Genomic DNA, 56,063 nt, shown 5'->3' with positions numbered 1-56,063 from the left:
TAGCGCAAGACGCAAGCAGTATCGACGCATTCCGGGAGCGGCAGCAGGCCGCCTACGCCACCGAAGTGGCGCTGTGGCAGAACGACCCCAGGGTGGACGCGGTGGAGGATGCCGAGGAGGTCGTCATGCAGGCTGTCCACGGAAGCGCGGTGGTGGCCGACATGTGGGGCAATGTGTGGAAGGTTCTTGTCGACGTCGGACAGCAAGTCCAGATCGGCGAACCGCTGGTGATCCTGGAAGCCATGAAGATGGAGTTCCAGGTCGCCGCACGTCAGGCAGGAACGGTCGCGGCCTTGCATTGCAAGGCGGGCGAGCCTGTCGCCGCGGGAGACGCGTTGGTGGTGATTCGACCGCACCCTGTGGCTGCGACTGCGCCTCACGCGTGACGTGGCGTCGCCGCGGTCGGTATGCCTGCGACGTCGCCAACAGCACGGGAGCGCCAGTGCTCCCTCGTGAGAGCTTCTTCGGCCAGCCCGAAGGCGAGAGGATCGGGCGATGTTTCTCTATTGCCCAGGGCGCCGCTTGCGCAGAAGTGCTCGATTACATCGGGATATTCAACACTCCCGACGCCACCCTGGTTCAATGAGCGACCTGTTTCCTGAGAGTTTGAACGCGCTACGCGCAACGAGGGTCTCGAATTTCTATGGAACCCTGGGCGTATCAGGTCAAGTGCATTCAGAAGGTCGGGCCGAGCGGGTTTCCAGATCGCCTGGCGGCAAGGCGGGTCAGTGTAGCCTACCCCTTCACCGACGCAGTCTGCCCGACGCTAGCCTGCAAAGGCAGATCCATATCCAAGGAGTGGGAATGAAAGCATTTCACGTTCGAGGAATTGTGTGGGAGACCGATGGCAAGCATCCTGTATTGCTCACTGAAGCCACGGTCGAACGCGCGAGCGAAGAAGACATCGCCGATGCGCTTAGCGATGCTTATGGACGGCTGGCGAGTGACTTCGCTGTCGTAGACGGTGCTGATGGCACCAGTGATCCGAGAGCGTGATTCCATCCTTGGACGAGCGCCATACCTGACGATTAGACTCTGGCGGCAACGAACCACATCGAGCATCCACGGAGTCTCAGCTTGCGGTTACTGATTCGCAGCATTGTGGTGTTTACCCTTTCGTTAGGCACGCTGGCCTGTGCTCAGGGACCGGGGACTGACCATGCCTCTCAGGAGAAAACGATGGAAGGACATCCCCCCAGCGCCGCAGACGTGCGCTCCGAGCAAGACAAAGGCGCTGCTATTGCGGACAGGGCTGCAGACGAGGCCAGCCGGCGAGCCGCTCCCAATGCTGTGGTGTTGGGCGATTACCCACCATTGCCGCAAGGCCCGGCGCTAACGTCAGGTGTATTGGTCGAAGCCATCGTTCGAATGGCCAAATCATTCGAAACCAGAGCAGACATGGCGCCGATGCATGTTGCGCAAGTGTCAGGGCTTAAGGTGGCGCCAGACAGTCAAGGGCGGCGCACAGGGCTCCAGGGCGCGCTAGTTGCGGGGCGATACGAGTTCGCTGTGTGGAAGCCCTACGCACGTCATGCTGGGCACACCATCGAGCTGACCGTGCAGCCATCCGAGGCCTGCGAGCTGTCGTTCAAATCGCTGCATGACCCATTGGTTGCCGCCGGGTTCGGTGTGACCAAGAGCGCGGTGGGCTTCAAGCCGAGGGTTTACTTTGAGCGAGCACTCTCAGAAGGGCTTGGCTTGTATGTGGTCGTCAGCACGGACAAGCACGACGACCCACGCTGCGTTTCGCGGGTGAGGCTCGAAATAGAGCCGCGTGATGGCTGATCAGCGCGATATTGACCGGTTGCTACAGGACCTGGAGCAGCAGCCGGGCCTCCCCAAGGGCGCAGTGCGTGACCTTCGAGAGGCCATCGATACATCGCCTTATTTGACTTCGGTGATGACGCAAGCCATCGACCTGGGCACCCTGCGTCGCATGGAAGTGTCCAACCATCCGAACGAGGGCGGGCACTACGATGACAAGACGGGCACCGTCAGCATCAACACCTCGATTTTCGCGCCATCCATCCGGTCCGACCGCTTGGACATGTTGGCCGGAACATTGGGCACGAGACCGGGCATGCGCTGATGGCGCCGTCGGCGCAGGTTTCCTTGAACACCTTTGTGTTCAAGCTCGATACCGCCCTAAAAGACGGCGTCCAATACGGTGAGTCGGTGGTTGATGTGACCGCGCCATCCAAGGACTACATCGCGTCCGCGAGGCAGAACGAAGCCTTGGCCGAGTTGGTGAGCATGAATTCCGTTGCCAGTCGAGTGACGACGACCACGGGAGAGTTCAACCAGGCCCAGTTTCTGCGTCGCGTCGAGCCAACAACCGCTTGCGTGAAAGACGGAAAGCTAGAGCCAGGCATCCATTTGGACCGACGTCCCCCCGATTTTGAGTAGCACCGCAGTTTGGAGTCCAATTCCCTACCCCGAGGAGATTGGACGTGAAGAAGCGCTTTTCCGAAGAACAGATCATTGGCTTCCTGCGCGAAGCCGAAGCGGGCGTGGCGATCAAGGACCTGTGCCGGCGCCATGGCTTCAGCGAGGCCTCTTACTACCTGTGGCGCAGCAAGTTCGGCGGGATGAGCGTGCCCGATGCCAAGCGGCTCAAAGACCTTGAAACGGAGAACGCGCGGCTGAAGAAGTTGCTGGCCGAGCAGCTGTTTGAGAACGATCTGATCAAGGATGCGCTGCGAAAAAAGTGGTGAGCGCGCCGGCGCGTCGTGCGCTGGTGCGCGAGTGGATGGGGTGCGGTGCCAGCGAGCGCCGCGCCTTGGCAGCGATCGGCATGAGCGCCAGCGCGCTGCGCTACTGCCCACGCGAAGATCGCAACGTTGAGCTGCGCGAGCGCATCGGTGCGTTGGCGCATCGCCATCGCCGTTATGGCGTGGGCATGATCTATCTCAAACTGCGACAGGAAGGCCGCATCGTGAACTACAAGCGTGTGGAGCGGTTGTACCGCGAGCAGCAGCTGCAAGTCCGCCGCCGCAAGCGCAAGAAAGTCCCGGTAGGCGAGCGTCAGCCGCTGCTGCGGCCATCGCAGGCCAACCAGGTATGGTCGATGGACTTCGTGTTCGACCGCACTGCCGACGGTCGGGTGATCAAGTGTCTGGTGATCGTGGACGACGCCACGCACGAAGCGGTCGCCATCGAGGTGGAGCGCGCAATAGCGGGCCATGGCGTGACGCGTGTGCTGAATCGGCTCGCCATCCGCCGCGGCTTGCCGCAGGTGATCCGCACGGACAACGGCAAGGAGTTTTGCGGCAAGGCGATGGTGGCCTGGGCGCATGCGCGTGGCGTGCAGTTGCGACTCATCCAACCCGGCAAGCCGAATCAGAACGCCTACGTTGAATCGTTTAACGGCCGCCTGCGCGACGAATGCCTCAACGAACACTGGTTCCCGACACTGCTGCATGCACGCACCGAGATCGAGCGCTGGCGCCGCGAATACAACGAGGAGCGACCCAAGAAAGCAATTGGCGGCATGACGCCCTCCGCGTATGCCCAACAGTTGGCCAACGCCGCTATCATCAACCCCGGACTCTAAACCTGGCCGCTACTCAGGGCGGGGGGACGTCGCGCCGCCGATTAATTCAATCGGCTTGCCTTCGGCAAAGCGCTCAGCGTCTTTCGTGTAAGTACCGATGCAAGCGATCTTCACCGCGTGGGCCTGGCGATGAGCGAGCAGGCCATACATTTCGCGCACGACGCTGACGCCGACCTGCTGACGCTTCCATTGCTTGCATTGCACCAGCGTGCGGCGGCCGTCCTTGCGCAGGATCAGGTCGATGCCGCCGTCTGGGCCGCCCAGGCCAGTTTCTTCGGTAATCCCCCCACTTCTAGCGGTCGCCAGAAGTGGAGCTAAGCGGCCATCGCCAACTTCATGGCAGGCGTGATGCCGCCGAGCGCCATATTCGGACGCTCGTGGTTGTACGTCCATAGCCAGCGGGTGGCTTTGTCCTGCACCTGGTCGATGGTGTCGAACAGGGTTTGGGCGAGCCAGGCGTAGCGGATGGTGCGGTTGTAGCGTTCAACGTAGGCGTTCTGCTGTGGCTTGCCCGGCTGGATGTGCTCGACCCGGATACCATGCCGCTGCGCCCAGGACAGCAACGCGCCACTGATGTATTCAGGGCCGTTGTCGCAGCGGATCACGGCGGGCTTGCCGCGCCACTCGATGATCTGCTCCAGCGATCGGATCACACGGGCTGACGGCAGCGACAGATCCACCTCGATCCCCAGCCCCTCGCGATTGAAGTCGTCGAGCACATTGAACAGCCGGAAGCTGCGGCCGTCGGCCAACTGGTCGTGCATGAAGTCCATCGACCAGACCTGGTTGATAGCCTCCGGCACCGCCAGAGGCTCGGGCCGCTCACGCACCAGCCGCTTCCTCGGCTTGATCCGCAGGTTCAACTCCAGCTCGCGGTAGATCCGGTAGACCCGCTTGTGATTCCAGCCAAAGCCCTTCACGTTGCGCAGGTACAGGTAGCACAGGCCAAAGCCCCAGTCGCGATGGGCGGTCGTCAGGCGGACCAGCCAGTCGGCGATCCGGGCGTTCTGCTCGCTGGCCTTGGCCTGGTAACGGAAGCAGGTCTGGCTCACCGCGAAGGCCTGGCAGGCGTGGCGGATGTTCGTACGCCCGCTCGTGACTGCCGATTGGGCCATCTCGCGTCGCTGAGATGGCCTCACCATTTTTTTGCGAGCGCTTCCTTCAGCAGGTCGGTACTGAGCTGCGCCTCGGCGTACATCTTCTTGAGCCGGCGGTTCTCCTCCTCCAGCTCCTTCATGCGCGCGACCATGGACACGTCCATGCCGCCGAACTTGCTGCGCCACTTGTAGAACGTGGCCGAGCTGATGCCGTGCTCGCGGCACAGCTCCGGCACGGGCGCACCGGCCTGGGCCTGCTTGAGCACGGCGATGATCTGGCTGTCGGTAAAGCGGGACTTCTTCATGGAACCTCCTCGGGAAAGGGGACGAGAAAATTCCACTTCTGGCGTCTGCTAATGGGCGGGGGGATTACCGATAAGCCACGGAAAGAACGAGTTGCGGCCTCCCGAATCGAAAACGCGCTACTGCCTGGTGGCGATTCGGCGAAGAAGATGGGTCTGAGCTCGCTGCCTCGCGAGATAGACGCGATGAGTCGTGATCGTGCGCGCGACAAGGAAATGATCGACAAGCTGAAATCTCAGGTCGAAAGCCAAGCCCAGGGCGACAGTGGCGCTTCACAGGCGCAGGAGGCAACACAGGCCCTGCGCAAAGAGGTCACCGAGATCCGTGACGTCGTTGAGCAGCTGGCGAAACTGCAGCAAGCGAATGGAGCCACAAGCGCAGGCCCGGCGGGACCGGGTGCTCCTGGTGCAGGCACGCCTGTAGGCCAGCCCGCACCACAGGCCTACGGGGGCATCCGCACTATCGGGGCTCCGCAAGTGCCAAGTTCAGTTACGAGCGTGCCAGTGTCTGCGCCGGCGCCTGCACCGCGCTCGGACGGTGCGGGCACTGTCGATGCACCGCCAAAAGCAGCACAGGGGGCGGAATCGGGTAAGCAGGCCGAAACCTACACACCGTCTGGATCCATGATACAGGGCGTCCTGCTCACTGGCCTCGACGCACCTACCGGTCAAGGCGCCATGAAGGAGCCAACGCCGGTGCTGATTCGCGTGAAGAAGGAATCGATCCTTCCTAATCGCTATCTCGCGGACTTTCGCGAATGCATGATCCTTGCCGGAGGTCACGGTGACCTTGCATCGGAACGGGCAATGCTTCGTGCCGAGAACCTCTCCTGCATACGCACAGACCGGTCAGTCATCGACGTGAAGCTGCAGGGCTGGGTTGTAGGCAATGACGGTAAGGCCGGCGTTCGTGGCCGACTGGTTAGCAAGCAAGGTGCTGTGTTGGCGAAGGCTAGCTTGGCTGGTGTGGCAGATGGTATCTCCCAGGCATTCAGCGGCAACGTTCGTGGTGTCGCGCCTGGCAACGGTATCGACTCCGCATATGCTGCCCAATCCGGTGCGTTTGGAGGTGCCAGCACGGCGCTTGACCGCATTGCGGAGTACTACCTAAATCTTGCTGATCAGATGCACCCGGTAATCGAGGTCGATGCCGGCCGGGAGGTAACGCTGGTGTTGGTCCGTGGCATCTCTCTCCCGCCGTTGCGTGCACGAACACCTACAAAGTAGGTCTTATTCACCCACTCATACGTGGGTTCATTACATCACCGACGACTTAGCCTGATTAGGTCAGGAGGACCCATGTTGACCTTGAAAAACCCGCTTCTCGCTCTGAAGTGCCTTGTGGCCGCCAGCTGTCTCCTAATGCTAAACGCGTGTGCCACCGGTTCCAGCGGCAAATTCGCTTGCCCTGCTCCAGATGGCTTTAGCTGCATGAACCCGGTGGAGGTCTATGAAGCCACCAACGACATGTCAAGCGCAGACGAACAACCGCGCGTTAAAAAGGGTGGCAAGGCGGCGCCACAGACAATCGTGGTGCAGCCAGTAGCCCCAGCAGTTGCTGAGGCCATCGCGGTCGGACCGGACCGCTGTTGCAATCCAGTTCTGACTGGATTGTCGGTCCGCAAGAACGACTCTCTGTCTTTGGCGCGACCGATGTCCTCAATCGTCCCCACGCAGCAGCAGGCTGATGCCCTCAATCGTGGAACACGCACCTCACCTCAGTTGCCGGCCGGTGAGGCCTACCGGGAGTCGGCAAAGATCATGCGGATCTACGTCGCCCCCTGGGAGGACGAGCACGGAGATCTGCACATGGGCGGAATCATCTATTCGGAAATCGAGCCGCGGAAGTGGCGGGTAGGGCAGCGCATGCCTGATGCATCCAACACGTTTGCTCTTCTGAAGGGACAGGCGGCGGCAGCGGACGACGAGGTGGCGTCGAACGAGCCGGTCACAGGAACCACCAGCAACAACTTCAACCCACCGCGCTAAATCTTCAAGAGGAATGCAATGAACAATATCAATCTGGACGCGGGTGCTGCCTTTGTCAGCAAGCCGGAAAGCCGTGCAGTCGTTTTCGTCAAGGACAACGGCCTGCTGTTGTTGCTGGCAGCCGTAGTCGTCGGTCAGGCTTTGGCCTCGAGCGGTGGTGCGGCTACCGGTGGAGCGGAATTCCAGGACCTGTACGACCTGGTGCTTGGCTGGACGGAGGGGGTGCTGGGCAAGACCATCGCTGTCAGCGCATTCCTGATCGGCATGATCATGGGCGTGGCAAAGCAGAGCATCTGGGCTTTTGCGATCGGCATCTTGTTCGCGGCCGCGTTCGCCTTCGGCCCGGGCATTATCGACGGCGTGTTCACCGCCGGTTTCCAACTGTAAGTCAAGGGGCCGGTCAACGTGAAAGCACAAGAACGAGCTGAAGTTCGCGAGAAGGTGTTCGGTGTCATGAATGCCTTCGACAGCGACAACGATATCTTCGTCATCTCGCCGGACAGACTCGGCTTCGGCTTCATTTGCAATCCGTTGACCGGCTTCAGCGATGTGACGCAGCAGAGCATGAATTCGCTGTTGAACACCGCACTTCCAACGGGGTCTCTCATGCAGTTCGTGCTGTATGCGAGTCCCGACTTGGAAGGCAAGCTCCACCAATACATGGTGCTCCGTCAGAATCAGAAGGACGAGACCTTGCAGGGGCTGGCTCGCGCACGAGTGGAATACCTTCGCTCACTTACAGGCGAGCCGATCTCAAAGACCCACCAGGCAAAGTTGCGGAACATGCAGCTTTACATGACGGTGCAGGTTCCGCATGGCAAGACGCCACCGAACGAAGCACAGTTAGCCCGTTTGACCGAACAGATGTCTAGCATCAAGGCCGGCCTGAAGACCGCGGGATTTAGGCCTGAGACCATGACTGCCAAGTCTTACAAGCGCGTCATGGAAACAATCCTCAACCATTCGCCGCAGGCCGCCTGGAGAGCCATGCCCTGGTCGCAATACGACGAGGACAAGCTCCTATGCGATCAGTTGCTCGACCTCGACACGTGTGTAGACATTGAGCGCAACAAGCTACATCTAGGCGAGTTCGCCCAGGTCCGCGTAATGAGCGTGAAGCATTACCCGGATGACGTCTACCCGGGCATGGCAATGAAGTACGTCGGTGACCTCATGCGTGGAACCCGCGCGTTGCGCGAACCCACGGTGATAACAGTCAACATCATCTACCCTGATCCAGACGACGAACGGGCCAAACTCTTTGCCAAGAACACTTGGGCGACCAAGAACGCTGACGGTCCACTCTCGAAATACATCCCCGACTATGGCAAGCAGAAACAGTCCTCCGACATTGCGGTAAAAGCGGTCAACGACGGCGACCGGATGATTCGTGCTTATGTCGGTGCCGCAGTATTCGCTCAGGACAGCGACAGCCTTATCCAAGCGTCCAGCGATCTGAAAAACGCTTTCCAAGAAATCGGCTTTTCGCTGCAGGACGACGCATTCATGGTCGGTCCGATGTTCTTCCAGATGCTGCCGTTCGCGGCAAGCGCCGACATGGAAGATGCGCTTGGACGATACAAGCTGATGCCGACGCGGCACTGCGTGGCCATGCGGCCCCTGGTTGCCAGCTGGTCAGGCACCGGGACTCCGATGCTAACCTTGTTCGGCCGCGACGGTCAGTTGATGTCCTTCTCACCGTATGACTCGGACGGCAACTACAACTTCCTGATCTGCGCCCAGTCCGGCATGGGCAAATCCTTCCTCGCTAACGCGTTGACGACCAACTTCCTCAGTATGGGTGGCCGGGCGTGGATCATCGACAAAGGGTTCTCTTACAAGCAGATCTGCGAATTCCTGGACGGCCAGTACATCGAGTTTGATTCGAACTCCAACGTCTGCATGAATCCGTTCTCGGGGGTCCGCAGCTACGAGGAGGAAGCAGACATCCTGTGCGGCATCTTGACCGTGATGGCAGCCCCCAGCCAGGGTTTGAGTGACTTCCAGCTATCGGGCCTGAAGCGAACACTGAAGGGCTGCTGGGATAAGAGCGGTACGTTAACCACGGTAGACATGATCGCGGACCTATTGATCGCCGAGGATGATAAGCGCCTCAACGACATTGGTCACCAGCTTTTCTCATTCACGTCGGCTGGAGAGTTCGGCCGCTACTTCAATGGCGTGAACAACCTGCGGATGGACGCCCGCATGGTTGTGCTTGAGTTGCAGCAGCTTTCGGGCCGCATGCATCTGCAGCGCGTGGTCCTCTTGCAGTTGCTCAACCAGATCCAGCAGGCAATGGATGGGTTGCCGCGCGACATGCCGAAGCTGCTACTGGTAGACGAAGCGTTTGCTTTGCTGGCGTCGAACGAGACCCAGAAGTTCATCGAGACTTTCTACCGTCAGATCCGGAAGTTCGGGGGTAGCGCGGGCATCTGTACCCAGTCAGTTAACGACTTGTACGTAAACGCCGGCGCAATCGCGATGGTCGAGAATTCGGCCCACATGTTGTTGCTTGGCCAGAAGAAAGAGTCCATCGCGCAGGTCAAGAAAGAAAGCCGTCTGGAGCTGGGTGAGGTGGGCTTCCGTCTACTCGCGACGGTCCATACAGTCCCCGGCGACTATTCGGAAATCTTGATCAACAACGCCTTCGGTATCGGGATTGGCCGCCTGGTCGTCTCTGATGTGGAGAAACTGATGTTCTCCTCAAAGGCGCAGGACGTGATGGCGATCAAGTCGTACCGAGACAAGGGGATGAACCTCATGGACGCTATCTATGCGGTACTGCGGGACCGCGGCATCCACGTCAAGGACGCGGCTCAGCGACTGGCAAGCTAACTGCAAGGATTTAACATGGACAAGAAAATTCTCTTTTTTCTGTTGATATACCCGCTCGCGATCGGTGCGGCAAACTTTTTCATCTGTCAATCAATGATGAAGATTGATACGCCCAGGGTTCCGTAGACACTCAAGACCCTCGTTGCGCGTAGCGCCGTTCAAACTCTACAGGGGACAGGTCACCAGTTGAACCGTGGCGGCGGTTGGGGTTGTAGAACATCTCGATGTAGTCGAATACCTCGGCGCGTGCGGCGTCCTTGGTGGGATAGATTCGTCGCCTGATCCGCTCGCGTTTGAGCAGGCCGAAGAAGCTCTCCACGGGTGCGTTGTCGTGGCAGTTGCCACGCCGACTCATGCTGCACACCAAGCCATGGGACGCCAGGAAACTCTGCCAGTCATCGCTGGTGTAGACCGACCCTTGGTCTGAGTGAACCAAGCAACCAGCATTGGGTTTGCGCCGCCACACCGCAGACAACAAGGCCTGCACGACCAACTCGGTGTCGGCCCGATCGCGCATCGCCCAGCCGACGACCTGCCTGGAAAACAGATCGATCACCACAGCCAGGTACATCCAGCCTTCGTGCGTGCGGATGAAGGTGAAATCGCTCGCCCAGGCCGTGTCCGGCTCGGTCACGTCGAACTGTCGGTCAAGCAGGTTGGCCGCCGCCTTGCACTGCATCCCTCCATGGAAGCGCGGTTTGCGACCATAGCCCACCTGGGCACGCAATCCCTCGGCGCGCATCAATCGATGCACCCGATGGCGACTGCAACGCTCACCCAGATCGCGTAGATCCTTGGCGATCTTGCGATGCCCATACACACTGCCGCTGGCCAGCCAGTGGTGCTTGATCAGCCCCAGCAGGCGTTCGTCTTCCTTGGCGCGCTCACTGTCCGGCGACTTTAGCCACGCGTAGTATCCAGCCCGGTTCACCCGCAACACCCGGCACATCGCACACACCCTGAACTCCCCGCAGTGGGCTTGCATGAAGGCGTACTTTGCCTTTACCCCTTGGCAAAGTACGCGGCGGCCTTTTTTAGGATGTCGCGCTCCTCGGTCACTCGACGCAACTCTGCCTTCAGCCGCCGAACCTCGGCGCTCTGGTCCACCTCGGCGCGCTGTACCACGCCGGGCTTGCCGAACTTGCGCAGCCAGGCGTACAGGCTGTGCGTCGTGACACCCAGCCGCTCGGCGACGTCTGCCACCTTGAACCCACGATCCGTCACTTGCCGGACCGCCTCGATCTTGAACTCATCCGTATACCGCTTGCTGCTCATAGACATCTCCGAATCGACTATTTTCCATGGCCATGAGATGTCTAGGAAACCCTGGGCGTATCAGAGTGAGCTCGCAGTGCGGCCGCCAATTGCTGTTGTTGATGAAGCCACCTTTATCCAGCAGAACCTGAAGCCCAGCGCGACTACACAGGACCTAGAGCAGTTGTTACTGCGTTCGGAGCAAGCGGCGACCACGCTCACCGAAAATGGCTACTTGGTGTTGAGGAAGAATCAGGTGTTTTCCTCACCCGCTGAAATTGAGGCTAAGCCGTGAGCTATGTGCAGACCCATGTGCGTCCACGGTGGTCTGCACGCTTCTTAAAAAACCTGTTTGCTGTGCTGGCCATCACGACGATGGTGGGTGTTTCCTACGTCCAGAGCACATATACACTCGGCTTTGACCTCCAAGCGGCGCGATGCCTGCCTTGGTCAGTCTATTGGGTAACGAGGGTGGTGCCAGAAGAGGTTAAGCGCGGGATTCTGTATCAGTACCGCTTTACTGGTGACGAAAAGCTCTTCGGCAGGAATCTAGTCAAGTTCGCGGCTGGCGTCCCAGGTGACCGAATCAAGCTCGATCCACGTGGTGTGTGGATCAACGGCGAGTACTGGGGACCAATGCACCCGTTGCAAGTCGAGCGAATGATTGCTGCAGGTCAGGCGCCGTTTGCAAGTTTCGTGATCCCCAAAGGCAAGGTGCTGATGCTTGGCACATTGCCACAGACGTACGACAGCCGATATGTCGGTTTGGTCGACATATCCGCACTCAATGGAACCGCTACGCCGCTATGGTAGTTCGCCAACTTGCATCCCTGCTTCTCGCTGCGGCATTGACGCCGCTTTCGTCTCTAACTGCTTACGCCCAGCAAGATGCCAGTGCTGTGGACATCGGCACCAAAGCAGCCGAAGGCAGACCGGCCGACACCTTTGCCCACGACCTGATGACGCAATCGGTCGAGGTGCTCAACAACAGTGCCGCCTACGTCGGCGACGCAAACGAGTTGATGGCCACCGAGAAGGTTTTGCAGGTTCAGCGTGAGCAGGAGTCATACTTCAAGTCCCTGCTGCAGGCCGCCACAAGCTACAACGCTGACGCTATGAATGCGGCGGCCGTGAAGTACGGTTTGAAGCCAGATTCCAAGAAGCTGGAGGTAGAGCAGGGCAGTGGCGCTTCCAAGTTTCGCTACCGCCTTCATATCTTCTGGTCCATGGGCGACGCTGCTATAAGCCAGGCGCTGGAGTACGGACTTAAGTATCGGGAATCGATGGTGCTTTCGCTGCGCGGGCCGCGCCCCGGCGAAAAGCTTGAGCCGCTGATCTTTGCCATCGTCAAGCTGATGGGTGAAGTGAAAGAGGGATCGGTGGTACCGAACATTGAGATCAATCCACCTTCTTTCACGGACAACGACGTGACCGTTGCGCCAACTCTGGTGGTCATGAATGAGCAGGGCCAGCCTATCGCAAAGGTTGCCGGCGTGATGAATCCGGAATGGATCGAGTCGGAGATAGAAGCCGGACGCCGAGGCGATCTTGGCAAGCACGGTCAGACGTCAGCGATCGGTGAAATCGACATGATGCAAGCCATGATCGAGAAGGCGAAAGCAACTGACACAAAGGCCATGGCCGAGCGCGCGAAGGCACGCATCTGGCAAAACCTTCCAATGTTGCCTCTCCCTAAAACAACGGTACCTCGTATCCGAGAGCTGGACCCAGGTTTCTACGTCACCGAGGACATTCCGCTTCCAGACGGCACGTTCCTCGCTAGAAAGGGTGACTACGTAAACCCGCTTGAAGACGAGTTGATGGCCTTTGACGACGTCATAGTCATTGTTGATGCGAACGATCCCGAGCAGGTGGACTTCGCGGCGGCAGTCAACTCGGCATATCGTTCGACTGGCGTAATCACGATGCTGACAGAACTAGACCGCAGCAATGGTTGGGACGTTATAGGGCGACTGACACAGCGCTTCAAGGACCAACCGTTCTTGCTGACTAGTGACGTGAAAGAACGCTTCCGCGTAGAGCACGTTCCCACAGTAATCACCGTGGTTGATAAAAAGATTCTCGTGCAAGAAATTCCAGCTGAAAGCGTAAAGGTGAAGCAATGAAAGGACTGATAATTGCCTGCGCACTTATGCTGGCAGCTTTAAGTGGTGTTGCACAAGCTCAAGATGGCGGGGACGGAAAGTTTGGCTGCCCAGACTCAAAGTTCTTAGGTCCGGCATTTTTCAACAATGTTTGCTGGAGTTGCATCTTCCCGATACGTGTCATGGGAATCAATCTTGGGCCTGCAGACGGTGCATCAAACTACGGCGAGAGCGGTGTCGGCAATATGCTTCCGGATATTTTCGGATCTGGAAATTCAAGGCGGATTCCAAATGGAACGGCTGCCCCTATTTGTCTTTGTCCGGGAAGATCTGGATATCCGGCGATCGGCATCACATGGGGATATTGGGAGCCATCGCATTTAACCGAAATTGTCCGGAAACCATACTGCGCGCCATTGTTCGGAACTACCTTGCTGAAAGACAGCGCGAAAGGAATGCCTGGTGGCCAAGACGTGGCCGCTGGTCAAACGGCGATGAAAATGATTCGCTGGGGAGGCCCCAATAAGGCTTCTGACGCTACCAGCGAGAACCTGGGCCAGACTTTTTACCACTACCACTGGCTTAAATCACCATACGGCTATGTCAGTGACTGGATTCAGTCGGCACTTTGTTCGTCGGGCAGTGGCGGTGACATGGACTATTTGTGGTTAAGCGAGATCGATCCTGTTTGGACCAAGGAAAGGCTTGCAAATCTGACCCACCCTGAATCAAAGCTATTCGCTAATCCTGTGGCACAGCTGGCCTGTATGGCTGATGCGGTCACCAGCACGGTCAGTAAACCCTCGGAGCTACTTTTTTGGTGTGCTGGTTCGTGGGGCGCAATTTATCCGCACATGGGATACCTAGGCTACGAGGCAAGCGCACCCCGTGAGACCTCGCTCCTTGCGACTCGTGTTTGGGCGCAGATGCACCGTCGGGGTTTGGCAAAGAAGCGCTATGGAAACGGGTCGGTGTGTGCAGCCCGTTTCTACTTCACTCTACCCAAACAGGGATACCGGCTTCAGACGTTCTATCCATTACGTGAGACTAAGAATAATCATTGGATAGGAGCTAGCCCGTTTCGCTGGGGATAATGGCGGAATGTTCCTTACACGGGTGAAGATTATATTTATCTGTCATCGTCATATTCAGAATGTTGCTTTACATTCTGGTAATATTGAGAAATGAACATTGAATATTAAAAATAAAATTCTTCTCTCGCTGATCCTATTTGCGCTTTCAGCAACGGCGACGGGTCAGTCAACGGTCAACGATGCTTCCGGAACCGTTGAGGGCAGCGCGGCACAGGCTGGCTTTACAGATGGTGCCGGAAAAAATGGAACAGGTACGGTCCAAATCAATGGGCGCTCGTATCAAGCGGATGAAATTCTACCTTCGGGCAATAATAAGGGGTACGTCGACCGCCTCAAGCAGATCGATGGCTCCAAGAATTTGCAGAGCTTGCAATCCGCATATAACGACCTTAGCCCGCAGATCGATAAGGACCCTTCATCCTGGGCCGAGGCAACACGTACCTCTACCGTTGTGCCGAGGGACATGCACCGCGTACAGGATGAATTGCGCAATGACAATACGCTTTGGGAGCAGAGCCTTCAGAAGCTAAGGATGGTCTGATCAATGCGGCCAGAGGATGCGTCGACCCGCATCGGTAGCGCTGACTACGCTCACACCTTCGGTTTTTCGCTGTTTCCAGCGCATTCTCGGGGCGTTCTCCCCATTACAGGCACAACTTCCCAACGGCAGGCATCAACTGCTTCCGCTTCAGCCACAGGTTCGACAGCGCAAAGAGCGTCAGCACCTGCGCGGTGTTTTTGACCAGGCCGCGATAGCGCACCTTGGCATAGCCAAACTGGCGCTTGATCACCCGAAACGGATGTTCCACCTTCGCACGCAGGCTGGCCTTGGTGTGCTCCCAGCGCTTGGCCAACTTCAGTTCGCGCTTGTTCTTGATCTGCTTCAGCTTCGAGGGCTTCTCCGCGATCAGGTAGCGTAGCTTGCGCTTGCCCTTGATCTCATCGCGCTTCTCAAGCCCGGTGTAGCCGCTGTCCCCACACACCGTGTCTTCCTTGCCATGCAGCAGCTTGTGCGCTTGCGTGATGTCCGCCACGTTGGCTGCCGTGCATTCCACGTGGTGCACTAGGCCGGATTCATCATCCACTCCAATGTGCGCCTTCATCCCGAAGAAGTATTGGTTGCCCTTCTTGGTCTGGCGCATCTCCGGATCGCGCTCACCGTCCTTGTTCTTGGTCGAACTGGGCGCAGAGATAATCGTGGCATCCACAATCGTCCCGCCGCGCAGGCTCTGACCCTTGCGCGACAGATGCGCGTTCACCCGATTGAACAGCTTGCGCGCCAAATCGTGCTGCTCCAGCAGATGGCGAAAGTTGAGAATCGTCGTCTCGTCCGGCACCTCATCCAGCCCGCCGATCTTGGCGAAACGGCGCATCGACACCGTGTCGTACAAGGCTTCTTCCGCCGATGGATCGCTCAATGCATACCACTGCTGCAAAAAGTGGATGCGCAGCATCGTCTCCAGCCGATACGGCTGTCGTCCCGGTTGCCCCGACTTCGGATAGTGCGGCTCGATCAGCCCCAGCAGCTCCTTCCACGGCACGACCTGCTCCATCTCGGCCAAAAACACCTCACGCCGCGTCCGCTTGCGCTTGCCGTCGTACTCCGCGTCGCCGAAGGTCAGCTGCATCGAAATCGTCTACTCGGGTCGATGATCGATTGTGGCAGATCAGGACGGATTGTTCAGAGTTTCCTTAGGCGAGTTTTCCGACGAACAGAATGGTGACGGAACAGGCGTATGGGATAACTACGATGCTAGCTCAGACTCCATGACATTGAATCAGTCATTCACTTCGCTTGCAGAGAACATCAATGGTGGAGGCAGTCCCGGAGCAGGCGATCCGAACGCGACGCTTGAAGACTTTGCGAAGAAGTTTTCTAATTTCTCAGCAAGCAATATCCGTCCAAAGCTTGGCTGGTACTGCAAGGACCATGAGAAGGATCTGGCGATTAAGAAGAACCTAGGCCAATGCACTTATCTCGGCTCCTACTGCCAGACTGAATCACTGTTGGGCATCTGCATCGTGAAGATGCATGTGTCGTGTTGCTTTAATTCCACAGTGAGCAAGTCGATCCGAGACCATATGGCTAAGGACGGGCGCTTTGGCATGGGGACGGCCAAGCGATCGCAGTGCGGTGGCATTCCTCTCACGCAGCTGATCAACGCCAACATGGAGAATTTCAGTACGGATGAAGTAGAGGCGCGCATGGCCGCCGGCGGATTCACCCCGAACATGTCCGAATTGTCGGGTCTGTCGGGTGAAGAATTCGACGTTGAGATGTTTGGTTCAGGCAATTCGCTCAATGATCCAAACCGGAAAGGCCTTCAGCAACGCACGGGCGAACGAATGGATGCGGTGAGCCCAAATATCGTGGAGGGTTATGACGCGATCGATGGAGCAATCAATAAGCGATCGAATATTGCGAACACCGATGTTGCGGATCCTGAAAGCCCGGGTGCAATCACCTTCAATCCTGGGTTGTACTTTGTAGACCAGGGGCATATCGCGAATGTCAAGGTCAATCGTAACGGCGGAAAGGGGACCGTGAGCGTCACTTTGCGGACCATTTCCGGCGGCACGGCGGTTTCAGGCACGGACTTCACTCCTGTGAACACGACCTTGACCTGGGCGGCCGGTGAAGTTGGCACCAAGTCGGTTGGTATCCAGACCACGAACCGGAACCGCTCTGCTGCCTTGACGATCATGCTTGAAATCGCAAACACAACTGGCGGTGCGGTGATCAATCCCTTGAGCACAGCCACTGTCGAAATTAACAAGACATCGGAGTAAGTAGATGCAGCAGAACAATAGAGTAATTGCCACCAGCGCAGTTGGAATTATCACTGAGGCATTGCGGCAGATCGTCCCTGATGTGGGTTTGCGCGTGCGTAGGACCTTCGCCTATGACGAACACAAGATGACGCCGCTTGAATTTGTGCGTTCGCTGATGACATTTTCCTCGGGTGGATTTAATTCCTATAACACCCGTGGTGTGGGATATCTGCTTGTTCCTATGGCTACAGTATTTGCTCCTATGACACCGGGTGAGGCAAGCGGTGTAAATGTCCTTGTGCGTCGCCTCGCGTTCCTGGAAACCTGCATCAAATATACCCATCAGTTCTACCGGGAAGCGATCGCGCGTGAAATGGAAACCGCTCCACTACGTGAGGTTGATGATGGCGCACCAGCATTGGTAAAGCGAATCAGCGAGCTTTGCCTGCAGCTTCTGGATGAGGAGGCAATGGTCGAGACGTTGTCTTTCTTTTGGCTTGAAAGTCAGCACGAATCGATGGCATCGGTGCGGACCGTGCACGAGCTGGCTAGTGAGCGGCTGATTTGGTCAGTCGGGTCAGATCGATTCAGTTTGACCGAGCGCGGTCTGGCCTGGGCCAAGAACGGCCAGGACTGGTTCGATTCAACGCATATTGATGGGGCGGAACACTCACTCCGCTACTTTCCCCAGACGCTATTGGGTGCGCAGCTTGCAGACGCGGCACGTGATGGAAGGCCGGCATTGTCGGTTGTGACTTAAATGCTGCGCTACCTGCCTTTTTTGCTTTACCCAGTACTTCCTGCAATCGCCGGCGCGTTCTTTGCAACGTCGCCTCGATGGCTATGCGGAACGCTAGCGGTGCTGCTGGTTGCGCTCTATGCAGGTGGCAAGAGGAAATTTGCAAGATCCTTGGTTCTGCCAAGCCTTCCATCTAAGTTCGCGGGCGCGGCCGCGGCACTCTGCGTCATGTGTTTGTTCACGCGAGCTTTATCAGCATTTCTGCTGGGCATCGGTCTCGTCGCTGGCTGGCAGGTTGGTTGGTTGCTTCCATATGCTCTGATGCCGTCAGTGCTTCTCTGCATTGGTATGGCAGCACGACGGAGTCTGCGCAGGTAGCGTGACATCGTCGGAAGTGGGCTAGTGGGCGGGGTAGAGCACCTCGTGCGGGCTGCATAACGTCACCAATCATTTTCGGGAGACTCGCCTGTAGTCTGTCGCGTTTCGCGGAGTTATGTTGCAAAGTGCAATAATTCGTGAAGAGACGGTTGATCTGGCATTAGGTGTCCCGATGTATTCGCGTAAACAACCTCGATCGCGTCAGTTGGAGATCCGTCCTGCCGGCGGCGAGCACCAGGTCGTCACCGTTTCCAGCGATCGGTCACAGCGTCGGCAACCGTGTGCAAAGCCCTGCAGCGACTGCCCTTGGCGAATCGACGCCATCGGTAAATTCCCATCGGAGGCGTTCGTTCACAGCGCTCGTACAGCGTACGACATGGCTGAATCCACCTTCGCGTGCCATCAAGCTGGGGCGTCACAGCCACGCATGTGCGCAGGATTCCTGCTCCGCGGGGCAGAGCACAATCTCACCGTGCGCTTGGCGAAGATGCGCGGTGAGATGGTGTCGCCACCCTCTGCTGGCGGGCACGCCTTGCACGCCTCCTATGCGGCGATGGCGATCGCAAATGGCGTACCGGAGGATCACCCGGCTCTGGCTCCGTGTCGGGTTGGAATCGTGGATGATGACGACGAGATCCCTACCGCCTACCGCCACCGCTAAACAAAGGACCTGAAAGATGAACGACAGCCCGATCCTTCAGCACATTCTGGCCAAGTCCCGCGCTGCGGCCGCCGGCGACCTCGGCGTGTTGTCAACCGGGGAGCAGATCGCAGCGTCACTTGCGCTCAATCGGCCGGATTGGCTCGTTGATATGGGCTACTCGCTTGCCGAGGCGATCGATCGCCTCAGCGCTGACTGGCTGGCGCAGATCCCAGAAGCGGCGCGCCAACTCGTTGACGAAGCTACCGCTGAAAAGGAGGCGCATGCGATCGACGAGCAGCAGCGGCAGCTGGACGCTCTGCTTGAAGCCCCACGTGACGAGCCGGTGCGTCTTCTTGCCGAGTTCGTCACCCATGGCAACGCGCCTGGCTATCGCGACGTCGACCTGCATTTGCGCGTTACACCCTTGTACTTCCACCTCCAGGCAGAACCTCGGTTGCTCGCGCTGCGGTTACGGCCGGACGATGCACTGCCCATCATCGAAAGCATCAGCAGCGTCCACGCGTTCGCTTGGCGGAATGAGCTTGGTCCGATTGATCGGCGCGAAGGAGAGTTGCGTCCCAGCTGGGTTCCACGGTACGAGTGAGCAGCTCCCTGGGATTTGCAAGAGTGATGAGACCGCTCTGCCGGTGCGGGCATCGGTTACCTACTACCGGCTCTTCCTCCGTCCATACTGGACCGGATTCTGCGCGTCATGAACTGGTGGTAGGTGAAATAGGGTCTATCAGCGAGTCCGATTGCCTGACCTGATCCAGCCGGTCCCAGCGCCATAGCCACTGAGCGGATTGCTCGATGCCCGGTCCGATCACGCCGGCGACGTCCTCCGCCAGGTCTGCGGCTCGTGTTCGGTACCGACTGTGGCCATGGCCTCGCGAGTCACGCCAGTCTTTAACAGCCTATGGGGCGCTTGGCGTACTTATCCCTCGAAGGTGGCATCGGCGACGGACACTGGCCGGCTTGCCGCTCCGGATGTCCGTACCTACCAGGACCCGTCTAGGTCGGCATATTTGCTTCGGAGGCACCGCGCCGACTCCAGCTCGCTGCAGCGCTGGCTGGAGCGAGGTTAGGCCAGGCCAAGCGCGATCTTTGCCTTCGAGTACTTGGTTAGAAGCCTATTCCTGTCTTCACTGGACAATAGAGCTAGGCGTTCTGCAGAAGAGTTATCGGCGATGTCTGCCGCTTTTACCGCCAATGCAATGCGATTGCAGCGAATGCCGGCGTAATAGGAGTCAGTTGAGACATGCTCTTTCCTAGTCAATAGATCCACAGCCTCGACAACGGCGGCCGGGAAGAGCAAAACCGCATCAGCGTGCTCCGGCTGATCCTCTAGGACATCGTGGAGCCATGCTGCTGCAATTGCTTCGCAGCAGTGGCCGGCGGCCGTCACACGCTCCGCTACGCGCGCGACATGGCCCAAGTAGGGCAGGCCGGCCTTATCGGTCTGAGAGGCATGGGCAATTGCCGCAAGCGATCGTGCGCGCTCTACCAGCTCGTCCGTCCTTTTTAAGTTATTCACTGAAGTTAGACCTATTAAACTAATCGAAATCCAAGGAACCAAGCTGTGTAGTGGAATTATCAAGCCAGTCGCTAACTTTGAGGGCTTGGCGCGAATTCGCAGTGTGCTCGATGCCATCTAGTAGTCTAATGACAAACGCTCGAATGTTGTTTTCAAAGCGGTGCGGGTCCGAAAATGACAATGTGTGATGCTCATCACCTCGATTGAACCTTGTTAAAACACCGCCGTGAGCTACGCATATAGCGTTTGCCATGCACTGAAGGTCAGGAGAATTCTCCCACTCATCCTTGAATCGAGAAATACGGGTTCCGTATGCGAACAAAGCAGGGTACGGATAGAAGGATTGACCTCCCTCCAGCTTGCCATATCCTCTCATTCTGAGGCCATCCGGATTACTCGGGTGCATTGACTTGACGAGTCTTGCGAACTGCTCTAACCCCTGTTTATCAAGTTGGCTCTTAACTTCGATAACCCTTAAAACGGAGTCAAACGGGTAGATGCCATGGCCGCCGGACTCATAGAAGGGTGGGAAATTTCGCCTATCATAAATAAGAAGATCAACTTGCGGGCTTTGCTTTTTAAAACCGTCTATAATTACCCCGCTACCAATGCCGTATTGTATCGGTAGAACTGATTCTAGAAGCTGTCTCAAAAAAGCTTCGCGGAATGCTCCCTTTTCGCCTGGATGATGAAGTGGACCAGTGGCGCCATACAGATTACACAGCTCGCGCACCCTCGCGTTGAAAATTTCTTCAAACACGACTAGCTCCATGCGGCAGCGACCTATCGGCAATCGAAATCGGTACAGGGGGACGGTTGAAAAAAAGCGTCTCGGCATAGCTTACAGCTTGCTTAAGGCTGAGGTCCTTTGAACTAAAGCGGCGCAAGCGCAGGTACCGAGCTTCCGAGACAGCCTTAAGATCGCACATCTAGGTGGCGTTGGTCTATCAGGGAAAGCCTGACCAGCACATCGGAGTTGCCATGGCTGCATGCCCCTGCGAATGAGCAATGTGTCCCATATCGCGATGCAAATCATGCACGTGGTCTGCCTTCCCGGTTAAGTAGTTTCCGAGCGCAAACAATTGTCGGGTCTTCTCAGGTATGCTCTCTACTCATCAGAACTTTGGGTAGCCCATGGAAGGGATGAGGTATGCAACAAGAGGCCTGTTAACGGCCACTGCTTACTGCCTAGCGTTTCAGTTAGCTTGGCATTGCTCCCTTGACCAGTGGTATTTGCCAGCTGGTCTACGGATTGCTGCCCTCCTTTTTGCACCCTATCGCATGGTACCGTGGGTGCTGCTTGGAGATGTGGGCGCCTTGCTAATGCTCAGGGTTCCAGCAATCTCCGGGATGGGCATCAGTCCTGTATGGGCGTATGGAAGTTCGTGCGTCCTTGGCTCGGCAATCTCGCTGGTACCCATGGCAATACGGATCAAGTTACGGGAAGTGCATCGTAAAGAGGCGTTGCTGATTCCGTTACTCTTGTTAGCGGCACTTTGGAGTGCGGTATGCACGCAGTGCGTTAATATACTGCTCGAAGGACCTGCAACCGCAATCGGAGGAATCAAACTTGTCCGGTTTGCGGTGGGGGACTATCTGGGCATGTTGATGGTCATCCTCCCTGTTATGCTTTGGTTACGAAGGAAAGAAACGGAGAGACCGGGACGACTCGCGATTCACAGTGCCGCGTCTTCACTGACAACAGCCCTCTTATTCGCGCTGGCAACACTTCCCGAAAACCACTTTGCGCGACTTGGAATGATGTCTCTGTTCATCATACCGGCGATTTTGCTGACATGGTTGCATGGGTGGCGTGGTGCAGCGATTGGCTTAGTGATTGCCAATGCTGCTTTGGGATTTTCTTTGCGGAATACCGGTGCATTTGGAGCATATGATTCCACTGGTTTCGTTGTACAAATCATGCTCGCAACCATCGCCACAAGTGTATTTGTGCTCGGCACCAGGATTTCGAGTGTTTTGACCGAAACACGAATTCGGCTAAGGGGTGAGCAGCAGGCTCAGCAAACGGCACGAATGAGTTATATGTGGGCTGAAAGAGAACTCCGTGAACATGTGATTGGGTTCACTGACGTACAAGTCCATGTGAACATGCTGCGCCGGGATATCGAATCACATTTGAAATCACGCGGGCAAAATGAGGCCGCTATGCGGATGATCCGCACCGGCTCGATTCAATCTAGAATGCTCAACGAGTACATCAACACACTGTACCCCTTGGAAATCGAAACGCATGGTCTTTACCATGTGTACTGTTCTGCGGGATTTGCCCGTGTCAGTCACACCGAGGTGAGTAGTTCAATGCTTCGCGGCGATCCCATGGCGCTGTCAGTTGGGCTACAGCTTGCGGTCTATAGATGCACGTTGTCAGCTGTCAGCTCTCTACCGCCTGGTGTGCGACTTGTGATCAAGGCACGTGTGGGCAAAACACGTGACATTCAAGGAATTGTTGTTACGGTGGCTGCTGACCAGGCTCAGTACACCCCGGTTGACCGAGCGACTTACGAGAATGCTGCGGTCCTATCCAGACGAGTAAAGACGTATGGTGGTGCGTTTAAACACCACCATACGAAGATCAGCTTTTACTTATCAGAGCCACTTGGGTCACGCCTACTGTTTCGGTATGACGATCCAGTTGTTATTAGACAATAGAAATACCGCAACTGTGTCCCCGTCATATATTAATATTCCTGCAGGCATGGAGCCCGGCTTTAAAATTTTTGTCCGGTCGGCATCCACACCAATTGGCATCACCCACACAACATTATCGATCCAACCTATTGCGGTTCTGACTTGTCCCGTCGAATCGTTGACTTGCAAGTAACGGATTCCATCAGGCTCGAAGGCGAAAACCTTTGCATTGCTCACAGCGGACAGATCCATAGCCGCTGGACGGCTCGTTCCAAGTCCAGTCACAGCTGTGTTTGGTGTGTGGCCGACATCAGGGCAGCACGCTGCTGCAGTCTGCATAAGAGTCAGTGCCATAAAGCCGATAAGAACCTTCGCGGTAGAATGCATGTGACGCATTTCTGTATCCCTTCCCCTCGACAGGGGCGCTCGCCTGCGGTCCAGGCAGATGCGACGGTACGCGATCTTGAGCACTGCACGGCAAAAAATTGTTTTCGTAGCGCATGAGTAAAGATCGTGACATGGCGCACATCGAGAGCCGCTTTCGCGTTCCACTTGAGGCCGGATCTCTCAAGACTTTCGATTTGTAGGTCTTCTGTCGCAATGAACTAGCTTCAAAACAAGCAATTGGACTACGTCCAAGCTCTGACTTGACACCCTCGCAATGAGAGGTCTAATCTAAAAGAAGAACGCGCTTGCGCATCTCCGCTGTGGCCGGTGCCACCTCAACGAAACGTTTTTTAAAAACTACTTTCATCCCCAAAGGGCGAACTTGACTTCGCCCTTAGGCGCAGTTGGTTTGCCCATCACGCTTGGAGCAAACCAAATGTTTACTATCAATCAGGCTCGTATTGATGCTGGTTTTGATGCCGTCATTGCGGGTATTCAGAAGCATGTTTACGAGAGCAAAGCTGAGTTGCTTGGTCCGCTGGACGAACAAGCCTGGGGCGTGGTCTGCCAGAAGGAATGGGAGATTGCTCGCCGATGCTGTGGACTGTCCTGGTCGTATCTTGTCAAATTGTTCAGTACCGAGATCGACAAGCGCGTCTCTAAATTACCGGAGCATCAACGCGTATCGGCTCTCGCAGTCGCGGTTGACCTTGGTTATGAGACTCTTGAGATGCGAGATCAAGAAGATGCCTTTAATTCTGCGAACGGGTGTTGCAGTCACGGCATCACATTGGGTTGCTGCCCTCGCGGATGTGGTTCATGAGAGTGGATTCGCTTTGAGCAAGCATGCTATTAAAGTATTTCTCATGATCGGCCATCTGTCCTGCCTCAATTCATTGGCACTTGGTACGCCGCATACTTTCCCTTGCCTACTCTCTGATCCTAGCAAGGTATTCATCGGTGTTAAACACCAAATGGAAGATTGTGAATAACCCCGCTTTTTGCGGGGTTTTTTTATTTTCACTTTTGCTAAGCTGACACGCAGGGCTTTCTCAAAGGTCAGCTGAGGTCTTACTTGTGGTCCATCAGTGTCCCATTCGTCTCAAAACGACTGGCATTGTGTGCAAGGCGCTCGGCGTACGCGATCAGTCGGATGTTGAGTGCAGCGATTTAGTGCGTACGCCGGCATCGATAGCCATATCTTCGATATAAGCATGAAGGACTGCGAGCTCGTGATCCTGCAGCTGATCAAGCCAAGCTACAAATTCTGGACGTCCGCCTGGATACGCGTCGTGCAGCCGACGCATGAGCTGCCCAAGTGCTTCGCCTTCGAGGCCCGTCAACTCGGCAACGATCTGGCCATTGAATATCTGCTTGCGACGGCGCGAGCCGGCAAACGCTTCTTGGGACCGCTTAAGTGCATCTGCAAAATCAGGAAATTGGGACATTGCCCGCTGTAGGTGATGTTCGCGTTGTAGTCCTGCTGACGATCCTGCGGCAGTACCAGTTGTCTTCAGCCATTCGATGAAAAACCGATAGTTTTGGCGCTTCTGATAGCATGCGCGATCGCGGTATCCTCTGGCTTGCAGTAGATAGGCGACTGGATCGAAGTAGGTAGAACTTGCAGCATAGAAAAAGACATCCTCAAGGGCGTGGAAGCTTTCGGTGAAACGGCGATAGTCGTAACCAAGGAAGTCAAATGCCGCCGCCATCTTGGTGGTGACAGGTATGTCGGCTACGAGGAAATCACCATCCCTGAGTTTGTAACGTAGCCCGCTGTGCCCATACTTGAATCCCATTCTGTTGGCCGTACGGCCCATGAGGCTGCCCAGAACATTGAACGCCAAGTAATCGCGTGCGGTGTCGTATTCGATGGGGGGCACGCAGATGAGGTCAACCTGGAACGCTGCGACATCAAAGCTCAGAACATCTTCGTTAATCACCACCTCGTGTGGGCTGTACAGGCGGTGCACCATAGCAGCCACGTCTGCCGGCATAGTGCTGCGATCGGCGAGAACCTTCATATGCCCGAAATCGGCCTTGGCGCCAATGCTGCGGACCAACTCAGCACGGACGCGACTATCACGTTGCAGGGTGTCCATGACTTCCGTGGCAAGCAGGCGATAGTTGACGGCTGTCAATCGCTGGGTCGCGACCGTCTGCAATGCGCTACCCCGCATCTGCTAGACCCTCTATTACGTTGTGATCAAAAACTTTGTTGGAGATCATCTACTTGCTTATCCACAAATTTCAGCACCGTGCAAGGGTCCGAATCGGACGGAGATAGTTTACTGCAGGCAACCAACCGAAATGCGCATATTTCTGTGGACGCTGTATTCGCATCACATGAATTCCGGTTGGGGCAGGGGTGCTCAGTGGTCGCGAAGCTTCGCCAATGCTTTTTGTCGACTTTTGCCGGCGCGAGTGGCGAGCTCATTCTCTGCATAGCGAGCAGGCATAGTCGGTGTATTCCAGCGGCCTTGCTGCATGATCGCTGGCAAGTCCATTCCGGCACGCGTCATATCTTGCGCAGCCCCTACGCGGGCTGAATGAGCTGAGTATTGATTACCGGCAGCGCGTTTGATTATTCGGTCCGCTTCACGCACGCTTAAATGCGTGTCCCAGCGTAGCCGCTTAGCGTTCGCGGCTGGACTAGGTTCGAACAGCCTGTATCTAGGAAGCCGATGAAAGATATAGGAGTTCTGCTGGTATTCGTCGTGCACAGCGGGCCAAAGATAGTTTGTTGCCTTTGATCGCTGTTTCTGCCAAGTGAGCAATAGGGCGGCCGAGCGCGGCGTTAGGTAGAGCGCGACTCCAGCGCCTTGCTGATCTGTCTTAGAGCGAGAGATGGTGCATGTGGCTCCGCCGTCGGCGTCGGCATCAAAGCGAACATCGTTCCACTGTAAGCGCACCATTTCGGAAGCACGTCCTAACAGATCGTAGGCCACTGCCACGTAGACCTTGTCGCGAAGCTCAAGCAGCGAGTCGAGACCAGATGGAGTCGTTATCGCTTCCATCACATGATCCACGGTCTCAATATTTAGCGCTGACGCCTGGTGTTTTCGGGATGTGAGCTTCTCGCGGCATTGCTGTTGCCAATACCACCGAAATTGGGCTGTCTCGGTCGGGCAGGGGCAACCCCATAGCCGACTGGCCAATTTTAGCGTAAAGAGCAGGTGCTCCAGCGAGGCCCGTTTGTATCCGGCGTCAATCAAAGCTGACAGGAACTCAACCAGGTCATCAAATTGCACGGGCATGCACAGCCGATCATGATTGGCACAAAACGCGATCCAGTGTCTCCAGTCAGCGCGAATTGATTTGCGGCTGTTGTCGGCATATGGCTTGATTTCGTGTTTGAACAAGTCGCGAAATATGGCCTGAGCCTGCGCGAGCTGCTCAGTGCTGAGCTCGAATCTAACGCCAGGCACTATGACGGGTAGGTCCACAATCTCTAATACGCCGTCGTGGGGTGCAGGCAGGGCTTGTAGGGCGGACCGCACGGACGGGGAGAGATCGTCGGCCGCAAAAAACGGAGAAGTCGCACGCACGCGCTTCACAGCCTCCGTGTCCGGCTTTTCGCGCCTACGAGACTTGTAATTAGAAGTCATACGATCGCTCGGCTAGATGCTCTCTCTCGTGCAGTTTCTCAGCCCAGTCAATCGAAGATTCGATCGCCGGGGCATCTGTTTCGTTCGCCGCCAACGTGTCTTCTCCGTACGGATCCACGCCCCAGATCACATCTAGGTCCAGGTCCGGATAGAGGGCGACCAGGCCGATGCGAACCGCGAGACCTGCCGCAATGGCTTCACGTGCTTCGCAGCGCTGGCTGTCAGTTATGGGGTAGTGAATACGGAGCATGCTTTAGCCCTCGCTAAACACCATGCGCAATCTGCTGTCCGGCGCGCATGGTGGATTGCAAAATCGAGTGTGGATCATTACGCCTCCACCGCAGCCCATCCCTTGGGAGCCTCTTGCGAAGGCTCCTGCACCGTCCATAACTTCAGAGCAACGCCATCGGCAATTGAATGGGCTTCGGCCAGCTTCATTCCAACACAAGATAACCAGACTTTGGCTCCGTCGCTGAGCCAGATATTCACATACTCGGGGCTTTCGCCACGGACCACTGTTTCGATGCGAGTAACACCTGAGGGCCGCAACCAATGCACCTCATTACCTAGTTGAATGCGTACCGGAGGTTGCGAGGCATCAGTAGAGATATCAGTCATGGAACACTACCTATGAAAATGTTGTTCGTGAGAGAAGGAAATATTACCGCGACAGCGCAGTGAAAACTAACGTCGAGCGAGTTATTCACGAGCGCCGCCGCGGCATAGGAGGCGTTCGGCGAGGCCATCGTGTCTTCCAATGACAGGTACCGCGTCGTTGTTGGCGTCGTGATGCTCAGGGTGTCTTACCAATGACACTCTGCAGTAAAAATAGGACCGCTCCACTGAAGCCGACGGTGAAGACCCACCAAAGCAGCTTCTGCGCGCCAACGCATAAGCGACTCGGCTGCATCCGGCGGCCGTTTGCTGTGGCGTAACGACATTTGATGTATATGATGCCGTAGCGCAGACGTTGGCCGAGCGTTGGAGAGCCATCTAAGCTGGTTGCGGCCATGTAGGCGGCCAAGCTAGCGAGGTGCCGGCTCAACGTGCGTTTGTTGAGGTAGTCAGGGTGGCGGAGGCGCTCGAGCAGCACCATCGATACGATGGAGTGAGTCCGCTCTGCACGCCCTGGTGAAAGTAGGCAAAGGACTTGACCCGAATCCGTGCGCTCATAGCGTAATGATGCGCCGGTTTCGCTGTGCATCTTGAGTGGTCGCTTGCCCTGGCCACCAACAACGCCAGAGACATTTTAGAGACGTATGCCGAAAATGACATCGACCGTTAGTTCGTCAAGCCCTCCCGCCTGTCCACCGGGGATCACGTGGAAGTCGTAAGGTAAGAAGTAGGCAATGTCTTCCCGTTCCCGAGCCAACGCGGTGACGGTCGCTTTAGCGCTCTGGTAAAAACGAACCCAAGAACGATATCGCTCTTCCCGAATGGATTTGACCGCTTGAAATCGCTTAAGGAAGCTCTGAACAACTATTTCGCGAGCTTACGATTGAGAGCCGGGGCAATTGCCATCTCGTGCAAGTGCTTGATTTCAAGTACTGGAAATCGCCACGATCAACCGAAATTCCCAATTTGCTCGCGGTCCAGGGCTTTGTTCAGAGGTTCCCTAGACGCCGGGCCGTTGCAACGACCGCCATGGCTGCTGCCAGAGGCGGTCGTTGAATCCGATGTTTCGCGTCTTGAACGGAAGGGCGCAAAACCCGAACTGCCTCCGTTTATGAACCAAACGGAGGTTGTCGTTACACCCTTATTCTGAACCCGCATCCACCGCTTCAGGTTCGCCGACCTGCCTGCTTGATAATCCGGACGACAGCACGAATTCATCGCCGCACATCGGCATATTCGTTGGTGCACTGGTCGAAGAGACGCTGCCTGTCGATCCCGTACCGCCGCAGAAGCGGAAGCCATCGTGCATGATGCCGATATCGAACGATCCGTCCTGGATAAGGCTCGCCGCGGTCGCGTTCAACCCCGATTCGCGCGTGGCAATCAGCTACAACTGCTTCGCGTCGACGCCGTATGCGTGGGCCGCCTGGGTCTAGCAACCCCTGTAATGACCCACCGGTTTCTGCTCAGGTCATGCGGTTAATGTAGCGGCATAGGCCGCGTCCGGGGTCATCATCTTCAGCGCCTGGTGAGGGCGCTGTTGGTTGTAGAAGGCGATCCAGTCAGCAATCACTCGCAGCGCGTGGGTGTGGCTCTCCAAGGGATGTCGGTGTGCGCACTGTTCCTTCAAGGTCCGGATCACACGCTCCACCATCCCGTTCTGCTGTGGGCAATGCGGGGTGATGAACTCCTGCGTCAGCCCATAGCTTCGCACCAGTCGGGTGTAGTCGCGGCTGGTGAACACCAGACCATTGTCCGAGCGAAGCAGAAATGGCTCCTGCACTCGGCCCAGCGTGCCGTAGCGCGTGATGAGCGCCTGCTCCAGTGCGGCAGATGCCGTGCTGGCTTTACCGGTCCGTGACAGGTGCCAGCCGAGCAGTTGCCGCGTGCTGCAATCGATCACCAGCGCCAGACTCAGCCAGCCATCCTTGCCGCCCCAAATGCGACAGAGATCAGTGGCCCAGCGTTGATCCGGCTTCTGGGCGCGGGAGACCTTGGCTTCAATGCGCGGGCGCTGGCCAAGGGCACGCTTGCGCACCTGCCAGCCCTTCAGCTGGAAGATCCGCTGCACCGTGTTCTTGTTCATGCCAAGCAGCGCAGCGACCGTGCGATAGCCGAAACTCGGCTCCGTCTCGATCATCTTCTTGATCGGTTCGGCCAGCTCCGGCTTCACTTTGGCTGGCGATCTGGTCGGCTTGTAGTACGCCGTGCGACGTGCCACACCGAACCATTGGCACAACTTGGTCATCGGAACCCAAATACCTTCGTCCTTCAGGCCCGAGAGCATCAGCTCTCGTCCTTTCCCAGCAGGGAGGCCAGCTTTTTTCGGGCGCGGATCTCCAACATCGCCTCGCCGTAGGCCTCCTGCAAGTCCTTCAGCTGCCGCTCGTACTGCTCGCGCACGTCCTCGGGCTTCGCCCGCAGGGCGTTCTCCATGCCTCGCTTGCCCTCCTCAACCCAGTTCTCGATCTCGGCCGGGGTCAGGTCGAACTGCCGGCTGGCCGCTGCTACCGTCGTCTTGCCCTGGATGATCTCAAGCACCAGCGCCAACTTGCGCCGGGAGGTCCAGCGCTTGATCTGTTCTTCCATCACTTCGCTCATCGGTGTCTCCTTCGGGGAAAGTAACACCTGAGCAGGAAATCAGTGGGTCATTACACCCCCGCCATCGGCCGGCCCATGCTCACCCATGCCGAGCATGCAACCGCGGATACGCCGCGCATCAGCCAGACACGCGGCGTGCGACCCGGACGCGACGCGTAAAGCGCCGGTGCTGCTGGTGTTCTCAGAACAGGTCGGGGTCGGCCTTGAGTGTCGGGCTCGCATCGGGCGCATCGTCGTCCTGCTGGCTCATGTCATTCATCATTATTTGCATCATCCACTTTTCCATTGCATCCGGCGACATACCGAGCGCCGCCGTTTTCGCCGCCGCCTGCAGATTCTGGTCTGGTTCACGGGTTGCGTTGGCTTGAATTTTTGCCACGACAGACGTGGCGATCGTGAGCGGATCGATCATCATGTGGAATTGGAACTCCTAGTTTGCTGGACGCGGGATAGCAGCGCTTCGACGATATCCGCCGTCGCGTCCGGGACGCCTTGACGGTTGCGGTGCGCGGCGCGCATGCAGACATCTGTCGAAGCGGAAAATGGCGTGAATGAAATGGAGAACTGCCCATCGCTGATCACGAACTGATCATTAGGGGATGCCGTGAGCGCTATGCGCCTTCCGCTGTTTGCCTGTAAATGCTCGACGGCGCACTGATTGAGCCGACACCATTGCGGGAGATGAACGGTGACCGGTCGATCGGAATCGGCATCCTGCGTGTCGAAGTACTCTTTGATCAACGCCGTTGCCGTCTCCGAATCTTCGAAAAGCTTCTGAACGTCGTGGGCGATCGCGCCGCGTTCCTGCTCGAGCTGCGACGCATACGTTTGCGACAGACGCACGGTTTCGTCGACCAGTACGTCGACGAAAAGCGCGATGCCGTCACGATAGCCTTCGAAGCGCGCCTGCTCATACTGCGCGTGCGCGTGATGCGCGGCGTCTTCGACGATCTGTCTGGCCGCTTTTCTCGCGGCCTTTTCCAGCGCATGCCGCCGGTTGACGCGATGCAGGGCCGCGCGCCGATAGACGATCTGGGCCTCTCTATCGGGAGCTTTGCTATAAACTTTTTGCACGATAATGCGCATAGCGTGCCGCCGTTGAAAGAAGGGTAATGGAGATCCAGCAGCCGCGATCTTCCGGTGACACTCGTACCACCTGCGCGGAGAGGGCGGACGTTGCGGCCTCGATACGTGAGGAAAAGAGCAGCCGGAGACGCTCATCGATGACGCGTGGCATTGTCGGAATCAGAAGCCGAAGCGTAGTGAGCCCGCAGACCACCGGATCGACATCTTCACCCCGTGCGCATGCTGGGACCGCGAGATGGGGCAGAGGCAATTCGATGAAGCGTTTGCAGCGTCCGTCGAGCTGTCGGTATCGATCAGTTGACAACCATTCTCCACGTTGACTGAAGAGACCCAGCAGAAAGCAAAGATCCGGGATCGCGCGCCAGCTACGCAGCAGGATGAACGTACACGGATCGATCGGAATCGACTCGGGCGACGTGGTCTTCAAATCGTACGCGCCGAAGATGATCGTGTTCCTCGCTGCCTTGGGCAGCGCGCACCAGCCCGCCGGTTTCATCGGCACACGCTCCGGATGCAGGTAGTCGTCGGGATCCAGCATGATCCTCAACAGGTATTCGAAACCGGTCATTTGATGAAGGGCTCAACGCGCTCTCGAGACCTACGAAAACGCTTAAGAAAGGCCGCTAATCCGGATGGCGGATCGTCGGCCGGCTGCGCGCCGGGCGAGCGTGGTTCTCCGCGATCGTGCCGAGGTCCGGAATCGATGCGCCGCCCGCGCCACCAGCGCATCGCGAACGGTCGCGAGGCCACGCCAAGCCACGCCGCGGCGAGCAGCGCGAGCAGGCCGACGATCACGGAGACTCGCATGCCGACATGCATCAAATCCGCGGTACCGGAAGTCAGCGGGGCGGATGACGGCATCGCGCGGAATGTGGGTGCGCTCTGTTCGGCCAGCACGGAGATATCGTCATAGTCGATCTGATCGAAGCTGTTCTTGACGTAGCGCTTCACCTCGCTGATCAGCGTGTCCTTGTCGAGCTCGCCGCTATAGACCACCAGTACGGCGACATGCATGTGCTGCGGGCCGTCGACATCCTCAGTAAGCGGATAACTGACATTGACCCGTGCTCTGACAACATGGTCAAGCGCCGACAGATTGCTGGAAAGCCGTTGCTCAATATAAGAAATAAGGCGTGAATGCTCCGCGAGCGGTGTGGAAATAAGACTATCGGAGGGAAACGCCTGACTGATCTGCAGATCGGGCGGCTCCGGCAAGTTGTAACGGCGCACCAGATCGACAGCCGCTGGGAAATCGGCGCGCGAAACATTCACTTCGAAAACGCCTTTCCCCACGCCACTCTTTATCGCCGTCACGCCATGGCGTTGTAGCACCGCCACCACACCGTTCACCTGCGATTCGGTAAGCCCGGATAGTAGTGAACGGTTGTGGCAGCCGGAGAGCGCGAGCACGCTCGTGAGAAATAGCATCCTGTAAAGACCGCGCACGGCGGATCAACCTTTAACTAACGTTTCGACGCCACCAGTGAGGCGTTTCACGACACCGCTTACAACCGCATTGTTGACGGTGTAATTGGCTAACTCCACCTGAAAGGCAGTGAGTGCCGCAGGATTCGAATAATTGGCAGGTGTCTGCATGAACGCGTCGATCCGGTGGCGCGCCGAAATCATGTCGTCGGTCAGGTTTCGCATGGCGGATTGCAACGCTACGTCCAGACTTTGTTCGTTGTGAAGGTCGGTTGCCGAGAATGACGAGGCAACAGAGGAGAGAATTTGCATCGAAGAACGCCTTCAAGATTGAACATAGGATGGGCCTTCGCGACCGCGTGACGCGACGTGATGGGTTACCGCAGCTTGCTGGCAATATCGGAGTCGATATCCTTCATCGCCTTCACTGCGCTCGATTGCGCGTTTCGGTACATGGTGTACTCAGACAGGATCGCCTGATATGAGGCCAGCGCGCTTGGATCCGATGGGCTCTGCTGCAGCGCCTGCAGCGCTGCGTCCAGCGCGCTACCGAGGCTGGTTACGCCGAGGTGGAAACCTTTGGCGATATCGACGATGAAGGTATCGAGGCCTTCGCCGAAATCGCTATCGGACGCGTGGGCGGGAATATCGCGGAGAACAGAGTTCGAAACGCCAATCGTCATTTTACTTCCCTTATCATCATGTTGTTGAAGTTGTTGAAGTTGTTGAAGTTGTTGAAGTTGTTGAAGTACCAATGGTCCGGATCGACCAGCACGTAGCCGTCCTCGCCGACCTGCCGCGATTTCCCGTCCAGCCATGTCGTCTTTAACGCAAGGCTGAACCGGACTTTTCGATGACCCCAGTCATGCGAAAACCCTTTCAAAAGATCCGACACCGCAGAAAGTGCGTAATCGGTGATGTAACCGGTAATAAAAAACGTGACATAGCCGCCGGATTCGATACGTGAGTAGGTAACCGGAATGCGGGTCAACTCGGCACCTGCTATTCCGGTGATGGTGTCCAGCGTCTTTTCCCGTATGTGCAAGCCTTTAGCAAACGGCAATACACCCTTTAGTAGTCGCGTCGCTTCGGCTATCCGTTTGTTGAATGTTGCTTGGTCCTCGCCTTTATGCACAACGAGAATCAGTTCAGGTTCGTCCACTTTGTCGAAAATTATCGTGAAATAATCCACATTGTGCTGATCCAGCACCTGCTCCGACTTCGCCCGTAGATCGTCTACCGAAGTCACCACCGGTCGTTGCGCAGCGGGAAAACGCAGCGCGATCTGCTTGTTCCACTCTAGATCGCTTTGCGTTCGCGCGATGACGTACACCTTACCATCCTTCGTGATCAACTCGTTCCTCGCGGTCCCGTTGTCGAACACCGCGGCAAGTTGATTCAGCCTCGCCCGATCGGCGAAGAAGCTGGTCAATAATCCAGAAAAAAGCGCGACCAACGCCACCGCAATGCAAGCCATAGCGGCGAAGCGACGGGTGCGCCGCCCCGTGTGGCCGGCAGGCACGAGCAAATCTGCCGCCACATCGGCTGTTTCGAGTGCGTCCGCCGGCCTGACCAGAAACTGGCGTACGGCATCCGACCATGGCGTGTCGTTGAGCCGTACCGCAAACGCGATGTCCTCGAATTGGCATACAGAGTTGAGCACGGCGCTCTCGACGGTGACGTCATTGCCATTGATCCATTCAACGTTGAAACGGAGCGGGTTACCCGTAACGTCCTGATTATGAGCCATCGAACTTTGCGGCGACACCTCAATATCATCCATATCAGCCGGTGAGTCGTCTTCATCCGCTGCTTCGCTATCGTTTACATGCGTGTCAAAACTGATCCTGAAATTAATCCCTGATTTATGGTTCGGTATTGTCAGCGCATTCGTTGCAAATTGCGACGCGGATTGTGCTGTTTCGGATCCGACGAAAACAAAGACTGATTCCTGTTTCGGAAGCAGCAGGTCGACCCCGAACATTGGGCCAAATAAAATACGTAGCTCGTAATGGGTTCCATCATTGACCGCCATAAAACGCACCGACAAAAATAATAAAAATACCTTTGCAAATCGTCATTTCGATGACAATCGAAACATGATTGATCTGGTGCCGTCAACACTGATGACCGCTTTATTGCTAATCGAGGATGGGCTGACATTAAAATGGGCGAATGCCCATGCTTTATTCAGCGCGGGACTACTCCTCCTGAATGACTCCATTCGTACAATTATGGGCCTCAGATCGTGTCTGAAGCTCTGGAAATCGCCACGATCAACCGAAATTCCCAATTTTCTCGCAGTCCAGGGCGTTGTTCAGAGGTTCCCTAAATGGTTTTAAATAGCGAAATAAGACGATACGTAATAGTCAATAAACACCGCCTTGCGGTGATGCGTGTCGACGCCGATGGCGAAGAGTGGGGTGAGCCGGTTGTGCGAATCGCCAGTCTGCTGGCGTTTATGGAGGCATCGGAAGGCCCTAATGCCAGTGAGTCGATCCCGGTCGGGCGACGTCAAGCGGGTGGTACGTTGCGATTATTCGCCCGCGACCTGCATTACGCTGCGTCATTCGAACGCTGGTTTTGCGATCGCATCATTGATGGCGACCGCTCCATCGAGCCGCTACGCGAATTCCTCCGCGCGCAAGAAGCCTATCAACTGGTTCGTTTCCTGTTGTGCTCCTTTGACGGCCGCTCGTCTGTGGCCGGCCTCGCGAGCCGCTATGGCGTTTCGACTGCGCATTTTCGCCGGATATGTCGAAGCATTTTTGGCGGCGGACTGAAACGCCGTCTCAGGCAGTGGCGCGCCCAGAGCGCTTTGCACGATGTGTTGACCGGAGCAGGATCGCTGACCGAGCTGGCGTATCAGCATGGCTTCGCATCTTCATCGCATTTTTCCCAGGAAATGAAGTTTCATTTTGGCGCGCGCCCAGGGTGCCTGCAATGATCGTCGGTGCGTGTGCGTCGGTTGCACGACGCCGCAGTTATGGAATCGTGCTGGCGATGGTCGTGGCTCTGACCGGTATGTGGTGCGTCGCGGCGTCAGCACAAGATGCCGCGCAGGCCGGATTGCAGCCGACCGGGTCTGAGCCGCTGGAGGCGCAGCAAGTTGACTCGCAGCAAACCGGAAAGCCGCCGTTGATCGGCGTTGCCGCGGCCGCTGCAGTGCCGCCGCAATTCATCGCCAACAACATCAGTTTGGGCGACGTGATCGATGCGATTCAGGGAAAGATCGGGCGTCCGATGATCGTCAGTCCGAAGATGCGAGCGATGTTTGTCACGGGTACGTTCGATCTCGAATCGCCCATGGCAACGCTGGCGAAACTCGTCCGTACGATGGGATTGATGACATATGACGACGGGCGATCTCTCCACCTGTACCGGGATAGCGAAGTGACGAGCTCCGTCGTGCAGATGAGCCATCAACGCCTGAGCGACGTACGGTCGTTTCTGCGATCGTCGCGTCTTTATGACGAACACTATCCGTTAGTCGGCGACGACAACGCGGCAGTGTTCTATGTGTCGGGGCCGCCGATATACGTGCGTCTGGTCGTCACCGCAGCGAAATATCTGGATCAACAGCCGGACATGCGGATTAACCCGGCAATGGTGCTGCGCGTCGTGCCGCTACACAACACGTTCGTCGTCAATCGGCGTTATCAGGTCCGCGATGAAATGGTGAGCGTGCCCGGTGTGGCCGATATCATTCATGCGCTGTTTGATTCGTCGGGCGGCGTGCAGCCGCAACGCGCGTCGTCGGCGACCAGCGTGCCGGACACCCAGGAAGATGCGCTCACCGACGCACTGAATCTGTCGTCGAAAGCGCGTGACGCAAAGGCCGCAGCGAACGGATCGTCCTCCGACGACATGTCCGGCCGAGATCAGATGGTGGCGATGAAAGGAGAAACCGTCTCGGACGTGCGTATGGTGCCGAACCCTGACGACAATAGTATTGTGCTGTATGGACCGCGGGCGCATGTCGACCTGATGGAGCGCGCGATTCACGCGGTGGACATCGCCAAGCGCCAGATCGAACTGTCGTTGTGGATCATCGATGTCGATCGTCAGAAGCTTAACGAACTCGGTATCAACTGGCAGTCCTCGGCCAACTACGGACCTTTCACCGCGAGCGCGAACGGCACGCAAACGACTACGCTCAACAGCATTACCTTCCTTGCGACGGTCAATGCACTGTCGGAAAAGGGACAGGCAAATATCGTATCGCGGCCTATCGTGCTTACGGAGGAAAATTTGCCGGCCATTTTCGATAACAGCCACACCCAATACTATCCGCTCGTCGGCGAACGCACCGCCGCGTTGGAGCATTTCACATACGGAACGATGGTCAGCGTGTTGCCTCGTTTGACGCAGGGCGGACAGGAGGTCGAAATGATCGTGACCGTGCGAGACGGCCGGTCGCAAAACAGCGCCAGCACGGCGAAGAACACGCCGGTCATTCCTGTGGTCAGCGACACCCAGATCAGTACCGTGGCGCGGGTGCCGAAATTCAAAAGTCTGCTGCTGGGCGGCAGCACGATCGATCAGCATGAAAGTACAACGTATTACATCCCCGGCTTGTGGAATATCCCCGTGGTGGGCCGGCTATTCCGTCTGGACAGGACGCGCACTGAACATATGGTCCGCCTGTTCCTGATTCAGCCGCGCGTGCTGATGCGTGAGGATGGCTGGATGGACGGGCAGACGCTGCCGGCCGGAGATCTCATGAGCGAGCGTTCCGAGATGGCAAAAACCAGCCAGATGCTGCAACAGTATATCCAGCATGTAGGAAGCGACTCCGAGGGAGATCAGAAAGAAAAATCAACGGAGGGGCACGATGCAAGGCATTAATAGCCTGGTAACGGAGCCGCGGCTGGGCAGCGCCGTCTCGAGCGGGACGACTGCCGACGACGCTCGCCCCAACGCGTCGGCACAAGCGGCCGCAGTGCCGGTCGACGCGCCGGAGGTGCAGCTTTACGCGCTGCAAGAAGACTTCGGCATGATGCTTGCACAAAGCGCGCGACGCAAAGACGTCGAGCGCATGCGACCGGGCGTCTCGGACGAGGCAGAGCTGATTCTCGAGGAGGACCGCGAGAACCGCCTGGACAGTCTTGCGCGAGCCATGAAGTCGGGTAATCAAAGCCTGCGGGAATTTCTGCGACAGGCACGCGGGCTTTTCCCCGACGACAGCGATCTGGTCCTTGCGCTGCGCTCACGTCGGCGCATGGTCGGAGCCGCGGGCGGCGAGGGAGCTGAGGTCGCGAATGCGGCGGACGGAGCAAACGGTGCAGGCGCCCTCGATGGTTCCGGCGAAGCGGGGTTGCTCGATTCGGCAATCGGGAGGGTCTTTAAAGACGGTAACGAGCGGCATATCAAGGCGGGCATCAATGCAGCGGCGCACGCACGGCGCTTTGGCGAGCGATTGAACCTTTGCGCCCGTATGATGCGCGGGATGTACAGGGACTTTCTCGATTTCGCCGACGCATTGCCGGACCTATACGACGACTGGCTCAGCCGCTTCGCCTACGATCAGCGTGTCGGCCTCGCGCAGTACATCGGAGGAACGCTGATCGCCGATCGTCGGGCGCAGGATCCGAGTTGCGAGCAGGCGGTATTTTCTTCGCTGTTCGCGCAATGCGATCTACTGCGAATGATGACGGTCGCCGAGCATCTGTTCGTGCAGGTCATGCACGATAGCGCCAACAGCGGAACACGCGCGCCGCTTGAACAGCATCTCGCAGGCTTGTTGACGACGATGATGCGCGACCCGTCCCAAGTCAAGCTGGCGGTGGGTGCGCTGTGCACGCAGGCCGACACGTCGAGCGCACGGGAGCGATTCGTCCAACGCGTCTATTGCGCGTTTGCCGCGTTGCCGGCGGCGCTGTACCCCGACGTCACCTGCCGCGAAACCGTCCTTACCGACATTCTCGGCCTGACCACACCCTGTTTCTAGCGAAACAGGTTGATTACGAGACTGTCTTGTGTCCGCCTCCGTGCCGTTTCCGCATCGTGCATCGCTAAGGAACCTCTGATCAACTCCCTGGGCTGCAAGAAAATTGGGAATTTCGATTGATCGTGGCGATTCCCAGTGCTTGAAATTAAGCACTTGCACGAAATGGCAATTGCCCCGGCTCTCGATCGTAAGCTCGCGAAATAGTTGTTCAGACCTTCCACACGCGCGGGACCCGCGAAAAATACCGATATGTCATACCTCCTTACCGGGCGCCGTATTGTCTCGATCGTTCAGAGCAAACCTGAACTGTTCGTGCTGTGCCTGATCATCATGATCATCGGCATGCTGGTGATGCCGCTGCCGCCCGTGTTGCTCGATTTCCTGATTGCCGTGAATATGATCGGAGCGATGCTGGTGCTTATGAGCGCGCTGCATGTCGTGGATATGCTGAGCCTTTCGACTTTTCCCGCGCTTGTTCTGCTCACCACGCTTTTCCGGCTCGCGCTCTCGATCAGCTCGAGCCGGCTGATCCTGATGTACGGGCATGCGGGACAGATCATTCAGACCTTCGGCGAGTTCGTGATTGGTCAGAACATCGTGGTCGGACTGGTCATTTTCTCGATCGTCACCATAGCGCAGTTCATCGTGATCACGAAAGGCGCGGAGCGCGTGGCGGAAGTGGCGGCGCGGTTTTCGCTCGATGCGATGCCGGGAAAGCAGATGAGCATCGACGCGGACTTTCGCGCCGGCGTAATCGACGGAGACAGCGTGCGCGCAAGACGCAGCGCGCTGGAGCGCGAAAGCCAACTGTACGGCTCGTTCGACGGCGCGATGAAGTTCATCAAGGGCGACGCGATCGCCGGAATATTGATCATATTCGTCAATCTGATCGGCGGCATCATGATCGGCACGATCAAGGAACACCTGTCCATTTCCGAATCTATGGCGAAGTACGCCATCCTGAGCGTCGGCGATGCGCTGGTCGGGCAGATTCCGGCACTGTTGATCTCGATGGGCGCCGGCTTTCTCGTCACGCGAATCGCGGGCAGCGAACAGAACCTCGGACATGACATCGTCTCTGAACTGTTGTCGAGCACTCCTGTATTGCTGATCTCGTCGGGTCTGTCCGCGCTGATCGGATTGCTGCCGGGTTTTCCGCTGCCGGTGTTTCTAACCGTATCGGCGAGTCTCGGGTTTTTTTGCTGGAGACGGTGGCGCGACGGCGCGTCGGCTCCGGCAGAGGACAGACATGCCGATGCAGGCGGATCCGCGCTTCAGGCGCCGGGCGCCAGTACCGCGCAAGCCGATGCCGGCGCCACGGACGCGGCCTTGTCGGGCCACCCGTTGGTCGTGATTCTGCCGCATGCCTGCGCGCGTACACTTTCGCCGCAGGATCTTGCCACATCGTTGCACGCAAGGATGTTCGCCGATGTCGGGCTGTCGCTGCCGACCATCGTCGTGGGCTTCGCCGCTAACGATGCGGCAGCCAGCGACGCGGACGATGATGTGCGGCACCGTGTGGTGATTCGCATCAACGATGTGGACGCGGCGGTGCTTTACATCGCATTCGACGGCGTGCGGCTGGTGGGCGCCACCGACTTGCTGCTCGGCCTCGGCATGAACGTTTCGCGGCTCATCGATTGCGACGGCGAGCCGGCCGAGTGGGTCATGGCGGAGCCAGCGCAATTGCAGGATATGGGCATCGCATTCCGTGACGCGCTCGACGAGTTGCACGATCAGTTCATTACTGTGGCGCTGCGCAATTGCAACGAATTCTTTGGAATACAGGAAACAAAGAACCTGCTCGATACGCTGGACGGCCGCTATCCGGAGTTGTTGAAGGAGGTCTATCGCCAACTGCCGGTCCAGAAGTTGTGCGAGATATTGAGGCGCCTGCTGACCGAGCGCGTGGCGATCCGGAACATGAAGCTGATTCTCGAGACGCTGGCGAACTGGGGAACGCGCGAGAAAGATAGCATCGTTCTCACGGAGCACGTGCGTATCGCTTTGAGCCGTTATATCTCGCATCGCGTCGCGCGAAACGGTCGTGTGAAGGTCATGGTGCTGACGCCGGACTTCGAGGAAAAAGTGCGGCAGGGAATCAAGCATACGTCTGCGGGGACCTTTCTCAATCTGACGCCCGCCGTCGCAAACGAACTCGTGGACCGTATCACCGTTGCGTTGAACCAGTTGCACGCGATACGCCGCGATTTCGTGCTACTCGCATCAATGGATGTGCGTCGTTACGCGCGAACACTGATCGAGTCGCGCTTTCCGGGATTGCAGGTTATTTCGTTCGGTGAAGTGTCCGATAACGTCGAACTCGATGTCCTCGGAAATATCTAAAGGATTGCAATGGGAACAGACACAGACATCGTCAGCCTGGTAAGGCAGGCACTTCAGGATATGGGTTGTGCGGACAAGGTGGATGACGCGCTGAACCCGCATCTGCCGATCTGCTTCAATTTTCGCGATGGATCGGAAATCCGGATCGATACCGGCGTTGATGGCGTGCGCTTCGTCGCACCGATGCCGTCCATCACGGAGGTGGTCCTGACCCACGCGTCGGCGTTCATGGCGACATTCCTGCTGCGTTCGCCAAGCCCTCTTTTTTCTCCGTGCAGGCCGGTCGTTGTCTGGTATGAAGACACGTTGTCGCTTCAGGCCCAGCTTGCAGTCGACGCACAGACGATGCCGGGCTTTCGCGACGCGCTCGAATATTTTTTCGACGAAACGCGCGCGCTGCTGCAGATCGTGAGTGACTAGGAATGGGCCTGCTCGATCTGACACAGCAGTCCGCCAGATTCGATGTGATTTCGGGGCAGGTCCTTCGTGTTCGCCTGCGAAATGTCGCGGTGGGCGAGATCTGCACGGTCCATCAAGGTGTTTTTTCGGACGAGCCGATCGGTCTGGCGCAGGTCGTCGCGCTCTCAGGCGATACGACCGTGCTCAGCACGCTCAACCCAGTAGAGGGTTTCCGGCGTGATTTCGTCGTCCGGCCAACAGGCAGGCGGGCTACGGTATGCATGTCGGTCGACATGCTGGGCACGGTACTGGACGCCAACGGCAGGATCGTTGAACGGCTCTCGGAACCGCTTGATGCGCGGGCCAGCGCGGAGTCGGACGCGCCGCGCGTATCGAATGCGAACGGCGCTCCGTTCGAGGACCCGCGTCAGGAAATGCTCCTCGATGTCGCGGGGCCGCGCTATGCCGACCGCAATCCGCACGCGGAGCCATTGTGGACCGGCATCCGCGCGATCGACGGCTTGCTGACGTGCGCAATCGGGCAGCGCGTCGGCATTTTCGCGGCGGCGGGCTCCGGCAAGAGTTCGTTGCTGTCGATGCTGATCGGTGGCATCGATGCCGATGTGGCGATCGTCGCGCTGATTGGCGAGCGTGGGCGCGAGGTCAGCGAATTCGTCGACACCATGCGACACAGCGAGCGCGCCGGCCAGTTGATCGTTGTGTACGCAACCTCGGACCAGTCGGCGGTAGAACGGGCGAATGCGGCCAAAGTCGCGATGGCCGCCGCGGAGTTCTATCGCGACCGGGGCATGCATGTCGTCGTGTATCTCGATTCGCTGACGCGTTATGCACGGGCAGAGCGCGACATTGCGCTGGCATCGGGCGAACTTCCGGTCAAACGCGGCTTCCCGCTGTCCGTGTTCGACCGTCTGCCAAAGTTGATCGAACGGGCAGGCCGGACCCACGTTGGAAGCATTACCGCGTTTTATACGGTTCTTCTGGAATCCGAAGAGGAAGCGGACATCGTCGCGGACGAGTTCCGGTCTTTGCTGGACGGCCACATCTATCTTTCGCGCGGTTTGGCTGAGACGCATCACTATCCTGCCATCGATGTCCTTAAAAGTGCGAGCCGTCTGTTCAATGCCGTCACAGATCAGCAACAACAAATGATGGCGGCCGCATTTCGCAAGCGGCTTGCGAAATATCAGGAGTTGCAGGTCTACATCGACATGGGCGAATACCAGCGCGGAACGAACGCGGAGAACGACCAGATCATAGATGGCTATGCGCAAATGCGCCAATTTTCGACACAGTGCCAGTCGCGCTGGTCCGATCCTTCAGAAACGAGCCGGTTATTGCATGAAGCGACCTGATTTGCTGGACAAGGCGGCGCGCTCCGCGACGCTCAGACGCCTGCGAACCGAGCGACGCCATCGGGACGCGGCGGCGCGCTATGCGATGCTCGATGCGTCGGTGACAGAAACGGAAGCATCGATCCGGAAGGAGCATGCGCAGGCGAAAGCATGCGTTCATTCCGGGCATTACTCGAAGGCGGATTATGCGCGGGTTCTTGCGCGGCAGGCCCAGGCGCTCGATGCGCTCGCGATGCTGCGGGCGGAACTGGAAAGCCTGGTCGCGCAGCGCTCGGTGGTCGGCGATGAAATGGCCGATGCCGGGCGTGCAAGGCTGCGCGCGGAAAAGAAGCGCGAAAAGATTGTCGACTTCCGGCGCAAGGTGGCTCTCGCAGAGAGAAATGCCTTGGAGCGAAGCGAGATCGATGACATTCTGGAAGTGAAAAGCTATGTCCAATAGGGTGCTTCTGCAAAACGGATCCATGACCATCGCGCCGGTGTGCACGGAGGATACCGCTACGTCGGCGCGTTGCGAAACGGCAAAGCGCGACGCGCTCCCTGAACAACTGTCGCGTCTTGCATCGGCGCACGAATGGCCGGTGGACGAGGAGCACGACGACAGGCGCGAAATCGATCGCGCGATGCGGCATCCGTGCGCGGCATTCCATGTCAATACACATATAGATTGTGTTGAACGAACGCATTTTCCAGCGCTGCCATTAACCACGGCGCAGGCAGAAGCAGTACGCGGATCCGCCGTCCAATCGAAGCACGATGGCGCACATCCTGGCCCACATCCCGGCGTACCTTGCGAACCGCGGCAGGAAGGCAACATCCAAACCGGGCAGCAGCCGCAACGTATGGCGCCGCCCGCGACGAGCAACATCATGCACAACGTGTCGTGGAACGTGATGCCGGGCGCGCAGCCCCACCATGCTGTACGTCATGCCGCGGTGATGTCACGGCCGGTGCATGACGGCTACCCGCAAGGCCGCAATGCGTCCGTCACGCACGGTGTTGTCGCGGCGCGCACGACCGCGCTGTATGACGCGGGCTTCGCCACATATTGCTGGTCCATGAGCTGGCTTGTCGTCGGCGCACAGACGGCCGATGAGGCCAGCGATCGCTTCGGTTACGCCCTGATCGGTGATCAGGCTGATGAAGCCGCGGCCGATGCGCACATTGAAGAACGTGGCGCGCAACGGCAACGAACCGGGCGCGAGTCGCGTAGCGGCCGTATACGGATGCTGCGACCGTCTTCCGGCTTGGGCGAAGACAGGTTGGAAAGCATTGCGCATGGCGCATCGTTGCGCATGAAGGGCGTTGCCGTGTATGCGCCGTCGATGCGTGTTGCGCCGGCACGCGTGCAGCCGGCTGCGGATGGCGTCCCAGCGTACGGCGAAGTCGCGACGTGGCGTTTGCATTATACGTTCCGCAGTTGGCACGGCGCACCTTCGATCGAGTTGACGCAGGACCGTGTCTCTTTCGATATGACAGGTCGCGCGGGACGGTTCATGGTGGCCGTTACGGCGAGCAACAATGAGGTGAGCGCTGCGGCCCTACGGAAAATCGCATGCGCATTGGCACGAGACGACGCGCCGGGCGAACTGGCTGATCTAACCATTGCGCCGGTCCGAGCCGTTACCGCATGAGCCGCATATCAAGCGATGTCGAACTGGGCGGCACCGTGACAAGCCACGTTCGCTCGGCCGTCAAGAGCGCTCCGCGTAGCTGGCGCAGCTTGCGGAAAGTGGATGGCGTGTGCACGCTGAGTCCGCTGCGCGACGTCTGGGCGATGCGCGCGCTTTGCGTGGATGCCGCGATTTCACGTCCGTCCACGCGGGCGCGCCATGCGTGCTTCTCGGTACGGCACGGCGCGTTCGCGACGTCGGTATATGTGGACGCCGACGCATGCATCGCGTGGCGTTATCCCGACGCAGCCGAGTGGGCATGGGAGGCGCTCTGCGATGCGACGCTTCGCACCATTCTGCATCGCGAGCGATGGCAGGACTTCATTCCCGGCCCTGCCGGTCGATGGGATGAAGTGCGCCTCGAAGATGTCGGGCCGGTGCCGGGTGCGGCCGGAATGATGCTCGAAGTCGTCCATCGTGGTGCGCGTTTTTTCTTCAAGCAGGCTAACGGCTCGCTCAATCTCGCCGGGGATGCGCCGCTTCATCACGAAGCAGCCCTTTCGTGGGCCTGCCCTGTGACGACGACCGTCGCGATAGGCAGCACCCGCATCCCGTTGCACGTAATCCGTTCGCTGCGCCCGGGCGATGTCGTGAAGATAACCGCGCCGACGCTTCTGCTTCGCGCGTCGCCACACATTGCGTTTCCATTATCACTCGATCAAGGAGTATTGATTGTGACTGACCTGCCTTCCCGCCATCAGACGCAACCATCGCAGACACCGGGCGACCCCCATGTTGCGCGTTCCATAGACGACAATCCGACGCCCGATGAGTCGAGCCCGCTTTGGGTCGGCGAACTGCCTATCAAGCTGTCGTTTGCATTTGAACCGCTTGTGCTCACGGTCGCTGAACTATCGGCGCTGCGTCCAGGTGACGTCGTGCCACTCGAACCGGGCGTGCGGCTATTGATCTACGCGAACAGTCGCCCGGTCGGCGAGGCCGAACTGGTCGAAGTGGAAGGCGCGCTCGCGGCAGAGATCGCTGCGATGCATCTGGAGTCGAAGGGATAATGCATAACCCCGAATTATCGCTGATCGCGTTGATCGCAATCGCGTCACTGATCCCATTCGTGTTTGCATCGGGAACGTGTTTCCTGAAATTTTCGGTTGTGCTCGTGTTGCTGCGCAACGCGATCGGCGTGCAACAGGTTCCCAGTAATCTGGTGCTGAACAGCATCGCGCTGATGCTCACGGCCTTCGTCATGCAGCCTGTCCTCACGTCGACGTTTCACGCGTTCCAGGAAACCGACCAGGTCGCGTCCATCGACGAGGTCGGCCCCTACCTTACAACGGTACTGACGCCGTACCGGCAGTATCTGGCACGGTATGCGGACAAGGACCTGGTGAAGTTCTTCCAGAGAGCGCCGTCCAGCGTCCCGCGCACGCCTGCCGTACCAGACCAGCGCACGGCCGACCCGCGCGTGGTCCATCAAGTGCAACAACCGTCGCTGTATGCGTTGTTGCCGGCCTATGGGTTGACCGAGTTGCGCGACGCCTTTCGCATCGGCTTTTATCTGTATCTGCCATTCATCGTTGTGGACCTGATCGTATCGAATGTGCTGCTGGCGCTCGGAATGATGATGATGAGCCCGGTAACGATCGCCGTGCCGATCAAGCTGATTCTCTTCGTCGCGCTCGATGGCTGGACACTCGTGGCGAAGGACCTGGTGCAGCCGTATCTTTCTATGCACTCGGGGGGGTGAGTATGGGAAAACTCATTTACGCGGTAGACAAGGTGGTGATTCTCGTGCTCCTGCTTTCCGCACCGGCGATTATTACCGCCACCGTCGTCGGCATTGCGATGGGGCTGTTTCAAACCGTCACCCAGCTGCAGGAGCAGACCCTACCGTTCGGTGTGAAGCTGATCGCCGTGCTGGGCTGTCTGCTGCTGTTTTCGCCTTGGATGGCGATGGTCGTGACGGATTTTGCGCGGGAAGTCTTTCGGCTAGCATTCCTGAACGGAGCAGGCTGATGCTGTTGATGCGCTGGTGGGTCGGCTATATTTTTCATCATTTCGAGCTCTGGTCGATGCTCTATGCGCGCATCGCTCCCACTTTCCTGTTTATCCCGATCGCCAGTTCGCGTGTTGTGGTCAATCCAGTGACGCGGCAGCTCGTCATTTTTTTCGTCGTGATCGGCCTCGAGCCATATGTGCCGTTCCGCGTCAATGGACCCGACGGCGTTGCGCTTGCCAGCTCGTGCGGCGTGGAGGCCATCACCGGAATCGTAATAGGCGTGATCGTCGCGAGCCCATTCTGGGTCGCAACGGTTGTCGGTGAATTGATCGACAACCAGCGCGGCGCGACGATCGCGGATTCGATCGACCCGGCAAGCGGCGTGGAGGCATCCGTTATGGCGCCGTTCCTGAACCTGATGTTTGCCAATGTCTTCCTGCAAAAGGGCGGGTTGATGGTCCTAATGTCGTTTTTCTCGAGAAGCCTGTCTGATGTGCCGCTCGGCCAGATGCCGCACTTCAGCTACGTCGGGCTGGCCACGCTGCTCAACCACGTGCTCCAGACGGCAATCAGTCTTTCGGCGCCGGTGGCGATCGGACTCCTGCTGCTAGACGGCGTGCTGGCGTTCCTGTCGCGCTTTTGCAAGCAATTGAACGCGTTCTCGCTTTCGTTGACTGTCAAGAGCTTTGCCGCATACGGCATCATGTATTTCTATTTTTCTTCCGTGGTACCGATGCGGATCTATCACCTCGTGCATGACTGGTCGTTTCACGGGGTGCTTGAGTGAGCGAGAAAACTGAAAAGCCTACCGAAAAGAAACGCACCGATTCGGAAAAGAAGGGGCAGTCGCTCAAGGCGGCGGACATCGGCACGATGCTGCTGCTTATCGTGGGAGGCGGCACGATTCCGTTCGTGTTTGATCTCGACCGTATCGCCGGCCTCTTCAAATGGTTCGGCAGCGCCGCGCAAGCCAAGGATCTTCCCGCCCCGTTCGCCTATGTGAACGCGCTGGGATGGATGATGATGGAGGGCATTGCCGCCTTCACTGCCATCTGCGCGGTGGCGACGATGGTGCCGGCATTGATCCAGAGCCGGTTCACGCTCGCGTTCGATGCGATCAGGTTCAACTTTGATGCATTGAATCCGGCGAATGGCGTGAAGAAGCTCTTCAATATCCGCGTGGTGAAAGACCTTGTCAAGACCTTGCTCTATATCGTCATCACCGTTGCAGGCGCGGCTATTTTTACGCGCAACAATTACCGCGAGCTATTCATGACGACGCGCATGCCGGAATCCGCGCTGTGCTTCGAACTGGGGCATCTTTCCCGGTGTCTCGGTCTGTATCTGATCGCCATGGCGGTGCCAGTGCTCGTGCTCGATTGCCTGACCGAGCATTTTCTCTACATACGTGGACTGAAAATGGCGAAGCACGAAGTAAAGCAGGAGATCAAGCAAAGCCAAGGAAACCCGGAAGTCAAATCGAAGCAGCGGCAGTTGTCCCGCGAGGGGCTGAGCGAAAAGGTCAAAGAGAACGTCAAGGGCTCGACTTTCATCCTCGCCAATCCTACCCATGTCGCGGTCGGTATTTACGCCGATTTAAGAATCGCACCGTTACCGATGGTGTCGGTGCGGGAAGTTGATGCGCGGGCACGCCAAGTCATCGATTATGCGGTGAAATGCGGCGTACCGGTCTTACGGGATATCCCGTTGGCAAGGGGTATTTTTGCGCGGACGCAACGCTACCAATTCGTTTCGCCCGACGATCTGGAACCGATCATCCGGATTCTGGTGTGGTTGCGGCAGGTGGAGGAGGCCGGCGCTCCGCAAGCCGACGCCGTAGAAGACGATCCGTCGTCCGTGTAGCCGCGCACGGTCCGCGCGGCGGGGCCGGAAGAGAAGTGTCAACACCGCGTCCCCATGCCGGCTGGATGGCGCCATTCGTCAGTGCGGATGTGAACGTTTTTTGATAGTTCGACAAAACCCGCCCACCTACTATTGAAACGGGCCGCTGCTTACGTGCAGTGAGCATCGGAGATACATGTTATGAGCGACATACAACAAAAGGAAACAAACGTCGACACAGAGGAATTGGACCGTTTGAATCGATCGGTCTTCGCGGCCATTCAGAAAGGCGCGACGATGAAGGACCTACACGGCGTGACGGATGCGGCAATGGAAGGGGTTTATGCCTATGCCTATCGTTTCTACCAGCAGGGGAAATTGAAGGAAGCGGAATCATTTTTCCGCTTCCTGTTCATGTACGACTTTCGCTGCGCGGAGTACCCGATGGGATTGGCGGCGGTGTATCAGCTGCGCGGCGAATATCAGAAGGCCATCGAGTATTACGCGATTGCGATTTCGCTGACAAAAGATGACTTGCGGCCGGTCTTTCACTCGGCGCAGTGCCATCTGTGCCTGGGAAACCGCTCGGTCGCGCGGCAGAGCTTCGAGGTCGTGCTGGAGCGCGCCGACATACCCGTATTGAGGGATGCCGCGAAGGCTTGTCTCGACGTGATGGACAAGGGTTTGCAGCATGCCGCAACGGCGTCTTCGGAGCAAGAGAACTGACAAAATTATTACCTTTGGAAGCTCTGAACAACGCCCTGGACTGCGAGAAAATTGGGAATTTCGATTGATCGTGGCGATGTCCAGTGCTTGAAATCAAGCACTTGCGCGAGATGGCAATTGCCCCGGCTCTCGATCGTAAGCTCGCGAAATACTTGTTCAGAGCTTCCCTAGCCGCCAGGCGAGCGCGGCCGTTGCTCGGAGCCCTCATGGCCATTACGTACACCCCAGCTCCTGCGCGCCGTCCACACTGCCTGACGACTGCCTGCTAAGTTTTGTTAGTCGCCCTAAATGGGCATCAACCCGATAAATTTTCGGAAGGAGGTAGTTTTGATTGATCGAACAATGACCGCCATAGCAGACCGTGCTCTTTATATTCCGGATTATGATGTAATCGCGTCCATGAAAATGGCGAGTTTTGAAGAGCGCGTCGTCCAGCCATTCGGACAAACATCTTTCCAATCGACGCAGAAATCTGCAACGGTGGCTGCTTCGCTTGCGGTGCCGCAGTTGAAAGCGCCGCGCGCCGGTGTCGCATGGGATGCGGAACAGGTGGAGTCCCTCGCTGAGATCGTCAGGTCGACGGGCATCGACGATGCGGACATCTCCTCGACGTTGAAGCGGATCAGCGGTAATGTGGACTGTTGGGAGGCGTCGCTAGCGGAGAAGGTGCAGGCTCACGCGGAAGCGGTCTCTGTCTTCTCGGTGTCGGTCGGACACGCGCAGACGGCGGTGGATGACTGCGAGCGAGGCGCGCCGACGCCCGCGAAGCTGAATGCGGCGGCAGTGGCGCTCGCCGAAGCCGCGCGCAACGAAATTACCTGCGGCGTAGCCGCGAAAGCGCTGCCGTCCACACCGGAGTCGCTCGGTATCGACGTCACGCATCTTCTGACCGGAACCGCACTCCTAACGATGGCCTTGGCGAAGCTCCAAAAGCTCATGTCGGACAGCGATATCGACGCGCTGGACAGTCAGAGAAAGATGCTTAACGAGCTTTCGGCGGCGCGGCAGGCTACGTTGCAGAAGGCGTCCGACGACTACGCAGCCAAGCTCGCAGAAGCGAAGCATTTGCAGGATATGGTCGGCGAGATCTCAAAGATTGGCGGATGGGCGCTGACCATCATCGGCGTGGGTCTGGCGATTTTCACGGGCGGCGCCAGTCTGTTGATCGCGGCGGCGGGTCTTGCGCTGATGGCGGCCGATGCAATCTGCAAGGCCGTAACCGGCACGTCGTTCGTTGACGAGGCCATGAAACCGGTCATGGATCACGCGGTCAAGCCGATGATGGAGTGGTTGAGCAAGAAAGTCGCGTCGGCGCTGGAGGAGTGCGGCGTGTCCAAAGAAAAGGCGGAGATCGCCGGTGCGGTGGTCGCGGGCGTCGCCGTGGCTGCTGTGATGGTGACGGGCGTCGTGGCGATCGGCAGCGTGGCCGGAAAAATTGCGTCTGTGGTGGCAGAGTCGACCGCGAAGGAACTGGCCGAGGTCATGGAGTCCGCAGTGGTTCGCAGCGTGAAGGACGTCATGGTGAAACTGGCCGACGACACCGGCGTGACGTCGATGGCTTCGCGGGCAAAGACGCTTCTCGCCGAGATGCGAGCGCAGGTCGGCCTCGATGGCCTGGAGGAAGGGCAGATTCGCGCGGTCGCGAAGCGCGGCGAGGCGGGGCTGGCGATGGGCCAAGCCGCGCTATCGGGAACGGAGGCCGCCATGAACACCATCGCGGCAGCGAATATCAGGGATGCTTCGGTGATGCAGGCGGCGGTCACGCGAGCGCTCGCGGATAAGAAGGTGATTACCCAACTGCTGCAGGAGTTGGCAACGACCGTTTCCAATAGCCTGTCCGCCATGACTTCGCTTGGCAATGCGATGTCCGATGCGTTGAAGAGCGAAACGGCCGCCGATACGTTCGTGCTGAACAACGCGCGTGCCGTTTGAGCCAGAACACAAAGCTGAAACCAGAACCTTACCAGCAAGCTTTCAATTGCAAAGATAACAGTACGGAGCTATGACTATGACGATCAATATCGGGTCTGAAGGCGCGAACCGCCTGGAATTTTATCGCATCGAAACCGCGCAAACCCGAGCTGCGGACGCTACCGCCGCGGCCGCGTTGCAAGGCGCAGCGCTGGATCAACCGGCGCGTGTTCTCGCGCAAATGCCAGCGCTTGACGCGACGACCACCGCGTCGGCCGGTGCGACAACCGCGCAGACCGTCCCACAACTGATGACGCCGCGCACCGGCGCGGAACAGCTGTTCGCGCCAGCCGAAATGGCCTCGATCGCGCAGCCGCTTGTAAATGGAACCGATGTGATCGGCAACGCTTTTATCGGCGTGCTGGCCGAGTCTGCCACGAAGGAGGCGGGGGCGAGCGATGACCGGCCGTCAGGTTTCCTGATGGACGACGCAAAGATTGACGTGTTGTTGATGATGAGTGCCGAATGGCAAAAAGCGCAGATCGCGGATAGGCAACTCCAGAGCGAGATGACGACAATCGCGTCGAAGGCGGCGATCATGCAGTCGGATTCGCAGATCGCCGCCGGCAACGATGCATTGGCGTCGGCGGTCGGGGCATCCGCACTGAATGTCGGCATGCAGGTGACGGGTACCGTCGTCCGAGTTCGCGCGTTGAACAAGGAGCACGCGTCGCTCAAGGTGAATTCGCAAAACGCTCAGGATTCGCATGAGCGCGATAGTCTGATCAATCGCGCGACGCGCTCCGCCGAAGCCGTTCGTGCTTCCGAGGTCGACACGATCACCGTCGAAAGCGGCGCCAATCGTCACACGCTGCGCCTCGAGGAAGACCGCGTTCGCGCGCCCGCGAACCACCTGTCGCGCATGGGCGAGACGGCAATGGCGTCCGAATCACGTGCGGCGGATCTTTCCGGGCAACATTCGCTGAATATGCGCACCTGGGGACGCGACTATGCGAAGGCCGACTTGTGGCGCACGGGCGGCGATGTCAGCGCGAAGATGGTTGATGGCGTCGGGCAGATGGAGCAGAGCAATGAGCATGCGCATCAGACGGTGGATCAGAACCAGCAGGAAGTAGCGCGCAGCGACGCATCGCTGCACGAGGAAAGCGCGCGTCAAAGCCGTGCCATCGCGCAGGAAATGCATAACATCACCAGTCAGTTGATCAATAACATCAATTCCGTTGCGGCGCAGGTCGCGGGCAACCTTCGCGCCTGAGCTACGGCGACTGGCCGCTTTTTGATTTCGCTTTTAGCGATAAGCGCCGACGCTCGGGTGCCGCCTATCCATCAAGCGCGGTACACGGGCGTCGCGAAAACTATTTCGGTATGAGGTGTTCTATGCCTGATTTGTCCGCTTTGAATGGCGCTTCCAGTTCTAGTGCACGCCCGTATACGGAGGCAGACTACGAGAACGCAACCCGACTCCATCGCTCGCAGAGTCTTTCCGAGGGCGGATTTGGCCTGTCCTCAGGACTGAGAGACGTGCGCAACGCCCGTGGCGCCGGCCTAGAGTACACCCCTCCAGCCGCGCCGTGTTCGTCGGCCGCCGGCATGGCTAATGGCACATTCTCGGCGTCCTCCGTGTCAGCCGCGAGGACGGTCACCGCACCGAATGCATCGACCGAAGAAATCGAGATGTCGATGAAGGCGTTCGCGCGCGAACTGATCCTCGCTCACGGGGGGGCGCGCGCGTTGAACGCAAGCCGTCAGTTGACGTTGCTGCTGGAGGGTACGGAGCCGAACAGTGCGACGCAGAAGTATTTGCGTAAGTTCATGTACGCGCTGCACATGTTGAATGTCACGTCGATGTACGACTCGCAAGACGCGGCGCACATGTCGAAGCGAAATACGATGGTCAACGCCTTCATCGATGCAATCGACGCGGCGTCGAAGTATCATGTCAAGCAGCCGGGAAAGTCGGACGAAGTGTTCGCTGGGAAGCTCGATCACAATTCAAGCACGGGAAAACCCAGTTACAAGGGCTGGTCCCGGGCATGGACCGCGTTGAACGAAGCGCTTTCGCAACGCAGCACAGGGGCCTCGGATATGCGGCACCTGGAGGCGTATTACGCGCAGCATGTCATGCCGCGCACCCAGCTCAGAGCGCAATTCGTGTACGGCGAAACAACCGATAAGGCGGAGGAGCGGCTCCATTCGGGCTCGAAGCAGGCGGTGTGGGACGCGTCGCGACAGTTGCTGTGCTGCAATGCCGTCAATGCGGAGGAAAGGGGGCTGAACCTGGCGGCCGCCAGCGAATTGCTGCACATGATGCCGGAGTTTCTGCGGCGCCCCAAGAACAACCAGGATGCGACGAATACAGCCAGAAACGAGGTAACTGACCATCAGCGCCCGGAAAACCAGATAACTGACAATCAAAGCACTGAGGCCCATCGAGACCCGGCGGGCGAGGTTCCGTCGGATCGCTGCGGCTCAACCCCGCAGTATGCCGCGCCGCCGGATTTGCGGCACCTCGTGTTGTTGAACCGCAACGGCGCTCAGACCATGAACGGGCACACCTTTAACCTGTGCCCGGGATCCGGCGCCAACCGGAATGCCGGCGTATCCACCTCCGGCCACCGTCCGGGCGGGGAACCGGAGGCCGCACCGGGTAACGACGCAGCGGGTGGGTTGGCTGGCGGCAACGCCGACACCGACGACACGCAGCGGGTATCGACCGGACATCGCAGCCGGCGGGGCTCATCGGCCAATGAGGTCGAGACGCCGGTTGCAGGCCCCGATGAACTCGCGGGGCAGCCTGCCGCGACAACCAGCCCGCTGGTTGAGACGCATAGTGCGCTGCCGGCACCGCTTGATTCGACGCGCGGCGCTACAGAAGTGAACGGCATGCCTCCGATGTCCTGGTCCGCATCGCCGACATCATCACCGCACGACGCGATGCCGACGCCATCCCGGTCCGCATCGCCGCACACGCCGCGCTTCCGCTTCGATGTGCCGCAGCATCCGGAGGTGGTCCTGACAGCAGGCCCGGGGCAGCGCAATCCGGTGGACACGGCCGGGGCAAGACAAAGCTTTTCTCCCACACCGAGCGAAGTGAACGGCACGCCTCCGATGTCCCCGTCCGTATCGTCGACATCATCACCGCACGACGCGGTGCCGACGCCATCCCGGTCCGCATCGCCGGACACGCCGCGCTTCCGCTTCGATGTGCCGCAGCAGCCGCAGGTGGTCCTGACAGCGGGGCCGGGGCAGCGCAATCCGGTGGACACGGCCAGGGCAAGACAAAGCTTTTCTCCCACACCGAGCGAAGTGAACGGCACGCCTCCGATGTCCCCGTCCGTATCGTCGACATCATCACCGCACGACGCGGTGCCGACGCCATCCCGGTCCGCATCGCCGGACACGCCGCGCTTCCGCTTCGATGTGCCGCAGCAGCCGCAGGTGGTCCTGACAGCGGGGCCGGGGCAGCGCAATCCGGTGGACACGGCCAGGGCAAGACAAAGCTTTTCTTCTCCCACACCTGACGAAGTTGAATAACGCCGCCCCGTGAACCAGCCGTCGTGGCAAAGAGGAATCGGGTGTTCCCGTTGATTTCGATCGATTGCGCATTCGCCTAGTCTCGAATGCGCATCGCCTGATGATTCGCCTAAGGAGCTGTTCTTTTGTGATGTATGTCGATTTGACGGAGATGCCGCTTTCCGTCTTGCTGTTGCTGTGCGGATTGATGGTGCTTTCGCTGTATTTTGCGTTGTGCTTCGTTCTGCCATCGTTGTTGTTGCTTGTGCGGATCCGGCGCGCCAACGGCCGTGTCCGGCAAATGGCTGCGTTGGGCGGTGGCCCGGTTGCGGATGCTGAGTTCGATGCGATTTTCGACGCAGACCGCCATCTTGCGCGCTCTTGGCAGAACTACCGGAAAACGCTGGCGTCGGCCGGCGGCGCGGCGGGCAACCGCGCGACGATACCCGCTGCCGTCTGTTTCGACCGGCAGGAAAACGTCGAGGTCCCGTTGAAGCTGGAGTTCTTTCGCCATTGCCCGGGATTGATGACCGGCATCGGGATTGTCGGGACGTTCTCCGGTTTGCTGCTCGGTCTGCATCACTTCGCGGATGCCATCGTGCCGAAGGCCGCCGCGTTGGTTACCCCGCTGCAGCAGACTGGAGCGATCGGACACGTCGCCGTTAGCGGGGCGAGTGCAGCGGTTCCCGACGGGGCGTTTGTCTCTTTCATTTCCGGGGCTGCGGCGCCACTGCCGATGGTGACGGGCCTGAAGACCCTCGATCAAGGCGAAGGCGGCATGGCGGGCGCAACCATCGTCCACGCGCCGGCGGCGGTGAAGATGGTGATGGATCCGAACGTGCTGACAGGCGCGTTGGGCCGCCTGCTGCACAGCGTGTCGGACGCATTCGTCGTTTCCGCCATTGCGGTGCTGTGCGCGCTCTTGACCACGTTCATCGAGAAGTTGTTGATGGCGCAATGCTTCCATCAGCTTCAGGAACTGTCGTCGACGATTGACGGGGTGTTTGCGTTCAACCCCGGCGAGGACCCGATGACGCATTTGACGCGGACGTCGGAGGCGACGGAACGGCAAATCAAGCGGATTGCGCTTGCGTTAAACGACATTACGATTTCGCGAGATCGAGTTTAGTGAACCTGTATCAGTACCAACCTCTTCCCCGGCGTGACGTTGGGCGTGGCCCGGAAGAAAGCCCGTTCTGGGTTTCGCTCTCTGACATGATGACAGGCATGACCTCGCTTTTTCTGGTGCTGGCCTGCAGCATGCTGCTGATCTGGATCATCCAATCGGAACCGTCGGGCGGAACGTCGCCGCGCGGCGAGAAAGTCGTCGGCGCCGACGCAGCTGCGACGATGCAGCGCGACGAGCGTTCCGTAGACGCGGCTGCGAACACTTCGCATAACGTGGCCCGTCTTGCTGCCTACGAGTCGGATATTTCCGCCGCATTGAAGAAGATATTGGCGTTGTCGCAGCAACACGGCTTTTCGGTCGACGTTGCCACTAATACGATCGATCTCGGCCAGTCAGCGCTTTTTCCGCTCGGAAGCGACCGCCTGAGCGCGAAGCAGGAAGCGTTGCTGCGAAGCTATGTCACCGATCTGATCGCGCTGATTCAGAACGATCCGGCAATGGTGCCGTTGAAGAACATCACCGTGGTCGGCTATACCGATCCGGCCGGATCGTATCTGTTC

General features: G+C 58.1%; 59 protein-coding genes, 1 other RNA gene and 2 pseudogenes (2 of these 62 only partly in view). 41 read left to right on the top strand and 21 right to left on the bottom strand.

The genetic code is table 11. The annotated features are described in order from the left end of the window. From uca to ACCQ00_RS21540, 6 genes are all read left to right on the top strand, one after another. Positions 1-386, top strand: the 3' portion of a protein-coding gene (uca, locus tag ACCQ00_RS21565; RefSeq protein ID WP_039574563.1) for an urea carboxylase. Its footprint begins 3,262 nt before the window's first position; only the last 386 of its 3,648 coding nucleotides appear in the window; the start codon falls outside the window, past its left edge; its stop codon occupies positions 384-386. 418 nt (positions 387-804) lie between these two features. After that, positions 805-996 (top strand): hypothetical protein, encoded by a 192-nt coding sequence (locus ACCQ00_RS21560; protein WP_080948735.1) that lies wholly within the window; start codon positions 805-807, stop codon positions 994-996. A gap of 81 nt (positions 997-1,077) precedes the next feature. Further along, positions 1,078-1,785 carry a hypothetical protein gene (locus tag ACCQ00_RS21555; protein WP_127446638.1) on the top strand — a complete coding sequence of 236 codons (708 nt, stop codon included), beginning with the start codon at positions 1,078-1,080 and terminating at the stop codon, positions 1,783-1,785. Beyond that, a complete protein-coding gene (locus ACCQ00_RS21550; protein ID WP_052756667.1) occupies positions 1,778-2,089 on the top strand; it encodes a hypothetical protein in 312 nt (103 codons plus the stop codon). Before ACCQ00_RS21555 ends, ACCQ00_RS21550 begins: the two co-directional genes overlap by 8 nt. A 23-nt stretch (positions 2,090-2,112) precedes the next feature. Next, positions 2,113-2,406 carry a hypothetical protein gene (locus tag ACCQ00_RS21545; protein WP_143707755.1) on the top strand — a complete coding sequence of 98 codons (294 nt, stop codon included), beginning with the start codon at positions 2,113-2,115 and terminating at the stop codon, positions 2,404-2,406. A gap of 44 nt (positions 2,407-2,450) precedes the next feature. After that, a protein-coding gene (locus ACCQ00_RS21540; protein ID WP_099770619.1) for an IS3 family transposase occupies positions 2,451-3,553 on the top strand; the annotation gives its coding sequence in 2 pieces (ribosomal slippage) (positions 2,451-2,709 and positions 2,709-3,553; 1,104 coding nt in all). Between the two features lie 33 nt (positions 3,554-3,586). Here the strand turns inward: ACCQ00_RS21540 and ACCQ00_RS21535 are convergent. After that, positions 3,587-3,841: pseudogene (locus ACCQ00_RS21535) on the bottom strand (restriction endonuclease); the annotation flags it as partial. A 26-nt stretch (positions 3,842-3,867) separates the two neighbouring features. Next, a protein-coding gene (locus ACCQ00_RS21530; protein ID WP_099770635.1) for an IS3-like element ISXac2 family transposase occupies positions 3,868-4,955 on the bottom strand; the annotation gives its coding sequence in 2 pieces (ribosomal slippage) (positions 3,868-4,703 and positions 4,703-4,955; 1,089 coding nt in all). Positions 4,956-5,138: 183 nt separating this feature from the next. On the opposite strand from ACCQ00_RS21530, the gene ACCQ00_RS21525 reads away from it, so the two are divergent. The 4 genes from ACCQ00_RS21525 to traC all read left to right on the top strand — a co-directional run bounded on the left by ACCQ00_RS21525 (position 5,139) and on the right by traC (position 9,779). Beyond that, complete coding sequence (locus ACCQ00_RS21525) at positions 5,139-6,179, top strand: TraB/VirB10 family protein (RefSeq protein WP_160300329.1); 1,041 nt, start codon at positions 5,139-5,141, stop codon at positions 6,177-6,179. A gap of 72 nt (positions 6,180-6,251) precedes the next feature. Further along, positions 6,252-6,941 carry a TraV family lipoprotein gene (locus tag ACCQ00_RS21520; protein WP_127446637.1) on the top strand — a complete coding sequence of 230 codons (690 nt, stop codon included), beginning with the start codon at positions 6,252-6,254 and terminating at the stop codon, positions 6,939-6,941. An 18-nt stretch (positions 6,942-6,959) separates the two neighbouring features. Continuing rightward, positions 6,960-7,328 (top strand): TraA family conjugative transfer protein, encoded by a 369-nt coding sequence (gene traA / locus ACCQ00_RS21515; RefSeq protein ID WP_039575799.1) that lies wholly within the window; start codon positions 6,960-6,962, stop codon positions 7,326-7,328. Positions 7,329-7,346: 18 nt separating this feature from the next. Further along, the gene (traC, locus tag ACCQ00_RS21510; protein WP_039575802.1) at positions 7,347-9,779 is read left to right on the top strand and encodes a type IV secretion system protein TraC; all 2,433 of its coding nucleotides are present in this window, start codon (positions 7,347-7,349) and stop codon (positions 9,777-9,779) included. Positions 9,780-9,909: 130 nt separating this feature from the next. On the opposite strand, the gene ACCQ00_RS21505 is transcribed toward traC, so the two are convergent. Together ACCQ00_RS21505 and ACCQ00_RS21500 are read right to left on the bottom strand one after the other, a co-directional pair. After that, the gene (locus ACCQ00_RS21505) at positions 9,910-10,932 is read right to left on the bottom strand and encodes an IS3 family transposase (RefSeq protein WP_236493351.1); all 1,023 of its coding nucleotides are present in this window, start codon (positions 10,930-10,932) and stop codon (positions 9,910-9,912) included. Further along, positions 10,905-11,054, bottom strand: a pseudogene (locus ACCQ00_RS21500) (transposase); the annotation flags it as partial. The gene ACCQ00_RS21505 and the pseudogene ACCQ00_RS21500, both read right to left, overlap by 28 nt. Before the next feature lie 37 nt (positions 11,055-11,091). On the opposite strand from ACCQ00_RS21500, the gene ACCQ00_RS21495 reads away from it, so the two are divergent. From ACCQ00_RS21495 to ACCQ00_RS21475, 5 genes are all read left to right on the top strand, one after another. Continuing rightward, positions 11,092-11,328, top strand: coding sequence for a hypothetical protein (locus tag ACCQ00_RS21495; protein ID WP_046736092.1), 237 nt, complete (start codon positions 11,092-11,094; stop codon positions 11,326-11,328). Then, positions 11,325-11,846: a S26 family signal peptidase gene (locus ACCQ00_RS21490; RefSeq protein ID WP_127446636.1), complete on the top strand. Its 522-nt coding sequence runs from the start codon at positions 11,325-11,327 to the stop codon at positions 11,844-11,846. The genes ACCQ00_RS21495 and ACCQ00_RS21490 overlap by 4 nt, the downstream gene beginning before the upstream one ends. Next, entirely contained in the window at positions 11,840-13,159 is a 1,320-nt protein-coding gene (locus tag ACCQ00_RS21485) for a TrbC family F-type conjugative pilus assembly protein (RefSeq protein ID WP_039575264.1), read from the top strand. The genes ACCQ00_RS21490 and ACCQ00_RS21485 overlap by 7 nt, the downstream gene beginning before the upstream one ends. Continuing rightward, positions 13,156-14,232 carry a TraU family protein gene (locus tag ACCQ00_RS21480; protein WP_372354031.1) on the top strand — a complete coding sequence of 359 codons (1,077 nt, stop codon included), beginning with the start codon at positions 13,156-13,158 and terminating at the stop codon, positions 14,230-14,232. The genes ACCQ00_RS21485 and ACCQ00_RS21480 overlap by 4 nt, the downstream gene beginning before the upstream one ends. A gap of 97 nt (positions 14,233-14,329) precedes the next feature. Beyond that, the gene (locus ACCQ00_RS21475) at positions 14,330-14,773 is read left to right on the top strand and encodes a hypothetical protein (RefSeq protein WP_372354030.1); all 444 of its coding nucleotides are present in this window, start codon (positions 14,330-14,332) and stop codon (positions 14,771-14,773) included. Positions 14,774-14,876: 103 nt separating this feature from the next. Here the strand turns inward: ACCQ00_RS21475 and ACCQ00_RS21470 are convergent, their stop codons facing one another. Continuing rightward, the gene (locus ACCQ00_RS21470) at positions 14,877-15,860 is read right to left on the bottom strand and encodes an IS5-like element ISXfu1 family transposase (protein WP_022557821.1); all 984 of its coding nucleotides are present in this window, start codon (positions 15,858-15,860) and stop codon (positions 14,877-14,879) included. 139 nt (positions 15,861-15,999) lie between these two features. Here ACCQ00_RS21470 and traN point away from each other — a divergent pair, with 139 nt between their 5' ends. The 4 genes from traN (at position 16,000) to ACCQ00_RS21450 (ending at position 19,368) form a co-directional block, all read left to right on the top strand. After that, on the top strand, positions 16,000-17,022 hold the full coding sequence (gene traN / locus ACCQ00_RS21465) for a conjugal transfer protein TraN (RefSeq protein ID WP_127447083.1): 1,023 nt from the start codon (positions 16,000-16,002) through the stop codon (positions 17,020-17,022). A 4-nt stretch (positions 17,023-17,026) separates the two neighbouring features. Then, entirely contained in the window at positions 17,027-17,764 is a 738-nt protein-coding gene (locus ACCQ00_RS21460; RefSeq protein ID WP_039574675.1) for a hypothetical protein, read from the top strand. 472 nt (positions 17,765-18,236) lie between these two features. Continuing rightward, positions 18,237-18,782, top strand: coding sequence for a DUF6283 family protein (locus ACCQ00_RS21455; protein WP_306316036.1), 546 nt, complete (start codon positions 18,237-18,239; stop codon positions 18,780-18,782). A gap of 16 nt (positions 18,783-18,798) precedes the next feature. Beyond that, complete coding sequence (locus tag ACCQ00_RS21450) at positions 18,799-19,368, top strand: hypothetical protein (protein WP_074052307.1); 570 nt, start codon at positions 18,799-18,801, stop codon at positions 19,366-19,368. 477 nt (positions 19,369-19,845) lie between these two features. On the opposite strand, the gene ACCQ00_RS21445 is transcribed toward ACCQ00_RS21450, so the two are convergent. Next, on the bottom strand, positions 19,846-20,298 hold the full coding sequence (locus ACCQ00_RS21445) for an HD domain-containing protein (RefSeq protein WP_039575123.1): 453 nt from the start codon (positions 20,296-20,298) through the stop codon (positions 19,846-19,848). Positions 20,299-20,317: 19 nt separating this feature from the next. Beyond that, complete coding sequence (locus ACCQ00_RS21440) at positions 20,318-21,058, bottom strand: DUF6602 domain-containing protein (protein WP_150115861.1); 741 nt, start codon at positions 21,056-21,058, stop codon at positions 20,318-20,320. Between the two features lie 374 nt (positions 21,059-21,432). Here ACCQ00_RS21440 and ACCQ00_RS21435 point away from each other — a divergent pair, with 374 nt between their 5' ends. Together ACCQ00_RS21435 and ACCQ00_RS21430 are read left to right on the top strand one after the other, a co-directional pair. Next, positions 21,433-22,968, top strand: coding sequence for an MASE1 domain-containing protein (locus ACCQ00_RS21435; protein ID WP_080948716.1), 1,536 nt, complete (start codon positions 21,433-21,435; stop codon positions 22,966-22,968). Between the two features lie 802 nt (positions 22,969-23,770). After that, complete coding sequence (locus tag ACCQ00_RS21430) at positions 23,771-24,157, top strand: hypothetical protein (protein WP_229006711.1); 387 nt, start codon at positions 23,771-23,773, stop codon at positions 24,155-24,157. Positions 24,158-24,479: 322 nt separating this feature from the next. On the opposite strand, the gene ACCQ00_RS21425 is transcribed toward ACCQ00_RS21430, so the two are convergent. The 14 genes from ACCQ00_RS21425 to ACCQ00_RS21360 all read right to left on the bottom strand — a co-directional run bounded on the left by ACCQ00_RS21425 (position 24,480) and on the right by ACCQ00_RS21360 (position 34,704). Continuing rightward, positions 24,480-25,499: a nucleotidyltransferase family protein gene (locus ACCQ00_RS21425; RefSeq protein ID WP_236493582.1), complete on the bottom strand. Its 1,020-nt coding sequence runs from the start codon at positions 25,497-25,499 to the stop codon at positions 24,480-24,482. A 207-nt stretch (positions 25,500-25,706) separates the two neighbouring features. Then, positions 25,707-26,942 (bottom strand): tyrosine-type recombinase/integrase, encoded by a 1,236-nt coding sequence (locus ACCQ00_RS21420; protein WP_039575118.1) that lies wholly within the window; start codon positions 26,940-26,942, stop codon positions 25,707-25,709. Beyond that, positions 26,932-27,192: a hypothetical protein gene (locus ACCQ00_RS21415; RefSeq protein ID WP_039575117.1), complete on the bottom strand. Its 261-nt coding sequence runs from the start codon at positions 27,190-27,192 to the stop codon at positions 26,932-26,934. The genes ACCQ00_RS21420 and ACCQ00_RS21415 overlap by 11 nt, the downstream gene beginning before the upstream one ends. A 77-nt stretch (positions 27,193-27,269) precedes the next feature. Then, a complete protein-coding gene (locus tag ACCQ00_RS21410) occupies positions 27,270-27,560 on the bottom strand; it encodes a hypothetical protein (RefSeq protein WP_127446630.1) in 291 nt (96 codons plus the stop codon). A 1,138-nt stretch (positions 27,561-28,698) separates the two neighbouring features. Beyond that, positions 28,699-28,920, bottom strand: coding sequence for a hypothetical protein (locus ACCQ00_RS21405; protein WP_127446629.1), 222 nt, complete (start codon positions 28,918-28,920; stop codon positions 28,699-28,701). 108 nt (positions 28,921-29,028) lie between these two features. Continuing rightward, on the bottom strand, positions 29,029-29,844 hold the full coding sequence (locus tag ACCQ00_RS21400) for an IS3 family transposase (protein WP_039571024.1): 816 nt from the start codon (positions 29,842-29,844) through the stop codon (positions 29,029-29,031). After that, positions 29,844-30,158, bottom strand: a complete 315-nt coding sequence (locus ACCQ00_RS21395; RefSeq protein ID WP_039571026.1) for a DUF1153 domain-containing protein — start codon at positions 30,156-30,158, stop codon at positions 29,844-29,846. Before ACCQ00_RS21395 ends, ACCQ00_RS21400 begins: the two co-directional genes overlap by 1 nt. A 181-nt stretch (positions 30,159-30,339) precedes the next feature. Continuing rightward, positions 30,340-30,573 (bottom strand): hypothetical protein, encoded by a 234-nt coding sequence (locus tag ACCQ00_RS21390; protein WP_039571027.1) that lies wholly within the window; start codon positions 30,571-30,573, stop codon positions 30,340-30,342. Beyond that, positions 30,570-31,244 (bottom strand): hypothetical protein, encoded by a 675-nt coding sequence (locus tag ACCQ00_RS21385; RefSeq protein ID WP_039571029.1) that lies wholly within the window; start codon positions 31,242-31,244, stop codon positions 30,570-30,572. The genes ACCQ00_RS21390 and ACCQ00_RS21385 overlap by 4 nt, the downstream gene beginning before the upstream one ends. Continuing rightward, positions 31,216-31,812 carry an OrgA/MxiK family T3SS sorting platform protein gene (locus ACCQ00_RS21380; protein ID WP_080949130.1) on the bottom strand — a complete coding sequence of 199 codons (597 nt, stop codon included), beginning with the start codon at positions 31,810-31,812 and terminating at the stop codon, positions 31,216-31,218. The genes ACCQ00_RS21385 and ACCQ00_RS21380 overlap by 29 nt, the downstream gene beginning before the upstream one ends. Beyond that, positions 31,809-32,690 (bottom strand): type III secretion system inner membrane ring lipoprotein SctJ, encoded by an 882-nt coding sequence (gene sctJ / locus ACCQ00_RS21375; protein ID WP_146001367.1) that lies wholly within the window; start codon positions 32,688-32,690, stop codon positions 31,809-31,811. Before sctJ ends, ACCQ00_RS21380 begins: the two co-directional genes overlap by 4 nt. A 6-nt stretch (positions 32,691-32,696) precedes the next feature. Then, positions 32,697-32,981: a type III secretion system inner rod subunit SctI gene (gene sctI, locus ACCQ00_RS21370; protein WP_039571032.1), complete on the bottom strand. Its 285-nt coding sequence runs from the start codon at positions 32,979-32,981 to the stop codon at positions 32,697-32,699. Between the two features lie 65 nt (positions 32,982-33,046). Beyond that, entirely contained in the window at positions 33,047-33,352 is a 306-nt protein-coding gene (gene sctF, locus ACCQ00_RS21365; protein WP_080950357.1) for a type III secretion system needle filament subunit SctF, read from the bottom strand. Then, positions 33,349-34,704 (bottom strand): PrgH/EprH family type III secretion apparatus protein, encoded by a 1,356-nt coding sequence (locus ACCQ00_RS21360; RefSeq protein ID WP_082331124.1) that lies wholly within the window; start codon positions 34,702-34,704, stop codon positions 33,349-33,351. The genes sctF and ACCQ00_RS21360 overlap by 4 nt, the downstream gene beginning before the upstream one ends. 297 nt (positions 34,705-35,001) lie before the next feature. On the opposite strand from ACCQ00_RS21360, the gene ACCQ00_RS21355 reads away from it, so the two are divergent. The 20 genes from ACCQ00_RS21355 to ACCQ00_RS21260 all read left to right on the top strand — a co-directional run. Continuing rightward, positions 35,002-35,616 (top strand): helix-turn-helix domain-containing protein, encoded by a 615-nt coding sequence (locus ACCQ00_RS21355; RefSeq protein ID WP_080949125.1) that lies wholly within the window; start codon positions 35,002-35,004, stop codon positions 35,614-35,616. Beyond that, a complete protein-coding gene (gene sctC / locus ACCQ00_RS21350) occupies positions 35,613-37,517 on the top strand; it encodes a type III secretion system outer membrane ring subunit SctC (protein WP_372354029.1) in 1,905 nt (634 codons plus the stop codon). The genes ACCQ00_RS21355 and sctC overlap by 4 nt, the downstream gene beginning before the upstream one ends. After that, positions 37,504-38,619 carry an HrpJ domain-containing protein gene (locus ACCQ00_RS21345; RefSeq protein ID WP_039583605.1) on the top strand — a complete coding sequence of 372 codons (1,116 nt, stop codon included), beginning with the start codon at positions 37,504-37,506 and terminating at the stop codon, positions 38,617-38,619. The genes sctC and ACCQ00_RS21345 overlap by 14 nt, the downstream gene beginning before the upstream one ends. A gap of 249 nt (positions 38,620-38,868) precedes the next feature. Next, positions 38,869-40,965: an EscV/YscV/HrcV family type III secretion system export apparatus protein gene (locus ACCQ00_RS21340; RefSeq protein WP_039571041.1), complete on the top strand. Its 2,097-nt coding sequence runs from the start codon at positions 38,869-38,871 to the stop codon at positions 40,963-40,965. Positions 40,966-40,974: 9 nt separating this feature from the next. Next, entirely contained in the window at positions 40,975-41,385 is a 411-nt protein-coding gene (locus ACCQ00_RS21335; protein WP_127446626.1) for a type III secretion system chaperone family protein, read from the top strand. Positions 41,386-41,387: 2 nt separating this feature from the next. Next, complete coding sequence (locus ACCQ00_RS21330; protein ID WP_039571046.1) at positions 41,388-42,737, top strand: FliI/YscN family ATPase; 1,350 nt, start codon at positions 41,388-41,390, stop codon at positions 42,735-42,737. Then, positions 42,724-43,176 (top strand): hypothetical protein, encoded by a 453-nt coding sequence (locus ACCQ00_RS21325; RefSeq protein ID WP_127446625.1) that lies wholly within the window; start codon positions 42,724-42,726, stop codon positions 43,174-43,176. Before ACCQ00_RS21330 ends, ACCQ00_RS21325 begins: the two co-directional genes overlap by 14 nt. Positions 43,177-43,198: 22 nt before the next feature. Beyond that, entirely contained in the window at positions 43,199-44,368 is a 1,170-nt protein-coding gene (locus tag ACCQ00_RS21320) for a hypothetical protein (protein WP_052759834.1), read from the top strand. Further along, a complete protein-coding gene (locus tag ACCQ00_RS21315; protein ID WP_039571057.1) occupies positions 44,365-45,417 on the top strand; it encodes a FliM/FliN family flagellar motor switch protein in 1,053 nt (350 codons plus the stop codon). The genes ACCQ00_RS21320 and ACCQ00_RS21315 overlap by 4 nt, the downstream gene beginning before the upstream one ends. Further along, a complete protein-coding gene (locus ACCQ00_RS21310) occupies positions 45,417-46,109 on the top strand; it encodes an EscR/YscR/HrcR family type III secretion system export apparatus protein (protein ID WP_039571059.1) in 693 nt (230 codons plus the stop codon). Before ACCQ00_RS21315 ends, ACCQ00_RS21310 begins: the two co-directional genes overlap by 1 nt. 2 nt (positions 46,110-46,111) lie before the next feature. Continuing rightward, complete coding sequence (gene sctS / locus ACCQ00_RS21305; protein WP_039571061.1) at positions 46,112-46,378, top strand: type III secretion system export apparatus subunit SctS; 267 nt, start codon at positions 46,112-46,114, stop codon at positions 46,376-46,378. Continuing rightward, on the top strand, positions 46,378-47,148 hold the full coding sequence (gene sctT / locus ACCQ00_RS21300; protein WP_052756675.1) for a type III secretion system export apparatus subunit SctT: 771 nt from the start codon (positions 46,378-46,380) through the stop codon (positions 47,146-47,148). Before sctS ends, sctT begins: the two co-directional genes overlap by 1 nt. Then, positions 47,145-48,224, top strand: coding sequence for an EscU/YscU/HrcU family type III secretion system export apparatus switch protein (locus ACCQ00_RS21295; RefSeq protein WP_039571064.1), 1,080 nt, complete (start codon positions 47,145-47,147; stop codon positions 48,222-48,224). The genes sctT and ACCQ00_RS21295 overlap by 4 nt, the downstream gene beginning before the upstream one ends. A gap of 180 nt (positions 48,225-48,404) precedes the next feature. Continuing rightward, positions 48,405-48,929, top strand: a complete 525-nt coding sequence (locus ACCQ00_RS21290; RefSeq protein WP_046735985.1) for a SycD/LcrH family type III secretion system chaperone — start codon at positions 48,405-48,407, stop codon at positions 48,927-48,929. 206 nt (positions 48,930-49,135) lie between these two features. Next, positions 49,136-49,210: non-coding RNA, sX9 sRNA (locus tag ACCQ00_RS21285), on the top strand. 7 nt (positions 49,211-49,217) lie between these two features. Next, complete coding sequence (sctE, locus tag ACCQ00_RS21280) at positions 49,218-50,861, top strand: type III secretion system translocon subunit SseC family protein (protein ID WP_039571067.1); 1,644 nt, start codon at positions 49,218-49,220, stop codon at positions 50,859-50,861. Positions 50,862-50,937: 76 nt separating this feature from the next. Next, a complete protein-coding gene (locus tag ACCQ00_RS21275) occupies positions 50,938-52,116 on the top strand; it encodes an IpaC/SipC family type III secretion system effector (RefSeq protein ID WP_039571070.1) in 1,179 nt (392 codons plus the stop codon). 419 nt (positions 52,117-52,535) lie between these two features. Then, a complete protein-coding gene (locus ACCQ00_RS21270; RefSeq protein WP_503290785.1) occupies positions 52,536-54,395 on the top strand; it encodes a hypothetical protein in 1,860 nt (619 codons plus the stop codon). 130 nt (positions 54,396-54,525) lie between these two features. Continuing rightward, the gene (locus tag ACCQ00_RS21265; RefSeq protein ID WP_039571075.1) at positions 54,526-55,503 is read left to right on the top strand and encodes an anti-phage protein ZorA-like protein; all 978 of its coding nucleotides are present in this window, start codon (positions 54,526-54,528) and stop codon (positions 55,501-55,503) included. Positions 55,504-55,601: 98 nt separating this feature from the next. Continuing rightward, positions 55,602-56,063 carry the 5' portion of an OmpA family protein gene (locus ACCQ00_RS21260; protein ID WP_052758119.1) on the top strand. The gene runs 288 nt beyond the window's last position, so the window shows 462 of its 750 coding nt (coding positions 1-462); its start codon is at positions 55,602-55,604; its stop codon lies off the right edge, out of view.

Source organism: Xanthomonas sp. NCPPB 3761 (assembly GCF_041475705.2).
GTDB lineage: Bacteria > Pseudomonadota > Gammaproteobacteria > Xanthomonadales > Xanthomonadaceae > Xanthomonas > Xanthomonas phaseoli.
The sequence above is the reverse complement of the archived record's forward strand: the minus strand, read 5'-3'. Positions and strand labels throughout refer to the sequence as shown.

What these genes read in the sequence shown, in the direction of transcription:
- ACCQ00_RS21335 (WP_127446626.1), top strand. Translation starts at nt 40,975, where the DNA reads ATGGGAACAGACACAGACATCGTCAGCCTGGTAAGGCAGGCACTTCAG.
- ACCQ00_RS21315 (WP_039571057.1), top strand. Translation starts at nt 44,365, where the DNA reads ATGAGCCGCATATCAAGCGATGTCGAACTGGGCGGCACCGTGACAAGC.
- sctS (WP_039571061.1), top strand. Translation starts at nt 46,112, where the DNA reads ATGGGAAAACTCATTTACGCGGTAGACAAGGTGGTGATTCTCGTGCTC.
- ACCQ00_RS21415 (WP_039575117.1), bottom strand. Translation starts at nt 27,192, where the DNA reads ATGCTCCGTATTCACTACCCCATAACTGACAGCCAGCGCTGCGAAGCA.
- ACCQ00_RS21430 (WP_229006711.1), top strand. Translation starts at nt 23,771, where the DNA reads ATGTTTACTATCAATCAGGCTCGTATTGATGCTGGTTTTGATGCCGTC.
- ACCQ00_RS21270 (WP_503290785.1), top strand. Translation starts at nt 52,536, where the DNA reads ATGTCGATGAAGGCGTTCGCGCGCGAACTGATCCTCGCTCACGGGGGG.
- ACCQ00_RS21340 (WP_039571041.1), top strand. Translation starts at nt 38,869, where the DNA reads ATGTCATACCTCCTTACCGGGCGCCGTATTGTCTCGATCGTTCAGAGC.
- sctI (WP_039571032.1), bottom strand. Translation starts at nt 32,981, where the DNA reads ATGCAAATTCTCTCCTCTGTTGCCTCGTCATTCTCGGCAACCGACCTT.
- ACCQ00_RS21495 (WP_046736092.1), top strand. Translation starts at nt 11,092, where the DNA reads ATGTCTAGGAAACCCTGGGCGTATCAGAGTGAGCTCGCAGTGCGGCCG.
- ACCQ00_RS21485 (WP_039575264.1), top strand. Translation starts at nt 11,840, where the DNA reads ATGGTAGTTCGCCAACTTGCATCCCTGCTTCTCGCTGCGGCATTGACG.
- ACCQ00_RS21320 (WP_052759834.1), top strand. Translation starts at nt 43,199, where the DNA reads ATGACCATCGCGCCGGTGTGCACGGAGGATACCGCTACGTCGGCGCGT.
- ACCQ00_RS21550 (WP_052756667.1), top strand. Translation starts at nt 1,778, where the DNA reads ATGGCTGATCAGCGCGATATTGACCGGTTGCTACAGGACCTGGAGCAG.
- ACCQ00_RS21265 (WP_039571075.1), top strand. Translation starts at nt 54,526, where the DNA reads ATGTATGTCGATTTGACGGAGATGCCGCTTTCCGTCTTGCTGTTGCTG.
- ACCQ00_RS21435 (WP_080948716.1), top strand. Translation starts at nt 21,433, where the DNA reads ATGGAAGGGATGAGGTATGCAACAAGAGGCCTGTTAACGGCCACTGCT.
- ACCQ00_RS21520 (WP_127446637.1), top strand. Translation starts at nt 6,252, where the DNA reads ATGTTGACCTTGAAAAACCCGCTTCTCGCTCTGAAGTGCCTTGTGGCC.
- ACCQ00_RS21325 (WP_127446625.1), top strand. Translation starts at nt 42,724, where the DNA reads ATGAAGCGACCTGATTTGCTGGACAAGGCGGCGCGCTCCGCGACGCTC.
- sctT (WP_052756675.1), top strand. Translation starts at nt 46,378, where the DNA reads ATGCTGTTGATGCGCTGGTGGGTCGGCTATATTTTTCATCATTTCGAG.
- ACCQ00_RS21355 (WP_080949125.1), top strand. Translation starts at nt 35,002, where the DNA reads ATGGTTTTAAATAGCGAAATAAGACGATACGTAATAGTCAATAAACAC.
- ACCQ00_RS21470 (WP_022557821.1), bottom strand. Translation starts at nt 15,860, where the DNA reads ATGCAGCTGACCTTCGGCGACGCGGAGTACGACGGCAAGCGCAAGCGG.
- ACCQ00_RS21395 (WP_039571026.1), bottom strand. Translation starts at nt 30,158, where the DNA reads ATGAGCGAAGTGATGGAAGAACAGATCAAGCGCTGGACCTCCCGGCGC.
- ACCQ00_RS21380 (WP_080949130.1), bottom strand. Translation starts at nt 31,812, where the DNA reads ATGACCGGTTTCGAATACCTGTTGAGGATCATGCTGGATCCCGACGAC.
- traN (WP_127447083.1), top strand. Translation starts at nt 16,000, where the DNA reads ATGACATTGAATCAGTCATTCACTTCGCTTGCAGAGAACATCAATGGT.
- ACCQ00_RS21330 (WP_039571046.1), top strand. Translation starts at nt 41,388, where the DNA reads ATGGGCCTGCTCGATCTGACACAGCAGTCCGCCAGATTCGATGTGATT.
- ACCQ00_RS21310 (WP_039571059.1), top strand. Translation starts at nt 45,417, where the DNA reads ATGCATAACCCCGAATTATCGCTGATCGCGTTGATCGCAATCGCGTCA.
- ACCQ00_RS21420 (WP_039575118.1), bottom strand. Translation starts at nt 26,942, where the DNA reads ATGACTTCTAATTACAAGTCTCGTAGGCGCGAAAAGCCGGACACGGAG.
- ACCQ00_RS21390 (WP_039571027.1), bottom strand. Translation starts at nt 30,573, where the DNA reads ATGATGATCGATCCGCTCACGATCGCCACGTCTGTCGTGGCAAAAATT.
- ACCQ00_RS21450 (WP_074052307.1), top strand. Translation starts at nt 18,799, where the DNA reads ATGAACGACAGCCCGATCCTTCAGCACATTCTGGCCAAGTCCCGCGCT.
- ACCQ00_RS21385 (WP_039571029.1), bottom strand. Translation starts at nt 31,244, where the DNA reads ATGCGCATTATCGTGCAAAAAGTTTATAGCAAAGCTCCCGATAGAGAG.
- ACCQ00_RS21275 (WP_039571070.1), top strand. Translation starts at nt 50,938, where the DNA reads ATGACGATCAATATCGGGTCTGAAGGCGCGAACCGCCTGGAATTTTAT.
- ACCQ00_RS21290 (WP_046735985.1), top strand. Translation starts at nt 48,405, where the DNA reads ATGAGCGACATACAACAAAAGGAAACAAACGTCGACACAGAGGAATTG.
- ACCQ00_RS21400 (WP_039571024.1), bottom strand. Translation starts at nt 29,844, where the DNA reads ATGCTCTCGGGCCTGAAGGACGAAGGTATTTGGGTTCCGATGACCAAG.
- ACCQ00_RS21455 (WP_306316036.1), top strand. Translation starts at nt 18,237, where the DNA reads ATGTTGCAAAGTGCAATAATTCGTGAAGAGACGGTTGATCTGGCATTA.
- sctC (WP_372354029.1), top strand. Translation starts at nt 35,613, where the DNA reads ATGATCGTCGGTGCGTGTGCGTCGGTTGCACGACGCCGCAGTTATGGA.
- traA (WP_039575799.1), top strand. Translation starts at nt 6,960, where the DNA reads ATGAACAATATCAATCTGGACGCGGGTGCTGCCTTTGTCAGCAAGCCG.
- ACCQ00_RS21525 (WP_160300329.1), top strand. Translation starts at nt 5,139, where the DNA reads ATGAGTCGTGATCGTGCGCGCGACAAGGAAATGATCGACAAGCTGAAA.
- ACCQ00_RS21360 (WP_082331124.1), bottom strand. Translation starts at nt 34,704, where the DNA reads ATGGCGGTCAATGATGGAACCCATTACGAGCTACGTATTTTATTTGGC.
- sctE (WP_039571067.1), top strand. Translation starts at nt 49,218, where the DNA reads ATGGGCATCAACCCGATAAATTTTCGGAAGGAGGTAGTTTTGATTGAT.
- ACCQ00_RS21460 (WP_039574675.1), top strand. Translation starts at nt 17,027, where the DNA reads ATGCAGCAGAACAATAGAGTAATTGCCACCAGCGCAGTTGGAATTATC.
- ACCQ00_RS21480 (WP_372354031.1), top strand. Translation starts at nt 13,156, where the DNA reads ATGAAAGGACTGATAATTGCCTGCGCACTTATGCTGGCAGCTTTAAGT.
- sctF (WP_080950357.1), bottom strand. Translation starts at nt 33,352, where the DNA reads ATGACGATTGGCGTTTCGAACTCTGTTCTCCGCGATATTCCCGCCCAC.
- ACCQ00_RS21410 (WP_127446630.1), bottom strand. Translation starts at nt 27,560, where the DNA reads ATGACTGATATCTCTACTGATGCCTCGCAACCTCCGGTACGCATTCAA.
- ACCQ00_RS21345 (WP_039583605.1), top strand. Translation starts at nt 37,504, where the DNA reads ATGCAAGGCATTAATAGCCTGGTAACGGAGCCGCGGCTGGGCAGCGCC.
- ACCQ00_RS21560 (WP_080948735.1), top strand. Translation starts at nt 805, where the DNA reads ATGAAAGCATTTCACGTTCGAGGAATTGTGTGGGAGACCGATGGCAAG.